Origin of the sequence: Streptomyces sp. NPDC059166 (genome assembly GCF_042755185.1) — a bacterium.
Classification (GTDB): Bacteria; Actinomycetota; Actinomycetes; order Streptomycetales; family Streptomycetaceae; genus Streptomyces.
Map to the genome: position 1 here is coordinate 1 of NZ_JBHZCI010000036.1, position 55,079 is coordinate 55,079.

General features: G+C 70.7%; 49 protein-coding genes and 6 pseudogenes (1 of these 55 running past the window's edge). 22 read left to right on the top strand and 33 right to left on the bottom strand.

Annotated elements, in window-relative coordinates; translation table 11 throughout:
* Positions 1-144 precede the first annotated feature (144 nt).
* Together ACFXOA_RS24515 and ACFXOA_RS24520 are read right to left on the bottom strand one after the other, a co-directional pair.
* Complete coding sequence (locus ACFXOA_RS24515) at positions 145-639, bottom strand: GNAT family N-acetyltransferase (protein WP_385032454.1); 495 nt, start codon at positions 637-639, stop codon at positions 145-147.
* 108 nt (positions 640-747) lie between these two features.
* Positions 748-1,944: a right-handed parallel beta-helix repeat-containing protein gene (locus ACFXOA_RS24520; RefSeq protein WP_385032457.1), complete on the bottom strand. Its 1,197-nt coding sequence runs from the start codon at positions 1,942-1,944 to the stop codon at positions 748-750.
* Positions 1,945-2,188: 244 nt separating this feature from the next.
* Between ACFXOA_RS24520 and ACFXOA_RS24525 the strand changes: the two genes are divergently transcribed.
* Entirely contained in the window at positions 2,189-3,283 is a 1,095-nt protein-coding gene (locus ACFXOA_RS24525) for a hypothetical protein (protein ID WP_385032460.1), read from the top strand.
* Between the two features lie 197 nt (positions 3,284-3,480).
* Here the strand turns inward: ACFXOA_RS24525 and ACFXOA_RS24530 are convergent, their stop codons facing one another.
* Positions 3,481-3,912, bottom strand: a complete 432-nt coding sequence (locus ACFXOA_RS24530; RefSeq protein WP_385032463.1) for a VOC family protein — start codon at positions 3,910-3,912, stop codon at positions 3,481-3,483.
* 387 nt (positions 3,913-4,299) lie between these two features.
* Between ACFXOA_RS24530 and ACFXOA_RS24535 the strand changes: the two genes are divergently transcribed.
* The gene (locus ACFXOA_RS24535) at positions 4,300-4,866 is read left to right on the top strand and encodes a GNAT family N-acetyltransferase (protein WP_385032466.1); all 567 of its coding nucleotides are present in this window, start codon (positions 4,300-4,302) and stop codon (positions 4,864-4,866) included.
* A gap of 321 nt (positions 4,867-5,187) precedes the next feature.
* Here ACFXOA_RS24535 and ACFXOA_RS24540 read toward each other — a convergent pair whose 3' ends face one another.
* Entirely contained in the window at positions 5,188-5,610 is a 423-nt protein-coding gene (locus ACFXOA_RS24540; RefSeq protein ID WP_385032469.1) for a PPOX class F420-dependent oxidoreductase, read from the bottom strand.
* 228 nt (positions 5,611-5,838) lie between these two features.
* On the opposite strand from ACFXOA_RS24540, the gene ACFXOA_RS24545 reads away from it, so the two are divergent.
* A complete protein-coding gene (locus ACFXOA_RS24545; RefSeq protein WP_385032472.1) occupies positions 5,839-6,105 on the top strand; it encodes a hypothetical protein in 267 nt (88 codons plus the stop codon).
* 54 nt (positions 6,106-6,159) lie between these two features.
* Here the strand turns inward: ACFXOA_RS24545 and ACFXOA_RS24550 are convergent, their stop codons facing one another.
* On the bottom strand, positions 6,160-7,659 hold the full coding sequence (locus ACFXOA_RS24550) for an alpha/beta hydrolase (protein ID WP_385032475.1): 1,500 nt from the start codon (positions 7,657-7,659) through the stop codon (positions 6,160-6,162).
* Positions 7,660-7,930: 271 nt separating this feature from the next.
* On the opposite strand from ACFXOA_RS24550, the gene ACFXOA_RS24555 reads away from it, so the two are divergent.
* Together ACFXOA_RS24555 and ACFXOA_RS24560 are read left to right on the top strand one after the other, a co-directional pair.
* Positions 7,931-8,101, top strand: a complete 171-nt coding sequence (locus tag ACFXOA_RS24555) for a hypothetical protein (protein WP_385032478.1) — start codon at positions 7,931-7,933, stop codon at positions 8,099-8,101.
* A gap of 156 nt (positions 8,102-8,257) precedes the next feature.
* Positions 8,258-8,764, top strand: a complete 507-nt coding sequence (locus ACFXOA_RS24560; protein ID WP_385032481.1) for a GNAT family N-acetyltransferase — start codon at positions 8,258-8,260, stop codon at positions 8,762-8,764.
* A 46-nt stretch (positions 8,765-8,810) separates the two neighbouring features.
* Here ACFXOA_RS24560 and ACFXOA_RS24565 read toward each other — a convergent pair whose 3' ends face one another.
* The 3 genes and pseudogenes from ACFXOA_RS24565 to ACFXOA_RS24575 all read right to left on the bottom strand — a co-directional run.
* A complete protein-coding gene (locus ACFXOA_RS24565) occupies positions 8,811-9,458 on the bottom strand; it encodes a class I SAM-dependent DNA methyltransferase (RefSeq protein WP_385032484.1) in 648 nt (215 codons plus the stop codon).
* A gap of 195 nt (positions 9,459-9,653) precedes the next feature.
* Positions 9,654-10,544: a TIGR03620 family F420-dependent LLM class oxidoreductase gene (locus ACFXOA_RS24570; RefSeq protein ID WP_385032487.1), complete on the bottom strand. Its 891-nt coding sequence runs from the start codon at positions 10,542-10,544 to the stop codon at positions 9,654-9,656.
* Between the two features lie 235 nt (positions 10,545-10,779).
* Positions 10,780-11,481 (bottom strand): annotated as a pseudogene (locus tag ACFXOA_RS24575) (substrate-binding domain-containing protein); the annotation flags it as partial.
* Between the two features lie 2 nt (positions 11,482-11,483).
* On the opposite strand from ACFXOA_RS24575, the pseudogene ACFXOA_RS24580 reads away from it, so the two are divergent.
* Both ACFXOA_RS24580 and ACFXOA_RS24585 read left to right on the top strand, forming a co-directional pair.
* Positions 11,484-11,951 (top strand): annotated as a pseudogene (locus ACFXOA_RS24580) (carbohydrate ABC transporter permease); the annotation flags it as partial.
* A 156-nt stretch (positions 11,952-12,107) separates the two neighbouring features.
* Positions 12,108-13,946: a glycoside hydrolase family 2 protein gene (locus tag ACFXOA_RS24585; protein WP_385032490.1), complete on the top strand. Its 1,839-nt coding sequence runs from the start codon at positions 12,108-12,110 to the stop codon at positions 13,944-13,946.
* A 78-nt stretch (positions 13,947-14,024) separates the two neighbouring features.
* Here the strand turns inward: ACFXOA_RS24585 and ACFXOA_RS24590 are convergent.
* The 7 genes and pseudogenes from ACFXOA_RS24590 to ACFXOA_RS24620 all read right to left on the bottom strand — a co-directional run.
* Positions 14,025-14,900: pseudogene (locus ACFXOA_RS24590) on the bottom strand (RICIN domain-containing protein); the annotation flags it as partial.
* Between the two features lie 228 nt (positions 14,901-15,128).
* A complete protein-coding gene (locus ACFXOA_RS24595; protein ID WP_385032644.1) occupies positions 15,129-15,755 on the bottom strand; it encodes a transposase family protein in 627 nt (208 codons plus the stop codon).
* A gap of 279 nt (positions 15,756-16,034) precedes the next feature.
* Entirely contained in the window at positions 16,035-16,490 is a 456-nt protein-coding gene (locus ACFXOA_RS24600) for a hypothetical protein (protein ID WP_385032493.1), read from the bottom strand.
* Positions 16,491-16,540: 50 nt separating this feature from the next.
* Complete coding sequence (locus ACFXOA_RS24605) at positions 16,541-17,050, bottom strand: hypothetical protein (protein WP_385032495.1); 510 nt, start codon at positions 17,048-17,050, stop codon at positions 16,541-16,543.
* Positions 17,051-17,249: 199 nt separating this feature from the next.
* A complete protein-coding gene (locus tag ACFXOA_RS24610) occupies positions 17,250-17,846 on the bottom strand; it encodes a hypothetical protein (RefSeq protein ID WP_385032498.1) in 597 nt (198 codons plus the stop codon).
* A gap of 25 nt (positions 17,847-17,871) precedes the next feature.
* Positions 17,872-18,645 (bottom strand): IS21-like element helper ATPase IstB, encoded by a 774-nt coding sequence (gene istB / locus ACFXOA_RS24615; RefSeq protein WP_385032501.1) that lies wholly within the window; start codon positions 18,643-18,645, stop codon positions 17,872-17,874.
* Positions 18,642-19,163: pseudogene (locus ACFXOA_RS24620) on the bottom strand (IS21 family transposase); the annotation flags it as partial. The gene istB and the pseudogene ACFXOA_RS24620, both read right to left, overlap by 4 nt.
* 494 nt (positions 19,164-19,657) lie before the next feature.
* On the opposite strand from ACFXOA_RS24620, the gene ACFXOA_RS24625 reads away from it, so the two are divergent.
* Together ACFXOA_RS24625 and ACFXOA_RS24630 are read left to right on the top strand one after the other, a co-directional pair.
* Positions 19,658-20,071, top strand: coding sequence for a hypothetical protein (locus ACFXOA_RS24625; protein WP_385032504.1), 414 nt, complete (start codon positions 19,658-19,660; stop codon positions 20,069-20,071).
* Between the two features lie 62 nt (positions 20,072-20,133).
* The gene (locus ACFXOA_RS24630; RefSeq protein WP_385032507.1) at positions 20,134-20,352 is read left to right on the top strand and encodes a recombinase; all 219 of its coding nucleotides are present in this window, start codon (positions 20,134-20,136) and stop codon (positions 20,350-20,352) included.
* Between the two features lie 61 nt (positions 20,353-20,413).
* Here ACFXOA_RS24630 and ACFXOA_RS24635 read toward each other — a convergent pair whose 3' ends face one another.
* From ACFXOA_RS24635 to ACFXOA_RS24650, 4 genes and pseudogenes are all read right to left on the bottom strand, one after another.
* Positions 20,414-20,791 carry a hypothetical protein gene (locus ACFXOA_RS24635; RefSeq protein WP_385032509.1) on the bottom strand — a complete coding sequence of 126 codons (378 nt, stop codon included), beginning with the start codon at positions 20,789-20,791 and terminating at the stop codon, positions 20,414-20,416.
* A 69-nt stretch (positions 20,792-20,860) separates the two neighbouring features.
* Positions 20,861-21,187 (bottom strand): annotated as a pseudogene (locus ACFXOA_RS24640) (hypothetical protein); the annotation flags it as partial.
* Complete coding sequence (locus ACFXOA_RS24645; protein ID WP_385032512.1) at positions 21,187-22,446, bottom strand: hypothetical protein; 1,260 nt, start codon at positions 22,444-22,446, stop codon at positions 21,187-21,189. The gene ACFXOA_RS24645 and the pseudogene ACFXOA_RS24640, both read right to left, overlap by 1 nt.
* Positions 22,447-22,540: 94 nt before the next feature.
* Positions 22,541-24,181: an endo-1,3-beta-xylanase gene (locus ACFXOA_RS24650; protein WP_385032515.1), complete on the bottom strand. Its 1,641-nt coding sequence runs from the start codon at positions 24,179-24,181 to the stop codon at positions 22,541-22,543.
* 335 nt (positions 24,182-24,516) lie between these two features.
* Here ACFXOA_RS24650 and ACFXOA_RS24655 point away from each other — a divergent pair, with 335 nt between their 5' ends.
* The 6 genes and pseudogenes from ACFXOA_RS24655 (at position 24,517) to ACFXOA_RS24680 (ending at position 31,994) form a co-directional block, all read left to right on the top strand.
* Complete coding sequence (locus ACFXOA_RS24655) at positions 24,517-25,797, top strand: extracellular solute-binding protein (RefSeq protein WP_385032518.1); 1,281 nt, start codon at positions 24,517-24,519, stop codon at positions 25,795-25,797.
* Positions 25,798-25,924: 127 nt separating this feature from the next.
* Positions 25,925-26,869 (top strand): carbohydrate ABC transporter permease, encoded by a 945-nt coding sequence (locus ACFXOA_RS24660; protein ID WP_385032521.1) that lies wholly within the window; start codon positions 25,925-25,927, stop codon positions 26,867-26,869.
* 24 nt (positions 26,870-26,893) lie between these two features.
* Positions 26,894-27,811 carry a carbohydrate ABC transporter permease gene (locus ACFXOA_RS24665; RefSeq protein WP_385032523.1) on the top strand — a complete coding sequence of 306 codons (918 nt, stop codon included), beginning with the start codon at positions 26,894-26,896 and terminating at the stop codon, positions 27,809-27,811.
* A gap of 40 nt (positions 27,812-27,851) precedes the next feature.
* A complete protein-coding gene (locus tag ACFXOA_RS24670; protein WP_385032525.1) occupies positions 27,852-29,582 on the top strand; it encodes a glycoside hydrolase family 43 protein in 1,731 nt (576 codons plus the stop codon).
* Positions 29,583-29,665: 83 nt separating this feature from the next.
* Positions 29,666-30,733, top strand: coding sequence for a LacI family DNA-binding transcriptional regulator (locus tag ACFXOA_RS24675; protein ID WP_385032528.1), 1,068 nt, complete (start codon positions 29,666-29,668; stop codon positions 30,731-30,733).
* 192 nt (positions 30,734-30,925) lie between these two features.
* A pseudogene (locus ACFXOA_RS24680) lies at positions 30,926-31,994 on the top strand (glycoside hydrolase family 43 protein).
* Between the two features lie 82 nt (positions 31,995-32,076).
* Here ACFXOA_RS24680 and ACFXOA_RS24685 read toward each other — a convergent pair.
* Positions 32,077-32,673 carry a DinB family protein gene (locus ACFXOA_RS24685; protein WP_385032531.1) on the bottom strand — a complete coding sequence of 199 codons (597 nt, stop codon included), beginning with the start codon at positions 32,671-32,673 and terminating at the stop codon, positions 32,077-32,079.
* 75 nt (positions 32,674-32,748) lie between these two features.
* Positions 32,749-33,633 (bottom strand): SigB/SigF/SigG family RNA polymerase sigma factor, encoded by an 885-nt coding sequence (locus ACFXOA_RS24690; protein WP_385032534.1) that lies wholly within the window; start codon positions 33,631-33,633, stop codon positions 32,749-32,751.
* A 266-nt stretch (positions 33,634-33,899) separates the two neighbouring features.
* Between ACFXOA_RS24690 and ACFXOA_RS24695 the strand changes: the two genes are divergently transcribed.
* Positions 33,900-35,087 carry a PP2C family protein-serine/threonine phosphatase gene (locus ACFXOA_RS24695; protein WP_385032647.1) on the top strand — a complete coding sequence of 396 codons (1,188 nt, stop codon included), beginning with the start codon at positions 33,900-33,902 and terminating at the stop codon, positions 35,085-35,087.
* A gap of 21 nt (positions 35,088-35,108) precedes the next feature.
* On the opposite strand, the gene ACFXOA_RS24700 is transcribed toward ACFXOA_RS24695, so the two are convergent.
* Positions 35,109-35,600, bottom strand: coding sequence for a MarR family winged helix-turn-helix transcriptional regulator (locus ACFXOA_RS24700; protein WP_385032650.1), 492 nt, complete (start codon positions 35,598-35,600; stop codon positions 35,109-35,111).
* A gap of 310 nt (positions 35,601-35,910) precedes the next feature.
* Here ACFXOA_RS24700 and ACFXOA_RS24705 point away from each other — a divergent pair, with 310 nt between their 5' ends.
* Positions 35,911-36,303: an STAS domain-containing protein gene (locus ACFXOA_RS24705; protein WP_385032537.1), complete on the top strand. Its 393-nt coding sequence runs from the start codon at positions 35,911-35,913 to the stop codon at positions 36,301-36,303.
* Positions 36,304-36,355: 52 nt separating this feature from the next.
* Here the strand turns inward: ACFXOA_RS24705 and thpR are convergent, their stop codons facing one another.
* Positions 36,356-36,991 carry an RNA 2',3'-cyclic phosphodiesterase gene (gene thpR / locus ACFXOA_RS24710; protein ID WP_385032540.1) on the bottom strand — a complete coding sequence of 212 codons (636 nt, stop codon included), beginning with the start codon at positions 36,989-36,991 and terminating at the stop codon, positions 36,356-36,358.
* A 152-nt stretch (positions 36,992-37,143) separates the two neighbouring features.
* Here thpR and ACFXOA_RS24715 point away from each other — a divergent pair, with 152 nt between their 5' ends.
* Positions 37,144-37,701, top strand: a complete 558-nt coding sequence (locus ACFXOA_RS24715; RefSeq protein ID WP_385032543.1) for a pyridoxamine 5'-phosphate oxidase family protein — start codon at positions 37,144-37,146, stop codon at positions 37,699-37,701.
* A 191-nt stretch (positions 37,702-37,892) separates the two neighbouring features.
* Complete coding sequence (locus tag ACFXOA_RS24720; protein ID WP_385032546.1) at positions 37,893-38,966, top strand: glycerophosphodiester phosphodiesterase family protein; 1,074 nt, start codon at positions 37,893-37,895, stop codon at positions 38,964-38,966.
* Between the two features lie 64 nt (positions 38,967-39,030).
* On the opposite strand, the gene ACFXOA_RS24725 is transcribed toward ACFXOA_RS24720, so the two are convergent.
* Complete coding sequence (locus tag ACFXOA_RS24725) at positions 39,031-39,936, bottom strand: NAD-dependent protein deacetylase (RefSeq protein ID WP_385032549.1); 906 nt, start codon at positions 39,934-39,936, stop codon at positions 39,031-39,033.
* 47 nt (positions 39,937-39,983) lie between these two features.
* Entirely contained in the window at positions 39,984-41,093 is a 1,110-nt protein-coding gene (locus tag ACFXOA_RS24730) for a galactosyldiacylglycerol synthase (protein ID WP_385032552.1), read from the bottom strand.
* Positions 41,094-41,250: 157 nt separating this feature from the next.
* On the opposite strand from ACFXOA_RS24730, the gene ACFXOA_RS24735 reads away from it, so the two are divergent.
* From ACFXOA_RS24735 to ACFXOA_RS24745, 3 genes are all read left to right on the top strand, one after another.
* Entirely contained in the window at positions 41,251-42,060 is an 810-nt protein-coding gene (locus ACFXOA_RS24735) for an SDR family NAD(P)-dependent oxidoreductase (RefSeq protein ID WP_385032555.1), read from the top strand.
* Positions 42,061-42,210: 150 nt separating this feature from the next.
* Complete coding sequence (locus tag ACFXOA_RS24740) at positions 42,211-43,077, top strand: DMT family transporter (protein ID WP_385032653.1); 867 nt, start codon at positions 42,211-42,213, stop codon at positions 43,075-43,077.
* Positions 43,071-43,835, top strand: a complete 765-nt coding sequence (locus tag ACFXOA_RS24745; protein WP_385032558.1) for a polysaccharide deacetylase family protein — start codon at positions 43,071-43,073, stop codon at positions 43,833-43,835. The genes ACFXOA_RS24740 and ACFXOA_RS24745 overlap by 7 nt, the downstream gene beginning before the upstream one ends.
* Positions 43,836-43,864: 29 nt before the next feature.
* Here ACFXOA_RS24745 and ACFXOA_RS24750 read toward each other — a convergent pair whose 3' ends face one another.
* The 8 genes from ACFXOA_RS24750 to ACFXOA_RS24785 all read right to left on the bottom strand — a co-directional run.
* Positions 43,865-44,323, bottom strand: a complete 459-nt coding sequence (locus tag ACFXOA_RS24750) for a TIGR03618 family F420-dependent PPOX class oxidoreductase (protein WP_385032560.1) — start codon at positions 44,321-44,323, stop codon at positions 43,865-43,867.
* A 206-nt stretch (positions 44,324-44,529) separates the two neighbouring features.
* Complete coding sequence (sbnA, locus tag ACFXOA_RS24755; RefSeq protein WP_385032563.1) at positions 44,530-45,570, bottom strand: 2,3-diaminopropionate biosynthesis protein SbnA; 1,041 nt, start codon at positions 45,568-45,570, stop codon at positions 44,530-44,532.
* A gap of 63 nt (positions 45,571-45,633) precedes the next feature.
* Positions 45,634-46,704, bottom strand: a complete 1,071-nt coding sequence (sbnB, locus tag ACFXOA_RS24760) for a 2,3-diaminopropionate biosynthesis protein SbnB (protein WP_385032566.1) — start codon at positions 46,702-46,704, stop codon at positions 45,634-45,636.
* Entirely contained in the window at positions 46,701-47,708 is a 1,008-nt protein-coding gene (locus ACFXOA_RS24765; protein WP_385032569.1) for a TauD/TfdA family dioxygenase, read from the bottom strand. The genes sbnB and ACFXOA_RS24765 overlap by 4 nt, the downstream gene beginning before the upstream one ends.
* A gap of 29 nt (positions 47,709-47,737) precedes the next feature.
* Positions 47,738-50,215, bottom strand: coding sequence for an amino acid adenylation domain-containing protein (locus tag ACFXOA_RS24770; RefSeq protein ID WP_385032572.1), 2,478 nt, complete (start codon positions 50,213-50,215; stop codon positions 47,738-47,740).
* A gap of 4 nt (positions 50,216-50,219) precedes the next feature.
* The gene (locus tag ACFXOA_RS24775; RefSeq protein ID WP_385032575.1) at positions 50,220-52,748 is read right to left on the bottom strand and encodes a Pls/PosA family non-ribosomal peptide synthetase; all 2,529 of its coding nucleotides are present in this window, start codon (positions 52,746-52,748) and stop codon (positions 50,220-50,222) included.
* A 441-nt stretch (positions 52,749-53,189) separates the two neighbouring features.
* A complete protein-coding gene (gene gap / locus ACFXOA_RS24780) occupies positions 53,190-54,188 on the bottom strand; it encodes a type I glyceraldehyde-3-phosphate dehydrogenase (protein WP_385032578.1) in 999 nt (332 codons plus the stop codon).
* Positions 54,189-54,326: 138 nt separating this feature from the next.
* On the bottom strand, positions 54,327-55,079 hold the 3' portion of the coding sequence (locus tag ACFXOA_RS24785; protein WP_385032581.1) for a GlxA family transcriptional regulator. It continues 204 nt past the right edge of the window; 753 of the gene's 957 nt are visible here — the last part of the coding sequence; its start codon lies off the right edge, out of view; its stop codon occupies positions 54,327-54,329.

Below are 55,079 nucleotides of genomic sequence, written 5' to 3' on the forward strand. Positions count from 1 at the left end.
CACTTTGTGTGGTGTCTCCGCTTTGTTTCTGTCAGGCTGTGGGCCTTCCGCCCCCCCCCCCCCCCCCGGGGGGCGGGGGGGGGGGGGGGGGGGGGGGGGCCCCCCCCCCCCCGACGCGTGAGTCCGGCGGCGGGTGTCCTCTCGTCAGGGAAGCGCCCTCCTGAGATCGAGGGTGAAGCACAGGCCCGGCTTGCCCGTCAGGACGAGCGTGCCCGCCTCCTGGAATCCGGCCCGTGCCAGCACCGCACGCGAACCCGCGTTGTCAGCCGTGGTCCTGGCGCGCAGCGTGGTCAGGCCGTACTTTCCGGCGGCGAGCGCACAGACCTGACGCACCCCGGCGGTCGCCAGTCCCCGTCCCGCGGCCTGGCGGGCGACGCGGTAGCCGAGCTCGGCCGAACCGTTCCCGACATCCACCAGGTTGACGCGCCCGAGGACGGTGCCGGACCTGTCCGTGAGCACATGGAAGTGGTGCTTCCCCGCCTCCTGCTCCGCGAGCAGGTCGGCGTGACGCCGGTCGAACTCCGCGAAGAAGGCATCCCCTCGGTCCGGGACGGAGGCGGCGAAGTACGCGCGGTTCCGGCGCTCGAACGCGAGCAGGGCAGGTGCGTGATCGGGGCGAAGACGTTCGAGGCCGGCCATACGATGACGCTACCCGCGCCGTGTACCGCTCGGAACAGACGGACCGGCTTGGGGCGGTCCGGTTCCGCGGAGCGGCCTCGGCCCGACCTGGCCGGTGTGCCACACCCTTCAGAGCCGGGCCCCGACCGCCGTGCCGTCCCGGGGCACGAGGAACTCCGGGGCGGAAGGCAGGGAGCCGTCCGCGGCACGTGGGCCGGTGACCTCCGAGGTGTCGGTGCTGAGGACGGAGTCGTCGTCCCAAGTCCCGCCGATATCCCATGAGTTGCCGATGGAAGCGGTGTCCGCCCCCAGGGCGGCGGGACGGCTGTCCGAGACGGCGAGGTTCGCGGTGAGTGCGGCCTGTGCCCCGGCGGTGTCGGCGTCGAAGCCCGTTCCGCCGTTACCGAACGTCGTGTCGTCGCTCAGCGCGAGCGCACCCGGATTGCCGTTGTCGGTGAATCCGTGCCCGGCGTTGCCGAACGCGACCGAGTTCCGCACGGTGTGGCCCACCGCCGGGGCCGGTGTACCTCCACCGAGCTTGAACCCGTTGCCGTCACCGGCGAAGTCCGGGAAGTCCCAGCGGTTGAATCCGTTGCCGTACGAGAGGGTGTCCTCGATCAGTACGGACGAGGTGAACTTCCACGCGTCGAAGCCGTCGTCGACGTTGTTCCAGAGACGGGCGCCGCGCACCACGTTGCCCGTGCCGCCGCCCTCCTTGATCCCGAGGCCGTCCGCGCTCTCCCCGTTCTTCCGGGGGTCGCGGTTGCCGTAGCTGTCGAGGTCGATGATCTGGTTGTCGCTGGAGTCGCCCTGGAGCTGGAACCCGGTTTCGTAGTTGTCGTGGACGGTGAGCCGGGAGAAGACGTTGCCGTCACAGCCGTCGCAGTAGTAGCCGTACGACCCGTTGACGATCTCCAGGCCGGACACCCGCCAGTGCGATGCCTCCTGGTGGATCGCGCCACGCTCGTCCCGGGGGATGCTGCCGCCGACGGGGGTGTGGCTCGCCGGGAGCGCGTCGCCGTCGATGACGACCCGCTCGCCGTCGTAGGCGCCGAGGGTGATCGGCCTCGACTCCTCGCCCGACGTGGTGATGGTGATGTTGTCCACGAGGGCGTAGGTCCCGCCCCGGACCGCGATCACGTCGCCGGGGCCTGCTCGGTCGACCGCCTTCTGGATGGTCCGGAGCGGATCGGCGAGGGTGCCGGCGGCGGCGTCGTCACCGTCGGGGGACACGATGATGGGTGACGCGGCGGCGGACGCCTCGCCCGGTGTCAGGGTGGGGGCGGCGCCCAGGATCACCGCCAGGGACAGAACGACGACGCGCATATCAGTTCCCGCTTCCTCATGAGGTGCTTACGGAAGGACAGTGGTCGCCGGCCCCCGGAACGTTGCCGCACGTGGCTGACGGGCGGTGAGAGACCTGCGAGGACACCTCCGTCAACCGGGATAGTCGGGTCTTCCGTTCGTCAGACAGTGCGAAGGGTGACTTTCTGTCCCCACGCGCGTTGTACGGGGCGTGTCCCCTTCATCTCCCCTCCTGCCCCCCGTCCCGGCCGCGACGGCGGTGCGGGTGACCCCGTTCCTCCTCACCCCCCGTCAGGGTGAGGCGGCCCGTGCGTTCCTGGCGTACCTGGGCTCGCTGCCGCTGAAGGGCGCCGATGCCCACATCCTGGCCGCGGTGGTCGCCATCCGCGCGGCCAGGAGCGGCATCGGGAACCTGACCGGCCAGGATCTGCGCTCTCTCCGGCTGACCGAACCCGAGGCGACCGTGGCCGCCCTGGGCGCTCTGGGCTGGCACGGCCACGAGGCGCTGCTCGGCGGGGACATGGTCACCCCGGTCCCGATCTCCGTGCCGGATTTCGCACCGGGGACCGAGCCGCCGCTGCTGTTCGGGAAGGTGATGCGGTCCCGGGTGTCGGGGTGGACCGTGCGGACCATGGCCGCCAAGCCGGTCAAGAAGGGCTCGCCCGCCGTACGGCTGGCCGCCCTCTATGTCGCGGCGTACGGACCGCCCGACGAGTACGGCACGCTTCCCGGGCACCTTCCGGCGGAGTGCGGGCCCGCCCTTGAGGAACTGCTCGCCAAGGGGTTCCTGCGGGAGCTGGACGGTGAGAGGTACCTGCTGGGCGAGAGCGTGCGGCATCTGTCGGGTACGCGTCCACCGGTGGCCGACACCCCGCGCTCCCGCCCCGAGGAACCGGAGCAGGAGGTGCTGAGCTGGGACGAGTGGAAGGACCGGGCGAGCGTGGCCCTGCGCCGTCATGTCGAGGCGGTGGAGAGCTGCGCCGAGTGCTCGGTGTCCACGGCACGCGTGTCGGAGGCCTTCATGCGCAAGGCGGTTCCCGCCCAGTTCACGGAGAAGGTCCGTACGGCGTACGAGGCATGGGAGGCGAAGTATCCCGACCAGGGGCCCGCAGCCGCGGAGTACACCGCCGATTTCCGCGCGTCCCACGGCCACGGCCCCTCCGTCAAGCAGATGTGCAAGGCGATGGGCTGGGGCAAGATGTCCCGGCAGCTGAGGATCTTCGTCATCCGGCGGCTCATCGCCGAAGGGTGGATCACGAACACGGAGCCCGTGCCCTGGACCCTGCGCCCGGGCAAGGTCGGCCTGGCTCATACCGCCGCCGGGACGATGCCCGCGGACCAGGGAGCACGGGCGCGCTGAGGGGCATCCGCAGACGGGTCCGACGGGGGCAGGTACCGGCTGGAAGGCGCAACCGCGGCTCCGCGTGACAAGCCGGGCCGGGGCCGGACTTGGGCAGCGCCGTGCCCGGGCCGTGGGACGGCAGCCGGGGCCGTCACCTCGAGGAAGGCGATGCCGCAGGGCATCGGCTTCCTCCAGGACGCCGTGACGACAGGGTGTCAGCGTTCGGACAGTTCGGAAGGTGCCTCCTGGACGACCCATCCGTTGCCGTCCGGATCGGTGAAGGTCATGAACGAGTTCCAGGTGTCACCCTTGCCGTCCTCCCAGCCCGTGGCGCCCACATGCCGCACGGGGGAGGCAGCGACCCCCCTGGCCACGAGCTCCTCCCGTGCTGCCTCGATGTCGGTCACGCAGAACTGGAGCCCCTGCAGAGACCCGGGAGCCATCACCTTCTCACCGGGAAACGGGGGCATCCCCTGGAGCATGGCGACGGAACACCGCGATCCCGGGGGAGTCAGCTGGACGATACGCATCCCGGGCGCCACCTCGTCATCGAGGTCGAGATGGAACCCCAGCTTCCCTGCATAGAAGTCCTTCGCCCTGTCCATGTCCGTGACAGGGACAGGGACCACCTCGAGCGTCCAGTTCATCGGAGCCTCCTCGACAGAGCCAGTGAGCCTGGCGGTACGGACCGTCCTCGGTGCTGCCGCGAACGGAGAGGGCCGTGTGAGCCCCGTAGGACCCACCGTGGCCCAGGAGACGACTCCCGCGCACTGCGCAACGCCAGCGGCCCCCGTGCTTCGACCATTCAGGCGTCCGGGGTGAAACGCATGGAATCGGTTCCGGAAGCGGGTGTGCGGCATCTCCGGCGGCGCGGCCGCGGTCCCGGTCGGCGCCGATGCCTGCGGCATCCGCGGACCTGCTCGAGCCGGTCGGCCGAGGGCGACGACGGATCGTGGGCCGGGAACGCCGTTAATCTGTCGCCTTCGATCGCACGGCAACGAGCGCCTGCGACGGATCCTGAGGTGGTGGGCGCCATGAGCGACATGTGGACCGGTGAAAGGGTACGGCTGCGAGCCGTCGAGCCCGAGGACTGGGAAGGCTTCCGTGACCTGGCCCGGAACACACTCGATGTACGCAACGCCGACATGGTCGACCCTCCGCGCTCGGCCGATGGCTTCCGCTCGTGGACGGCGGAGCGGGCCGCTCGCCCGCCGGGGGGTGAGGCGTTCCGTCTGGTGGTGGAGGCGCTGGCCGACCGCTCCTTCGCGGGCTCGGTCACCGTGGGCGAGGCCGACACCCGCGCGGGGCGGTTCAGGACGGGGGTCGAGATCGTCCGCGATCGGCGCCGTAAGGGATACGCGGCCGAGGCGACCGAACTCGTCCTCACCTACATGTTCGCCGAACAGCGCTTCAACAAGTGCGAGGTGGAGGTGTACGCGTTCAACGACGCCTCCCTCGCCCTCTACCGCGGGCTCGGCTTCGTGGAGGAGGGAAGGCTTCGCCAGCACGAGTTCTTCGCGGGCTCCCACCACGACGTCGTGCTCCTCGGAATCACCGCCGCCGAACACTGGGCCACCCACCCACGCCCCTCCGTGCGGTGACCTCACCCGGCGGTGGCGGAAGAGGAGCACGCCGGTCCAGGCCGCTCTTCCGGGCCCCTCACGGAACCGGCTTCGGTCCGTGCCCAGGGGGCGCACGGTCGCCGCTGCGCAGCCTCGAGCCGACTCGCAGCCCTGAGCCGGCCTGTCCGGCGGGCCGTGCCGCGGACGCGGGGTCGGCCGCCCCCCTGGGGGGTGGTCGTCGGTCGACGACGGACCGGGCAGCCGCCCTCCTCCGCCCTGAGGGCGAATCATCCGGATCCGCTCACCCGTACCGACAGGGCGCTGTGTCCCATCCCGTGCCCTGATCCGCCGGACAGGGCATCAGGTCGCGGCCTGCGTGCTGTCCCGGAATCCTCCCCAGCCGTGCCAGCGGTCGATCTCGATCCAGGCGTTGACCCTGCCCCGCTCCCGGTCCGCGTACGGCTGCCCCAGGTACTGCTGGGACAGGCGGTCGATGCCGGTCAGACCCTCGTCGTCACTCATCTCGACGACACGCCCGATCAAGGTCACATGGGTGTACCAGTCGGATTCGTCGAGCACCGTGAGGGTGACACGGGGATCCCGGCGTACGTGTTCGAGGCGCTTGCGGCCCTCGTCCATGTTGACCAGCACCCGGCCCTCGTCCCAGAGATACCAGGTGGCGGTGGAGACGGGCTGCCCGTCCGAGCGAAGTGTGGCGATGACGGCGGGGTTGGGCTTGCGCAGCATGGCTACCGCGGCGTCAGGAAGCGGCGGCTTGGACATGATCTCTCCTCTGTCTCGGACGACGGCCCCCATCACGCTGGATCACACGAGGCGATCCGGGGTGGTACCCACGCTGTCACACGGGACGCGCGGCAGCCGGGACCGTGTGCACCGCGTTCCCGGTGGCGCGGTGCCCATGCCGGCCGCCCGTGCCCGTCGCCCCGCTGCCGCCCGTCGCGCCCGGGCCGAGCAGACCGGACTGTCGGTGGTGCCTGTGATGCTGGACGTATGGACGAGCTGATGAGGCGGCGTGTGTACGGCGCCGACCACGACGACCCCGACCCGGGACCCCGGCCGGGTCACGCCTACGTGGAGCTGGTGGGTGGTCCGCTCGACGGCCTGCTGCTCGACGTGACCGGCTGGCCGGCGGAGCGCCTCGCCGCGGGCGCCGCCCTGGGGACGGAGCTGGGGAAGTTCGGCGCCGGGGGACGCGCGGTCTACGGGCCCCGGCGGGAGGATCCGACACGCTGGGCATGGGAGGCCGACAGCCCCTGAGACCAGGGCCTTCCCCGGACGACGCCGCCATCGGGGAAGGCCTCATCCCGGTCGTCAGCCGGAGCAGCGGGTGTCCCTGCCGGGGCGCTTCCCGGTGGTGAGGAAGAGGGTCACCGCGTGGTCTCCGCAGGCGTTTCCGTTGCCCAGGTACATCCCGTGGCCTCCCTGGTCCAGGCTGACCATCCTGGCCCGGTCACCGAGTGCCGCACGCATTTTCAGCGCACCGGAATAGGGCGTCGCGGGGTCGCGCAGGCTCTGCACCATCAGGATGTTCGAAGGACCGCTGTCGGTGATCCGGACGGGGCGCCCGGCCGGCTCGCCCTTCCAGAAGGCGCACGCCGTGATGTTCACCGGCATCCCGGCAAGCAGCGGATACCGCTCCCGGTCGGTGGCGACCCGGCCGGCGTAGTCCAGGGAGGGGCCGGGCCAGCGTACGTCGTTGCAGATCGTCGCCAGCATGAGCGAGGCGTCCTCGTCGGGGATCGACTGGGCCAGGTCCGGGGGCAGGGTAGGCGTCCCCTCCGGATCCTGGGCTTCCTTGATCAGCCGTGCCATGGACGGGAACGCGCTGTCGCTGGGAAGCGAGTTCTGCAGCGCCTGGCGCAGCGCGTTGCCCGTCAGCGGGACGCCGGGCGTCCCCGACTCCCGCGGGGAGCGGTCGAGACGCTCCGCCAGCGCGAGGAACTGCCCTTCCACGTCCTCGGAGTCCTCGGCGAGACGCAGCCCGGACTCCTCGCGGGCCGGATCCGCCGCCCACCTCGCGAAGTCGGGGAAGCGGTCCGCGACGCCCCGCGACATGTTCTCGAGCCAACCACGGGCCACCCGGGACGGATCGGGGTCGCCCGTGCTGTCGAGCACCAGCCGGTCCACGTGCCCCGGTTGCGTCTGCGCGTACACCGCTCCGACATAGGCCCCGTAGGAGGTGCCCCACACGGTGAGTGCGCGCTCGCCCAGGGTCCGGCGGAGGCGGTCGATGTCCCGTACCTCGTTGGCTGTCGTGAAGGACCGCAGGACCGCGCCGCCGTTGCGTGCGCAGGACTCGGCGGTGCGACGCGCCCGGTCCGTGTTCTCCGCGACACCGCCGTCGGGCGCGGGCCAGGGCCTCAGGGTGACCAGCCGGCGGTCGGCTGCCGGGAGTCCGCAGCGTGCCTTGACACTGGAGCCGACGCCGCGAGGATCCAGGCTGATGAGGTCGAACGCCCCGTCAACCGCGTCCCGCAGGGCGGCTCCCTTCTGCGAGAGCCGCTGGACCCCGGACGATCCCGGGCCCCCCGGGATCACCATCAGGGTGCCGCGACGGTTCTCCGGGCGGTCGCTGCGCAGACGGGTCACGGCAACAGGGACGGTCCGCCCGCCGGGACGGCCGTAGTCGAGGGGTACCTGGAGGGTGGCGCACTCCTGCCCGGCGGCGGAGGAGGCCGACAGGCAGGGTCGCCAGTCGAGGGGCGGCAGTGCGTCCGACGCGCGGGCGACGGACGGCGTCGCGGTCAGAGTGGCGGCCACGACGGTGGCGGAGAGGGTCAGGAGGATGGTCTTCCGCATCTGGTTCGGCATGTGCTCAAGCCTGGTGGAGCGGCGACGGCCCGCCCATGCGGTGGGCAGGCGGACCGAGGGTGGGGTCAGCCGGGTGTCCGCCCTGCGGATGACACCGGCGAGCCCCCTGCGGCCTCCGCCCTGCCGGTCCCCGGGGCCACGGCCGTCCGCCGGCGACCGGACGGCCGTGGCCCCGGGGACCGAACGGAGGCAGCCGTGCCGGATCCGATCCGGCAGGTCTGAACCAGCCGTGCAGGGGCACACGTGTTCCACCGATCAAAGGAGAAAAGTCATGCTGGGTATAGCCGCCGCCGTACTGTTCTTCATCGCCTTCCTGATCAACGCCGCCGACATAGCGACGAACGACGTCTTCTCCTCGACGAACGTGATGCTGCTGGGGCTGCTCGTGCTCGCCCTGCACGTGTCGGGCGTCGGCAACGGGCGGCGTATCGGCCGACGGTGACCAGCCGCCCGCGGCCCGCTCCGGCCGCCGGTGTGTGCGCGGTGGCGCAGCCGTCCCCGGCGAACGTCTCCTGGGTGGCCGCACGGGGATGCCGTGCGGCCACCCAGGACGCAGGCGGTGGTTCCGGGACGGCCGGCCGTCCCGGACAATGGGTTCATGCGGATCCGATTGGTGGACCTCGATGAACTTCCCCTGATCCAGGACATCGAGAGGGCCGCGGGGCGGTGCTTCGGGGAGATCGGCATGCCCGAGGTGGCGGACGACGATCCCCCCTCGGTCGGTCAACTGGCGAGCCACGCCGTGCGGGGCCTCGCCTGGGCGGCCGTAGACGGTGCGGACGGGCCGGTCGCCTATCTGATCGCCGGTCATGTGGACGGGACTCTTCACATCGAACAGGTGTCGGTGCACCCGGGCCACGCCCGCCGGGGTATCGGCCGGGCCCTGATGGACCACGCGGCCCGGCGCGCCGTCGCCGACGGTCTGCCGGCACTCACCCTCACCACCTTCGGCGAGGTTCCGTGGAACGCGCCGTACTACCGGCGCTGCGGATTCCGCACCCTGGAGGAGGAGCAGATCGGGCCTGGCCTGAGAGAGATCCGTCGGTCGGAGGCAGCGCGGGGCCTCGACCGATGGCCGCGCGTCTGCATGCGCAGGGACCTGTGAGGGCACAGGCCGCGCCGGGCCGGCAGGGTGCCCGGCCCGGCCGCTGTCACCGGTCGAGCCGCATCAGCAGGTGACCCCGGCGAAAGCGTTCCCCCTCCTGCGGCTCGCGCAGCATCCGGCCGACCTCGACGAACCCGGCCTCGGCGGCCAGATCCGCGAGGCCCTCGAGAGGCCACCGGTAGGCGTCGGTCACCTTGTGATCGAAGACGGTCACCGGGTCGCCCTCCGACTCGAAGAAGGCGAGCAGGAGCCGGCCGCCGGGCACGAGCACCCGGCTGAACTCCGCGAAGTACGACGCGATGTCCTGCGGCGGCGTATGGATGACCGAGTACCAGGACACGATTCCGCGCAGGGCGCCGGCCGGGACGTCGAGCGAGTCCATGGACCCGACCTCGAAGCGCAGGGAGGGGTGGTCCCTGCGCGCCAGGTCGATCATCGCCGGTGACAGATCGACACCGAAGACGTCGAGCCCCAGGGCGTGCAGGTGCGCGGTCACGGCCCCGGGACCACAACCGACCTCCGCGACCGGCCCGGCGCCCTCGCCGTCACTCCTCACCTGGTCCGCGAACGCCGCGAGAACGGCGCGGTCCAGGGGGAGCGAGTCGAGGGCGTCGCGGAAGAGGCCGGCGTAGAGCTCGGCGACGTCGTCGTAGGCGCGGGCAATGCTGAGCAGGGGTGCGGGAGTTTCGGTCATGGACGAGAACGATAGAACGACTTGGGTGCCGGCCGCCGGGCGGTGCGCGCAACTCCGGGGGAGACACCCAGGCGGTCCGCCGCCAGGGCCCGCCTCGCACCGGTGGGCGGCCCCTCCGCCGGCAGCCGGTTGCGGCACCGAGACCGCGGCCGGTGTGCGGCCGGCCGGCTTCTCCCGCGCCCGGCCGTCGTCCTTCTACGGCTGATCGTCGAACGCCGCTGCCAGTTCCCGCCATTCGGCACGTGGAAGTCCCCCTCCGCCCTCCTCCGCGGTGACGACCTGGAGAGCGACGTGGTCCGCCCCTGCGTCGAGATACTCCCGGACGCGAGACCTCACCCGCTCGGTGTCCCCCAGGGCGAAGAGCGCGTCGAGCAGGCGTGGGCTGCCGCCGCCGTCGAAGTCGGCCTCGGAGAAGCCCGAGCGCAGCAGGTTGTCGGTGTAGTTGGGCAGTCGGAGGTACATGGCCAGCATGGTCCGCGCGGTCCGGCGGGCCCGGTCCCGGTCGGTGTCCAGCACCACCGAGAGCTCGGGAGCCAGCAGCGCGCCGGGGCCCAGGGTCCGGCGCGCCTGCGCCGTGTGCTCGGAGGTGACGAGATACGGATGGGCGCCGAGCGTCCGCTCCGCGGCCAGCCCCAGCATCTTCGGACCCAGGGCGGCGAGTACCCGGTGCCCGGTGCCGACGGGGGGAGCGGCGTCGTCGAGCGCGTCCAGGTAGGAGACCATCGAGCTGTAGGGCTTGCTGTACTGAGGAACCATCGGCCCGTGACTGACACCGAGACCCAGGACGAAACGCTCGCGCGCTTCCGCCGGGAGCGCCGCCACCGCCGCGGTCACCTCCTCCGCGGTGTGGTCCCAGATGCTCAGGATCCCGGTGGCCACCGTCGCCGTACGCGTCGCACCGACGATCGCCGCCGCGTCCTCGGGCGAGGGACTGCCCCCGATCCAGAGGGTGCCGTACCCCAGTTCGTCCAGCTCGGCGACGGCCTCCTCGATCGCCTTCCGGCCCGCGTCATCGACGCGCGACGCCGCCAGGGAACTGCTCCAGATACCGATCCGTCCGAAATTCCTGTGTGTCTCCGAGGTCATGGAGGCGTCAACAGTGTGACGGGCGGGCTATTCCCGGCCGCCCGCGGTTCAGCCGAAGGGAGGATCTCCCGCTGTCGCCCGGCCGAGTGGTGGGATCACCCGAGGTGGCGGTGTCGGGGGCCGTCGCACCCCTGCCCGTCCGATGATCAGGAAGGGTGGGACACCCCTGTTCTCCGAGGCACCTTCGTCCGGGCGCTTGGCGGCTCGTCCCTACGGGGCGTACCGCCGTGCGGTCTCACCGGCCGGCGGCGCCCTCGGTGCTCTCCCGCAGCACCAGCCGGTGCGCCACCACCCGGTCCTGGGTGGACAGGACCGCCGGGCTCGCCGCGCCCGAGCCGCCGTCCCCGGCGGATGAGCTCAGGGCCTCGTCGATGCGGCGCTGGAGGAGCTGGACCGCGGTCCTGGCCACCGCCGCCTTGTCGGGTGCCACCGTGCTGAGGGTCGGCACGCTGAACCGGCCTCCCTCCACGTCGTCGAAGCCGATCACGGCGACGTCCTCCGGCACGCGGAGGCCGTGTTCGTGCAGGGCACGCAGTGCGCCGAGCGCCAGTTGGTCGTTGAAGCACAGGAGCGCGTCCGGCCGCGCGCCCCGGCCCAGTGCCTCTGCCACCGCTTCGGCGCCGTCGGACATCCGGAAGGACGCGACGGGCAGCAGGGACTCCGGGGCGTACGGCACCCCGGCCCCCGACAGGGCCGCGCGGAAGCCGCGGGTGCGCGCCTCGGCCGTGCCCAGGCCGGGCGCGTCGCGTCCGCCGACGGCGAGGAGAAAGCGCCGGCCGAGGGCGATCAGATGCTCCGTCGCCTCACGGGCGGCCGTCTCGTTGTCGATGGCGACATGGTCCGCGCCCTCCTCCAGCAGTTCGCCGAGCAGGACGGTGGGCGGAGCCCCGGGACGGCGGCGCAGATCGTCGGGGGTGAGGGCGAGCGGGCTGAGGATGGCTGGTGGTGCCGCTGTTCAAGCAGATGCTGCTGTTCAACCTGGTGGACACCTACGCCGCGGTGATCCTGCCCCAGGTGGTCGCGCCGATGATGGTGTTCATCCTCAAGCGGTTCTTCGAGAGCATCCCGCGTGAGCTGGAGGACGCCGCCCGGATCGACGGCGCCTCCGAGCTGCGGGTCTTCATGTCGGTCGTACTGCCGCTCTCCCGGCCGATCGTCGCCGCCGTGGCGATCTTCGTCTTCATCGGCGCGTGGAACAACTTCATGTGGCCCTTCATCGTCACCAACGACCCTTCCCTGATGACGCTGCCGGTCGGTCTGGCCACGGTCAAGGACGCCTACGGCATCCAGTACGCGCAGTCGATGGCATCAGCCCTGCTGGCCGCGCTGCCGCTGATCGTGGTCTTCCTCGTCTTCCAGCGGCGCATCGTCAACTCGGTCGCCACCACCGGACTCGGCGGCGCCTGACCCGCACGGCCCGTCCCGAGCCCGGCCGACCTGCCCCGGTCCGCGGCGTGTCCGCTCCTCGTGGACCGGCCGCTAGGACCGGAAACCTCCTCACGCCCACCCCCCTCGCACCACCGGGAACGGCCTCCCGCCGCCCGCCGATCGACTGGAGCACGTGTGTCCACTCACTCCGTACCGCGTCCGGAGTACCCCCGACCGCAATTCGTCCGCGAGGACTGGATCAATCTGAACGGCCACTGGCAGTTCGAGACCGACCAGGGGGACAGCGGACTCGAACGCGGCCTCCTCACGCGTGAGCTGGGCCGGGAGATCCTCGTCCCCTTCCCGCCGGAGTCCGGCCTCTCCGGCATCGGGGAGACCGACTTCCTGGAGGCGGTCTGGTACCGGCGGACGCTGTCCCTGCCGCGGTCCTGGGCCGGCCGGCGCGTCCTGCTCCACTTCGGTGCCGTCGACCACGACACGACCGTATGGGCCGACGGAACCGAGGTCGCGCGCCACCGCGGAGGCTTCACCCCCTTCACGGCCGACCTCGGTGACATCGCGGGGTCCGGCGAGGACGTCGTCATCACCGTCCGGGCCCGCGATCCCCGCTCGGGCCCCCAGGCCCGCGGCAAACAGGCGACCCGGTACGCGAACCACGACTGCAACTACACCAGGGTGACCGGCATCTGGCAGACCGTCTGGGCGGAACCCGTCGCCGAGATCCACCTCAGGCGCCCGCGGATCACGCCCGATCTCGCCGGCTCCGCCTTCCACCTGGAGCTCCCCCTGTCCGGCAACCGGCCCGGTCACCGGGTACGCGCCGTCCTCACCGACGCCGACGGCGAGGTGAGCAGGGCCGAGGTACGGGCCGACCTCGACCTCGCACCGCGCCTCCACCTCCCGGTGTCCTCCGCCAGGTACCGGGAGTGGAGCCCCGAGGACCCCCATCTGTACGGACTGCTTCTCGAACTCCTCGACGGCGAGGACGAGGTCGTCGACCGCGTGGAGAGCTACGCGGGCCTGCGGTCCGTCGGCCTGCGGGGCAAGGCAGTCACCCTCAACGGACGCCCCGTCTTCCAGCGCCTGGTGCTCGACCAGGGGTGGTATCCGGACGGTCTGATGACGGCCCCCACGGACGAGGCCCTCGTCCGTGACATCGAGCTCGCCATGGAGGCAGGCTTCAACGGGGCCAGGCTGCACCAGAAGGTCTTCGAGGAGCGCTTCCTCCACCACGCGGACCGGCTCGGCTACCTGGTCTGGGGCGAGTTCGGCGACTGGGGCTGCGAGACGGGCGGCTCGTCCGGCGACAACCAGCAGCCGGACGCCTCCTACGTCACCCAGTGGCTGGAGGCCGTGGAGCGCGACTACTCCCACCCCTCGATCATCGGCTGGTGCCCGCTCAACGAGACGTACCAGAAGCTGCACGACCGCATCACGCGGCTCGACGACGTCACCCGGGCCATGTTCCTGGCGACCAAGGCCATGGACACCACCCGCCCCGTCATCGACGCGTCCGGCTATGCGCACAGGGTCGCGGAGACCGACGTCTACGACGCCCACAACTACGAGCAGGACCCCGGGACCTTCCGCCGGCTGATGGCCGGGCTCGCGAAGGAGGACCCCTTCGTCAACAGCTACGAGAACGGCAACGCCTACTCCCTGCCCTACGCGGGCCAGCCCTACTTCGTCAGCGAGTTCGGCGGCATCTGGTGGGACCCGGAGGCCGCCGCCGCGCAGTCGGGCGAGGACCGCACCGAGTCATGGGGCTACGGCGAACGCGTCCGTGACGAGGACGAGTTCCACGCCCGCTTCAGTGGACTCACCGGCGTGCTGCTCGGCGACCCGGCCATGTTCGGCTACTGCTACACCCAGCTCACCGACGTGTTCCAGGAGCAGAACGGCGTCTACCGCTTCGACCGGGGCACCAAGCTCGACATCGCCCGCATCCGCGCGGCGCAGCTGCGCCCCGCGGCCATCGAGCAGCCGGATGAGCACGACCCCCGCAAGAGCTGAGCACGGACCACGTCCACCGTGGCCGGAGGCCTCCCCCTCGCTGCTTCCGGGGGAGGCCTCCAGGCACCTCGAACGGCCTCAGCGGCGCTCCATTCGCCAGATCTGGGGCTGGAGGCCGTTGCACGTCCACTGGCGGACGTCACCGCCCGGCGCCCGGGAACCTCCCTCGACGTCCAGGCACAGGCCGCCGGCCGCGGACACCAGCCTGTAGTAGCCACGTCCGACACCCTGCACCCGCCAGTCCTGCGCCGCCTGCCCGTTGCACGTCCACTGACGTACGTCGGCACCTGGCGCGGCGGACCCGTTCTCGACGTCGAGGCAGAGACCACTGTTGCGGCCGGTGAGGGTGAAGCGGCCGTCGCCACGCGCCCTCAGCAGCCAGTCCTGCGGTCCGAGAGCGTTGCACGTCCACTGCTGCACGTTGCCGCCCGCCACCCTCGAGTCACCGGCGACGTCCAGGCAGAGCCCGCTGTTGGCGTTGACCAGCCGGTACGTCGCACCGGCCGACACCCCCGCCGCGTCACCGTTCCCGGTCGTCGGGCCCGTCGCGAAGTACGGCCTGCAGACGGAGCCGTCCCAGTCGGTGGCGATCTGCAGCACCTGGGTGCCGTCGGTGGAGGGAAGGAGGGGAGAGCTGTAGTTCTGGCAGTAGTTCGCGCCCGGATCGCCGATCGTCACCGGTGCGGCGATCTCGTACCCGGGGCCGGTCCCGTTCTCGGTGTTGGCCAGGATCGTCCGCCCGCTGTCCGCCGCTGTCGTGCCGTCCCGGTTCAGCAGTTTCTGCCCGATCAGAAGGATCCGGCCGTTGGCCCCACCGCCCGGCGAAGGTGACCAGGCGATGGTCGGCGCCGCCCGGAAGTACTTCCCGTCGACCGTCTCGGGACGGAACCCGAGGTGCGCCGGATCCCCCCAGTCCCAGCCGTCCGCCGAGGTCCGGTAGTGCACAGTTATCTGCACCTCTTCTCCTCGTTGATCGCGGTGCTGGTCACCACGATCAAAGAGAACGAAGTGGATCTACGTCATGAACTGATGGAGGGTCGGGCTCAGCTGCCCCGCGCTGGTGCCGTGGTGGAAACCGGTGAGCCTCTGCCAACTTGAAGTCGCAGGTCAAAGGCCTGGTGTGGCCGGTCCTCGGGGCGCTCATGCTGGTCGTGGGCGGGAGTCCACGGCGAAGATCATCCGTCAGCGGTTGACTTCGAGGTTCGTCAGGACGAGCAGGGCTCGCAGGAGCTGGGTGTCGTGGGCGGGGTCGGTGTGGAGCTTGGTGAGGATCCGCCAGTTCTTGAGGTGGGCGAAGCCGTGCTCGACCGGCGCGCGTCCCACGGCGAGGACGCGGTTGGCCTTCTTCTCGCCTGGGGTGAGCTTGTGGGTGCGGCTGGCCGCGTAGCCGGTGACGATCACGGGTTCGAGGATGTCGTTGTCCAGGCCGCGGAAGCCGAGGTCAGCCAGCGCCCCGAGGCCGGCAGCGCGCAGGTGGGCCAGGATGTGGTCGTGGCGGGCCGCGATGTTGTCGTGGGTGCTGCCGGGCCGGGCGGCGGAGATCCAGATCAGGCGCCCCTTCTCGTCGGTCAGGGCGAGGAAGTGCAGGCCATGAGTTCGGTGCTTGCCGGAGTAGTTCTGTCGGTCGGCGCTGCCGGTGCGGCGCTGGGTGCGGATGAGGGTGCCGTCGATCAGGACCACCTCCCCGCCCTGCTTGACGACCTTTTTCAGGACGCGGTCCAGGCGCGGGGCCTGGGCGGCGAGGAGTCCGATCAGCTCGTCGCGCCAGCGGCGGACCGTGGACTCGGACACGTCGTTGCCGCCGGCCATGTCGGCCAAGCGCTGGTCGTGGCGCAAGACGGGCCAGGACGATCACCGCGATCTTCCCGGGCGGCAGGATCCGCCACCGGGACCGTATCGCCTTCAGGTGACGCCGCAGCAGGTCGGCGAGGTGGTTGACGGTGCGCGGGGCAGCGGCAGACGGCACTGGTAGACAAGCTGGCAAGTGTCCTCGGCGCGCTCTTTGGTATTCGTCACACAATTCCAACGGCCGCCGGGGGCACCCCGGTTACGCGCGTACTGAGCCTCTCCGAGTGGCGGTACTGCTTGTCACAGGCGGGTGGTGAACCGGCCGTCGGGCAATTTGCGGAGCCAGCCTCGGTCGACGAGTCTGACCAGCTTGCCGCGTAGCGGTTCCAGCTTGGACTTCACGCTGATGTCCACCCCCACTGCCTCGCCGACCTCGCGGGCCATGACCGGTCCGGCGGCCTGCCGCACGACGGTGATGATGCGCTGGTAGTCCGGCGGGAGCGCATCCTCCTCCACGCCCGGTTCGCGGTGCGGGATCAGCATCACCGCCCGGCCACCCACCTGCCCGGGCACCGGCCGGGCTGAAGCACGTTCCTCGGCGAGCTGCTCGGTCATCCGTTCAAAAACCCTTTCTGCGACAGCGAGTTCGTCCCGTTCGTCCCGCACTTCCGCCAGATGTTTAGCCAGCTGGTCTTCGAGTTCGTCCAATTCCGCGTGCCGCGCGGTGATCCGTTCCAGCAGTTCGGGATCCAGCATGCACCGGATCGTAGAGGGACGATGATCCTCAGCGGGGAAGCACCGGACGCTCAGCTCCCTGCTTGTGCTGCCGAGCGCTTGTTCAAGAACTGCTTCGCTGCTTCGACCGCTTCCCTGCTGAGTTCCTCGAAGGAGACTCCCCAGCTCTCCTCCCAGCCGTCCAGGTTGTGCGCGCAGTGAACCAGTGGTTCCAGCTCTTCGGGGTAGCCGAGGTCCTCGGCAATGTCTGCCCAGATGAGGTGGGTGCCAGCGGCGGCATCCAGGGATCCGTCGACAATCTGACCGGCGGCCCAGTCGGCCATCGCCCACTTGGCGGCCCGTCGGTCAGCGGGAGGGCAGAAGAGCAGGCCCAGCTCCTCCAGTACCTGGTCGAAGAGTGCGGGGGCTTCGGGCTCTTCGCTCCGGAGGAGGCCGGCCAGCATGGCGAGAGAGGGGCTCTCAATCCCTGCGATCAGAGCGTTCAGTCCTGCCTGGATGAGCCGGTCTGACCCGACGTGCCTCTCGAAGGCCCGCTCGCGCGCGAGGTGGCTGAGCTGCTTGAGGGCCTCGTCGCGGGTCATCAGAGTCTTCTCGGTCGGCGTCTGGGAGGAGAAGGCTCGCACACCGACCGACGCTGGTGCATCGTGTTTCCCTTCGAGCGACCGCGCTGACGGATGATCTTCGCCGTGGACTCCCGCCTACAGTCAGCATGAGCGCCCCGAGGACCGGCCACACCAGCCCTTTGACCTGCGACTTCAAGTTGGCGGAGGCTCAGTCACGTCATCCCGCGGGCATGGCGGTGGCGGGACGGTGAACCTCCAGGATGACTGCGGTGCCGGCCACGGTTCGGTCCTCGTGCATGGTGATCTGTTGGCCGGGCTGGAGGTGCGTCCAGTGGGAGGGGGTCAGGGGCACGAGGCGAACCGTGGCTCGGCCGCCGGGCTCGAGAACGGGCATGTTCTCAACCCAGAGGCGAGCGATGCTGACCGCACGTTCACCGGTGGGCGAGAGGTGTCCGATGTCCCACATGGGTCGCAGAACACCGGCGCCGGAGATTGCCGTGGTGCGTCGCGCCTCGGCGGCAGGACGGAGCGTCAGATCCGCTCGGATCACGCCGTTGCGGATCTCTGAGCACCGCCAATGGCACCAAGCCGCGCTCCGCTCCAGCCGGAGCTGCTCAGCCGCGTCGGCGAGCTTCTCCCAAAACGCCAGAGGGAGCGAGCGACCGTCCCCGAGCTCCTCCAGCAGGCCCAAGGCGATCTCCCACTCGTCGTGGACGAGGTAGTCCCAGATATCTCGCACCGTGATGTCGTTCTCGGTGGCGGTCTCTTCCGGAACCAGCAGGGAAGCTGATTCGAGCAGCTCAGGGACGTCCATGCGCTCATTGTCGACCAGGTCGTTGTCAGGCTGCGCTTTCCTGGTCTCGCTCGATGGCAGCGAGCCGGTTCTTGAGCCGGTAGCTGGGGCCGTTGATGGAGATCACGTCGCAGTGGTGCAGGAGGCGGTCGAGGATGGCGGTGGCCAGGACCTCGTCGCCGAACACCTGCCCCCATTCGCTGAAGGTCTTGTTCGAGGTCAGGATGATCGAGCCCTTTTCGTAGCGCTTTGAGATCACCTGGAAGACCAGGTTCGCCTCGGCGCGTTCGAGGGGCTGGTAGCCCACCTCGTCGACCACGAGGACCGCCGGTCGGAGGTAGCTGCCCAGCTTGCTGGTCAGGCGCCCGGCGGCCTCGGCGGTCTTGAGGTTGCGGACCATGTCGTCGAGGCTGGTGAAATAGATCGAGTATCCGGCCCGGCAGGCCGCGACCGCGAGAGCGACGGCGATGTGTGTCTTGCCCACTCCCGGCGGCCCGAGCAGAGCTGCGTTGGCCTTGGCCTCGATGAAGGAAAGAGCGGCGAGGTCCTTGACCTTGCGTGGGTCGAGCTCGGGCTGGAACGAGAAGTCGTAGTCGTCCAGCGTCTTGTGGTGCGGGAGCTTCGAGATCCGCAGGCCGGTGCGGAAGCGGCGATCTTCACGGACCGCGAGTTCTTCGGAGAGAACCAGGTCGATGACGTCGAGGTAGCCCATCTTGGCCTCGTCAGCCCGCTGAGCGTACTGGGTCAGGGCGTCGGCCAGGTGGGGCAGTCCCAGCTCGCTGGCCGTGTTGCGGATGCGGGTGGAGACCAGCTCGCTCAAGATGTTTCCCTCGTGCTCGGCTTGGTGGTGAAGGGGCGGGTGCCGGTCAGTTCGTCATAGACCGACAGAGGCCGGCGGCCGACCTCGACCTGGGTGACCGCGGTCCGGTTCAGCAGGGCCGCCAGCGGCCCGGATTCGGGGCCTGTGCTCTGCCGGCGGGGCCGGGGCAGGCTCCCATCGCCGGCTGTGATGCGGCGGCCGGATCCCGTGGGCAGACCGTCCCAGTGCTTCTCCTCCACGATGCGGGCGCCCCGGCCGACCGCCCGCGGATGGGTGGCCAGCAGGGTCTCGCCACTGTGACCGGGGACGGTGGCATGCAGCATGATCTGGGACTTCGTGGCCCTCACCTCGACCAGCTGGCGGGGGCGGACCCTGCGGGCCGGCACCGAGTAGAGGTTCGCGTCGAAGGCGACGAGGCAGTCCTTGCCGACGTAGCGAAGGTGCCGCTGCGTGACCACGTAAGGCGTCTGCGGCAGCGGCCGCAGGGCCACGTGGTCGCGGACCGCCGGCAGGCCGAGACGATCGAGGCCCACCGGGCGTTCATCGCCCGCCGGCGGGCCTCCCCCCGGCGAGGAGTACCGGATCCCGACAGAGGAGGAGTGGGACTCCTTCCTCTCGCACTTCGAGAAGCGGAAGGTATCCATCGGCACCTGCGCACGCGCCTTCGGATCCCCCTGCATCCATGAGCACGCTTGTGTCAGATGCTCGCTCCTCCGGCCTGATCCGGTCCAACGGTCACGGCTGATCGACATCCGCGACAACCTGATCGCCCGGATCGCCGAGGCGAAGCGGGACTGGCTAAGCGAAGTCGAGGGCCTCCAGGTCAGCCTCGCCGGCGCGCAGGGCAAGCTGGATCAGCTCGATGCCGAAGCAGCCCGCCGACCCTCCACAGTCGATCTCGGCATGCCGACCTTCGCCGACGTCGCCATCCGCGCCACCACTACGTCGACGGACCAAAGCTGCCCCTGAAATCCATGGTCGCCACGAAGCTGAACTGCCTACGCTCCAACCCATGCGAACTGTCTTCGTGTTTCCCGCAGGTGAGCGGGCTGAGACCGTAGCCTCGCTCGATCGGCATCTGCCCGAGCAGGGCGATCCGTGGACTCTGGACGGCAACCTCTACATCGACATCGACGATGAGCAGACCGGCTATCTCTTCTCCGATTGGGATCCTGAGGATGTGGCGATCCTCGAAGCGGCCGTCGGACATCACCCCACTTGGGCGGTGCAGATCGACATCTCCGGGCGGATCGACGGCACCGCAGAGGTTCACCTAATGATCGCGCTGCTGCTTGAGCAGGGAGGCGTGGCAACGGACGACTACACCACCCACCCATGGACCCTGCCGGAGATCCTGTCTGGGGCAGTGATCGACGGCCTGCGCTTCTTCGACTTTCGTGGCTACCACGAACTCAACCGCGAATAAGGGCACTCCTGACTCGATCACTTCACGAGCGCAAGTTCAGAGAAGCCTGCGTCCGCTGCCCGATGCTGAACGTCAACCCCAAGATGCTGCCCCGCCTCGCAGAGCTGGAAGCCGACCTTCTCAACCGTCGGGCACGCGCCGAGGCCGAGGGCTGGGCCGGTGAGATCGAAGGCATCGACCTCACCCTCTCCTTCCTCCGCGCCAAGCGCGACGAAACACAACGCCGAGACCAGCGGCCGCCCGTCCACCTCGGCATCCCCACGCCCCGCCCGACCCCCTAGCAACTGGAACTATCTCCGTGATCGACATACCCGTAGGCCCGTCCGATTCCTGCCGAATCCGTCACCAGATGAGGACCCCACCTCCCATCGCACCCGCGCGGCTGGCGGCCTCTTCGATGATCGCCAGCCGCTCCGAGATCGCGCCCCTGTGCTCCTCGACGGTCCGCACGGGCTCCGACTCCGAAACGATCCTCTCCAGGTTCTCGCGGAGCAGGAGGCACTCCCGCAGGAACTCAGGGACCTGCGCGGGATCTACCTGCAGGTCCGCATCAGTGAGGACCGGAAAGAAGCTGGCGCCCAACGAGCGCACCACTTCCGCGCCCCACACGCGCGTGCGCCAGCTCTCGGCGCCCGCGGAGTTCGAGCGTCCGGCCGGAACGTCCTGCACCCGCCTCTTGCCATCTACATCAACAACGAAGACATTCACCGACAAACTCATGGGCGCAGTGGATCACAACCTCGACGGCGTGGTCCACGGAGTTCAGCACAGCAGGATCGTCACCCGAACCGGTGAAGTGCAGAGAAGCACCACACACTGGTACCGGCCGCCGGGGTTGCAGATCTCGTAACTCATGAAGTACGTGCCGTCCGGGAGCTTGCGGACGACCGGCATGCCGGGCCGGTCAGGCGCCCAGGCACTGGCCACCACATCGTGGCGGTCCTGCCAGCGCAGACCGTCGAAGCTGCGGGCGGCCGACAGCTTCTGGCTGTGGCCCGGATCCGTCTCGTCCGCGTAATGACAGACCAGAGCCCCGTCCGAGGCCACGGAGAACTCGGGCTCCCACAGCCCGCCCGTCCCCGTCGCCACGGCGCAGGACGACAGATAGGACAGTGTCAGCGGCAGCGGGCGGTGAAGCCGTTCGCCGCGAGGCCCTGGCAGAAGGATGCCCGGGCGGCCGTGTAGCGGGACAGCCTGCCGTCCACGAACCACGTGGTGTCCGGCGCGAAGTCGAAGCTCCCGTCGTCGATTCCGTCCCAGCCGTAGCGGAAGTCGAGATCGATGTAGACGACGGACCGGATCACTCCCCGGAGGTCGTACTGCCCCGCCAGGTTGGGGATCGGTCCCTGGTAGTTCATCAGGGAGAAGAGGCGCTTGACCCACAGGTCTCCGCGCTGCTGTTCCAGGCCGTCGGTCGTCGTGCCGTCCGCGGTGAAGTTCATCATCCCCGCCTCCGACAGCACCACCGGCTTGCCGTGGTCCTTGGCGAACTTCACCAGCTTCAGCACATTGGCGTCGTGGTCGAAGTTCCGCCAGACGGCCGCCGGATTGCCCGCCTGGTCCGTGCCGATGTACGCGCTGCGGCACTGGCTCGTGCCGGTGTCGTAGTTCTGCGGAGGCGTGCCGTTGTACAGGTAGCCACGGTCGTGGATCGGCAGGCAGAGCTCATGGGCGAAGACCGAGACGCCCATCCAGTCGACCGCCGCGTCGCCGGGGTACATCGCTTCGAACTCGCCCCGCACGGGATGGAACACGTACTCCAGGTTGTGCGCGGCCGACCGTCCGTCCAGATAGCCGGCGAGCCTGTTGAAGGCGTTCTTGTACGAGGAGCAGCTCGCGTCGGTGCAGTGGTAGAAACTGCTGACCTCGTAGTCGAGGCGGAGCTTGAACCGTGCCGCCGGGTGGGCGTCGGTGAAGGCGAGCAGTCGCTCGAGGGCCGCGGTGTGGCCGCCGGCCGCGATCTCGGCCGTGACGGCGCGGGACCGGGCGGCCTTGGCGTTCTCGTCACCGCCCTCGAAGCCGGGAGGGTTGTCCTTCCAGCTGATCCCTATCTGGACCGTCTTCCCCTGGTCGGCCAGGAGGGTGGCGTAGTCACGGTGTGCGTTGTTGACCCAGTTACCGCTGCGCAGTTCGTAGTACACGGAACCGCCGTCGGCGTTCTGGCCGAAGCTGTTGAAGTCGTCCCAGGCGGCACGGGTCGACTGGCCCAGCAGCAGTTCGGGGGCCGCCCCCGCGGCGGCGCTCCGGGGGGCATCCGGGGCCGGGGGAGTGGAGCCGGCCTGCGCGGCGGTGGTGCCGGGCCAGATCAGCAGTCCGGCGAGGGCGGTCGTGGCGACGGACCGGAGCACGGTCCTGAGTGGTCGTCGGTAGGGCATGGGAGTTCCGCTCCGGAGGTGGGGGACGGGGACGGCCGGGTGCCCGCACGCGGGGGATGCCGCGCGGGGCACCCGGATGGGAGGCGACGGCCGGTCAGGAGGCCGACCACCGGTAGACCGGTGTCGTCTTCTGGCTCGTCTGCGTGGTGGGCTGGTAGTTGAACGAGTAGGAGAGCTCGGCCCCGGAGGGCACGCTCACCGGCAGCTCCCAGCGCTTGTCGGCGGAGTCGTAGGTGAGGAAGTAGTTCTGCGGGGCGCCCTGGCCGATGCGGTACTGGACGGTCACGAAGGTGGCCGTGAACCCCTTGGGCGCGAACCAGACCGTAGTGCCCGCCCCTCGGGTGACGCCCTGCGTGTAGTCGCCGTCCTCGGGGTTGCCCGTGGTGGGCGTCGGGGTCGGCGTGGGCGTCGGGGTCGGGGTGGGAGTGGACGTCGGGGTCGGCGTAGGAGCCGGGCCGCCCGACCCGCCGGTCCACATCGGCTTCTTGATCTCGGCCAGGAAGTTGGTCAGCACGGTGGAGTCGGCCTGCACACGCGAGTCACCCCAGTTGCCGTTGGCGCAGCCCGGTCCGCCGGCCTGCGCCCCGGCGGCACACTGCCACTGCGTCTGGGCGTCCCAGTTGGTGTTGATGTAGGCGGCGGCGCGGATGACGTCCTTGTTCCTGTTCACCCAGTCGAAGTAGCCGGCGTGCCAGCCGTCCCAGATCGCCTGCCCGCTCGAAGCGGCCGGGCTGTTGCGGAAGATGCAGCTCGACGTCTTCGCACCGGTCCTGGCGCCCTGCGGGGCCGCCTCGGCGACCATCGCCGGCTTCCCGTGACCGCGGGCGAAGGCGAGCACCCGGTCCTGCAGGCCCACGGGATCGGTGTCGTGCGAACCGCATCCCCACTGGGTCTGCACGGAACGGGAGTTGTAGAAGGAGGACAGCCCGACCCAGTCGACGTACGCGTCACCCGGATACCAGGCGTCGAGGTGGCCGGGGTCGGTCACGATGTAGTTCCACTCGGGGTGGTCGGTGTTGGTGTTCACCGGCCAGGCGGCGCTCTGCCACACCGTGGCGACCCGCGACGCCCCGAGTGCGTCGATCCGTCCCTTGATGTAGCGGAAGGCGTCCTTGTAGTAACCGGAGTTGTAGCAGTTCCACGGGCCGTCGAACTCGTAGCCGATCCGGAGCAGTACGTCCCGGTCGTAGCTCTTGAGCTTCTTGACCATCTCGTCGACCTTGGCGCGGTACTGCGTGATCAGGCTGGGGTTCCCCGCCGTCACATCGGCGTCGTTCCGGCCGATCACGGCGCGCAGGGGCTGGTTGCCGCATCCGGACGTGGCATCCGACAGGTAGAGCCCGACGGCGACCGTCGCGTCGGGGTACTCCCGCATCGTACGGGCGAAGTCGACGCTTCCCGCACCCCAGTTGGCGGAGGAGTTCATTCCGGCGAGCGGTTCGGGCGAGCCGCCGAGGACCAGATTGGTGTAGAGCGTCACGCCGCCAGGTGCGGGCGCTCCGAGCGACGGCTTGTCCAGCACGTCGGTGCGGTAGTCGGAGAGCGTGTCACTGTCCTGGCCCATGACCATCATGACCTTGCCGTCCGCGGGCACGCCCCGGCCGGTGAGTCCGGAGGCCGCCGTGCCGGCCTCGGCCGGGGAGGGCAGTGCGGCCAGGGCGATCAAGGCGGTTGCGGCGGCGGCCGCCGCCGCGAGGGCTCTTCGGGCGGGGCGATGTCCCGTCGTGTGCCTCATGGGTCTCTCCGTCTGTACGGGTGGGGCCCTCGGCGGTCGCCTCAGGGCGTTCGCATGGTGAGGGTGTCGACGCGCACAGGTCAACAGAGTGCGAAAGTTTCGTATCTCGCCCCAGCTCAGCGGGGTGCGGTTACGAAACTCCAAGCACCCTTCGGTCGGGCCGGGTTCAAATGTGCAGGTCACAGCCGTGAGTCGTGGGACCTCCCCGTCGGCGTCCCTCCGGACCGTAATCAGTTGGCAAGCTCGCGATAATTTTCGCGAAACCATTGACATAAGTTTCGTGGAGCCATCACCGTGGTCGCACTCATCCAGCTCTCCTGTCCCGGAGGATCACCATGGGCCGTACGCGTGCCCGCAGAACCGCCGTCGCGCTCGCCGCCGCAGTCACCCTCGTCGCCCTCCCCGGCTGCGGATCCGGCTCCGGCGAAGCCGACGGGAAGATCACCCTCACCGTCGCCACGTTCAGCGACTTCGGCTACAAGCCGCTCATCGAGGAGTACAAGCGCACCCACCCCGACATCGTCGTCAAGGAGCGCATCTCCCAGTTCGACCAGCACCACAACCAGCTCTCCACCCAGATCTCCTCCGGCAGCGGCGCCGCCGACGTGGTGGCCATCGAAGAGGGCTACCTCCCCAAGTTCCGGGCCGTGAAGGACAAGTTCACCAACCTCGCGGACTACGGCGCACTCAGCCGGAGCAGTGAGTACCTGGGCTGGAAGTGGAAGCAGGGCACGCTCGGCACCTCGGACTTCGTCATGGGCTACGGCACGGACGTCGGCAGCCTCGCCATCTGCTACCGCAAGGACCTGTTCGCGAAGGCCGGCCTGCCCACCGAGCGGGCCGAGGTCGCCAAGCTCTGGCCCACCTGGGACGCCTACTTCGCCACCGGCAAGAAGTTCCAGGCGAAGGTGAAGGACAAGGCCTGGTTCGACAGTTCGGGCAACATCTTCACCGCGATGATGAACCAGACGGAGTACGGCTTCTTCGACGCCCAGGACACGTACATAGGCGACACCAACCCGAAGGTGCGTGAGTTCTTCGAGGCCACCGCACGGGCCACCGCCGACAAGCAGTCCGCCAACCTGCAGCCCTTCAGCCAGCAGTGGAACGCCGGAATCAAGCTCGGCCGCATGGCGACCATGACCTGCCCGGCATGGATGACCGGCCAGATCAAGACGGCGGCAGGCGAGGCGAACGCCGGGAAGTGGGACATCGCGGCCGTGCCCGGCGGCGGCGGCAACTGGGGCGGGTCCTTCCTGACGGTGCCCAAGCAGAGCAAGCACGTCAAGGAGGCGGCCGAACTGGCCGACTTCCTGACGTCGGCCGACGCACAGAAGAAGATCTTCACCGGTCCCGTGGGCGCGCTGCCTTCCCTCGTCCCCGTCCTCGACGACCCCGAGGTCAAGGGTACGAAGCAGGCCTACTTCAACGACGCGCCGACCGGTGAACTCTTCGCGGCGTCCGCGAAGAGCCTCAAGCCCAACTACCGCGGCACGAAGGACCAGCAGGCACGCATCCCGTTCGGGAACGCCCTCCAGCTGGTGGAGCAGGGCAAGGCCGATCCGGACGAGGCGTGGAGCAAGGCGATCGAGGAAGCGGACAAGAACCTCCGCTGACCACCCCTCTGCCCCCACCGTCACCCGCGTCCGCGCGGACGACTGATCCGGGTGCCCGGCGCGAGCGCCGAAACCGCCGGCCGGGCACCCGGACGACCCCCGACCCTCCCACCTCCGGAGAACCACCATGGCGCTCCAGGCCATCCGCACCGCCCGGGACTCCCGGAGCAGCCCGCCGAGGCTGCGCAGGGACCGGCATTTTCTGCCCTACCTCTTCATCGCGCCCTTCTTCGTCGTCTTCGGTGTGTTCGGGCTCTATCCACTGATCCAGACCTTCTGGGTCTCTCTGCACGACTGGGACCGGCTGGCCGGCCCGGGAGAGTGGGTCGGCCTGGAGAACTTCAGCAGGCTCCTGGAGGACTCGGACTTCTACACCGCCACCTTCAACACCCTGAGCATCTTCCTCCTGTCGACCGTTCCGCAGCTCGTCGCCGCCCTTGCCCTGGCCTGGCTCCTCGACCGTCACCTGCGCGCCACCAGTGTGTGGCGGGCGCTCGTCCTGGTGCCGCAGTACGTGTCGGTCGTCGCCGTAGCCCTGGTCTTCTCACAGCTCTTCGGACGCGACTTCGGCATCGTCAACTGGGCCCTGCAGAACTTGGGGCTGATCAGCGACCCGGTCGACTGGACCGCCGACACCTGGAGTTCGCACCTCGCCATCAGCTTCATGGTGATGTGGCGGTGGACCGGCTACAACGCGCTGATCTTCCTCGCCGCGATGCAGGCGGTGCCCAGGGACCTGTACGAGTCGGCACAGATCGACGGCGCAGGCAGGTTCCTGACCTTCCGGAAGGTGACCCTGCCCTCCATCCGCCCCACCATCGTCTTCACCGTCGTCATCTCCACGATCGGCGGCCTGCAGCTGTTCGCCGAGCCCTTCCTCTTCGACCAGCAGGGCAACGCGGAGGGCGGAGCGGAGCACCAGTTCCAGACGCTGACGCTGATGCTCTACAAGTACGGATTCATCAACAACGACGCCGGATACGCCTCCGCCGTCTCGTGGGTGCTCTTCCTCGTGATCGCGGTCGTCGCCGCGTTGAACTTCCTGCTCGCACGCCGTTCCGATCGCGGCTGACCCGGCAGCAACCTGGAGAATCGCATGGCCCTCACCACACCGTCCGGGGCGCCCGCCACGCGTCCCGGCGTCCGCAGCGCACGTTCCCTCGTGCGTACCGTGCCCCGCAGGGGCCCCCGGCGGCTCGACAGGGCGGGACCGCTCGCCTACGCCATCCTCGCGGCCGTGACCGCCGCCTCCGTCTTCCCGCTCTACTGGAGCTTCGTCGTCGCCTCCCACGACGACAACTCCGTACTCGCCGGCACGACACCACCTCTGGTGCCCGGCGGCCACCTGATCGAGAACATCCAGCGGGTCTTCGAACTCTCCGCCTTCTGGCAGGCGCTCGGCAACTCCCTGATCGTCGCCTCGACGACGGCGGTCAGCAACGTGCTGCTGGCCTCCCTGGCCGGGTTCGCCTTCGCCAAACTCCGCTTCCCCGGCCGCAACGCGCTGCTCGTCTGCGTCGTGGTCACCGTCATGGTGCCCACCCAGCTCGGCATCATCCCGCTGTACATGCTCGTCACCGACATGGGCCTCTACGGCAAGCTGTCCGCTCTGATCGTGCCGGCCCTGGTCTCCGCCGTCGGCGTCTTCTGGATGCGGCAGGCCGTCGAGGAGAACATCCCCGACGAACTGATCGAGGCCGCGCGCATGGACGGGGCCGGACTGCTGCGCACCTACTGGTACGTGGTGGTGCCGGGGGTACGCACCACGGCCACGGTGCTGGGGATGTTCACCTTCATGTTCGCCTGGAACGACTACTTCTGGCCGCTCATCGCGCTGCCTCCCGAGAACGGCACCGTGCAGATCGCGCTCAACCAGCTCGCGGCCGGCTACTACACGGACTACACCCTGATGCTGGCCGGCGTCGTCGTCTCCGTGCTGCCCGTCCTGGTCGTGTTCACCGTCCTGGCCCGCCGGATCGTCTCCGGCGTCATGGCCGGCGCCGTCAAGGGCTGAGCGTGCCTTCCACCCGTGCCCTCCACCTCAGGGAGAACCGATGACCGCTGTGCCCACCGCCCCCGGCCAGGGCCGCCTCCACCCCCCGGAGCCCGCCGCCCGGACGGCCGCCGACATCGTCAACCCGGTGCTCCGAGGCTTCCATCCCGACCCTTCCATCCTGCGGGTGGGCGACGACTACTACATCGCCACGTCCACCTTCGAATGGCTTCCGGGCGTCGCCGTGCACCACTCGCGAGACCTCGTGAACTGGCGTCCCCTCGGGGGGATCCTGCGGGAGCAGCGGCTGCTCGACCTCACCGGGCGCCCCGACTCCGGCGGAGTGTGGGCCCCCTGCCTCAGCCACACCGAAGGCCGCTTCCACCTCGTCTACAGCGACGTCACCAACCTCTCCGGGGCTTTCAAGGACGTCCGCAACCTGGTCATCACCGCGCCCTCACTCGACGGACCGTGGTCGGATCCGGTGCCGTTCCCCTCCCACGGATTCGACCCGTCCCTCTTCCACGACGACGGCCCCGACGGCGACGGCCGGAGCTGGGCCCTGTGGATGGAGTGGGACCACCGGCCCGGGCGCCACCCGTTCGCCGGGATCCTGCTCCAGGAGTGGGACCGGGGGGAGGGGCGGGTCAGGGGACCGGTGCACCGCGTGTTCCAGGGCACGGAACTGGCCCACACCGAGGGGCCGCACCTCTACCGCAAGGACGGCTGGTACTACCTGCTCACCGCCGAGGGCGGCACCTCCTGGTCGCACGCCGTGACCGTCGCCCGCTCCCGGACGCCCACCGGCCCGTACCAGCCCGACCCCGCCGGGCCGCTGCTCACCTCGGCCGGAGATGCCGGCTGGGAACTGCAGAAGGCGGGACACGGAAGTCTCGTGGAGACACAGGGCGGCGAGTGGTACCTGGCACATCTCACGGCCCGCCCGCTCAGCCCGCTCGGCCCCTGTGTCCTGGGCCGCGAGACCGCCATCCAGCGCGTCGGCTGGAGCTCCGACGGCTGGCCGCGTCTGGACCCCGCCGCCGACGCCACGGCGCACGCCGCCCCGCTGCCGCTCCCGCGGACGGTGGTGCCCGGGCCCGCGCTGCCTCCCGCCCCGGTCACCGCGCCCCCCACCCGCGACCACTTCGACGGGCCACGACTGCGTGCCGACTGGTCGACGCTGCGCCGTCACCCGGCATCCGCCTGGCTGAGCCTGACCGAACGGCCCGGACACCTGCGGCTGAGAGGGGGGCAGTCCCTCGGATCGACCCACGGCCAGAGCATGGTCGCGCGCCGGCAGCAGGCGGTTTCGTTCGACTTCTCCGCACGCGTCGAGTCCGAACCCTCCTCGCCCCTGCAGATGGCGGGCATCGTCCACTACTACAACTCCAGCCTCTGGCACTACCTCCACCTCACCTGGGACGAGGAGCTCGGCCGGACCCTGCGCATCGGCCAGTGCCACCACGGGCGGTACACGGAGCCGGCTCCGGCCGTCGCGGTTCCCGACGGTCCCGTCGATCTGAGGATGACGGTCCGCGGGACGCGGGGAGGGTTCGCCTGGCGCACCGCCGGCACGACCCGGTGGAGGCCGTTCGAGGCGGAACTCGACGTCACCCTCCTCTCCGACGAGAGTGCCACCCGGGGCGACCCGGCCTCGGGGCACTTCACGTCGTGGGGATTCACCGGCGCCTTCGCCGGGATGTGCGTCCAGGACCTCACCGGCGAGGCCCTGCACGCCGACTTCGCGTGGTCCGAGTACCAGGAGACGGCCGTCGTTCATGAGGGCAGGTGAGAGCGCCCACAGGACCATGGCAGACTCGGCCGGGGAGACCCGACCGGCCCCACGCGAATCTCTCACTCGAACGGACACCTCGGATGACTGCGGACACCCCAGACGCGCCGGGCAGGGTCACCCTGACCATGATCGCTTCCGAGGCCGGTGTCTCCGTGTCGACCGTGTCCAAGGTCCTCAACGGCCGCTCCGACGTTTCCACGGACACCAAGGAACGGGTCGAGGGGGTCATGGACCAGCTCGGTTACCAGCGCCGGCCGACCCGGAAGCGCGGTGCCGTCGTCGACCTGGTCCTCAACGAACTGGACAGCCTCTGGTCGGTGGAGATCATCAGGGGAGTCGAAGAGGTCCTTCACGCCGCCGGAGCGAGCATGGTCCTCTCCGCCGTCCACGGGCGCAGCTCCGACACCAGGGAATGGATCGGCCAACTCGCCGCCCGCCGCAGCAACGGGGCGATCCTGGTCGTCTCCGATCTCACCCAGCAGCAGCGCAAGCGCCTCACCGCGCTCGACGTCCCCTTCGTGCTTCTCGACCCGGTCGGCAACGTCGACGCGCTCGTGCCCACGGTCGGCGCCACCAACTGGGCCGGTGCCGTCAGTGCGACCGAGCATCTGATCGCACTGGGGCACACCAGGATCGCGCATCTCGCGGGGCCGCGGCAGGTGCTCTGCAGCCGGGCCCGCGCGGACGGGTTCAGGGCGACCATGGAGGGCGCCGGTCTGCCCATGCCCCACGGATGGGTGGTGCACGGCGAGTTCAACGACGCCTCCGGGCGGGCCGAGACCGCGCGCCTGCTCGACGGGCTCGAGGCGTCCGGCGAGGAAGCTCCCACCGCGGTGTTCGCCGCCAGTGACCTCCAGGCGCTCGGCGCCTTCGAAGTCCTGCGGGACCGGGGCTACTCCATTCCCGGCGACATCAGCATCGTCGGCTTCGACGACCTTCCGGTCGCGCGCTGGACCCACCCTCCGCTGACCACGGTCAGGCAACCACTGTTCGACATGGCGTCGGTGGCGGCCAACGCGCTGCTCCGGATCATCGACGGGGAGCCCGCCGACCAGCTCAGGCTGGAACTGGCCACCCAACTGGTGGTGCGGGGGAGCACGGCGCCGCCCCCGCGCGCGGATGCCCGCGGTGCCCGCTCGGGCTCCTGACGGAGGCGCTCGACGTCCGCGGCTGCCGGTGCCGCTCCCGAGCGGCGGCGCCGGCAGCCGCGCCGTGCGCCCCGGACCGGCGCACCCCAATGGTTGACATGCTCAGGATCAAACACGATCCTGTTACGGCACTCTTCCATCGATGTAAAAGTCGGCGTCGGCACGGCGGCGGCCAACCCCGGGAACGAGGCCATGAGAATCTCTCGCAGCCTTCACGGCGCCGCAGCCCTGATCCTGTCGGGCGTCCTGCTCGTCCTGATGTCCCTTCCCTCCGCCGAGCCCGCCCACGCCGCGCAGACCGGCCTCAGGGCGGCGGACCCCAGCGTGATACGGGTCGGGAGCACCTACATGTCCGTCCAGTCGACCGGCGGCGGCATCGCCGTACGACAGGCGTCGTCGACCGCCGCCCTGGCGTCGGCCACGCCCCGGCAGGTCTGGTCGGACACCCGTGGGCTCGGCGAGGTGTGGGCTCCCGAGATCGTCCGCGACGGTGGACGCTACTACGTCTACTTCTCCGCGGGCAGAGGCGCGGCGCACCGCATGTACGTGATCAGCTCGGCGTCCCCCGACACCGGATACACCGCCGAGTCGAAGCTGGCGCTGCCCGACGACAAGTGGGCCATCGACGGCGCGCTTCACCTTCGGCGGACAGCGGTGGTTCGTCTGGTCCGGCTGGGCCGGCGACACCGATGTCGAGCAGAACCTCTACATCGCGCGTATGAGCACCCCGACCGCACCCACCGGCGCGCGGTACGTCATCTCGCAACCCCGTGAGAGCTGGGAGCGCGTCGTCGGTAACCCCTTCATCAACGAAGGGCCCGAGCCGATCAAGGACCCGAACGGCCAACTGCACATCGTGTACTCGGCCAACGGCAGCTGGAGTGACCAGTACTGTCTCGCGGACCTGAGGCTGCGTGCGGGCGGGGATCCGACGTATGTGTGGGACTGGTACAAGTCCAACGGCTGCCTGTTCGGTTCGAACCGTACGACGATGATGTCCGGCTGGGACCCGACCCTGTACGTCGACGGACCCGGCCACCACAGCTTCGTGCTGCTCGACGGTGACATCGCGACCAGCCCTCCGGCCGGCCCGAGGTTCCCGTCCATGTTCCACGCGGTGCCCAAGGGGACCCCGTACGCCTGGGAGAACCGGTACTGGTACACCGGCACGTTCGCATGGTGGGGCGGCATCACCTACAGCCGTGCCAACGTGCCGGGCCCGTCCGGCGACACCGGCTGGAGCCTGAAGTTCTTCGAGTGACCCATGGAGTCCCGGACCCCGGGCGGCCTCCCCGCGACGGGCGGCTCGGGGTCCGGGGCCCACGAGGCGGCACGACGCCCGCTCAGGCGCCCGCCGCCCTGGCCTGGTCCTCCACCCGCCGCCGGTGTTCCTCCCAGGAGCGCCGCTCCTGAGGGGACATCGCGTCCTTGCCCGGAGCGCAGTCCACGGCGCCGTCGATCAGCTCGCGCACGATGTCCGCGTGGCCCGCGTGCCGCTGGGTGTCGGAGATGACGCGTGCCAGGGCGTGATGCAAGGTCATCTCCCGGCGCTCCTCGGGCCACCAGGGGACGCGGCCGACCGCGTCGAGGGGGAGTGCCGCGACCGTCATGCCGGAGTGTCTCCACGCCGCCCGGTACAGGCCGACGATCTCCTCGCGTGACTCGTCGGCGGCGGCCCACATGTCCGCCTGGGGATCAGGGTCCCCGGCCCACCACCAGCGCGGCGCCGGCCCGGTGAAGAAGGGCCGTCCGAACGTGTCGCCGAAGTACCCCAGTTCCACGCCCGCGCAGTGTTTGACGAGCCCCAGCAGGTTGGTGCCGGTGGGCGTCAGCGGCCTGCGTACGTCGTACTCGGGCAGCCCCTCCAGCTTCCGCAGCAGGGCGTCCCGCCCCTCCTGCAGATACCGGAGGAGCTCTGCCTTCGCATTCGCCTCGGTCATGCCGGAAGTCTCGCACCCGGCACCGACAACGGAGGCTCCGACGACCGCGCTCGCCGTCCCGGCGCGGGTCAGCCCTCAGGCCAGCATTCCCGTACGGAGCTTCCCGAGCGTCCGTGTGAGGAGGCGGGAGACGTGCATCTGTGAGACGCCGAGCTCGGCGCCGATCTGCGCCTGGGTCATCTCCTGGCCGAAGCGCATCTCGATGATGCGCCGTTCGCGGTCGTCGAGCTGCCCCATCAGCGGGGCCAGGGCGTGCAGGTTCTCCACGGTCTCCATGGCGGCGTCGGGTTCACCCAGGATGTCGGCGAAGGTGCGGGCCGAGGACCCGGTGGTCTCGCCGGTGGAGGTCGGCAGGTCCAGGGAGCCCGCGGTGTAGCCGTTCGAAGCGATGATGCCCTCGATGACCTCGTCCTCGCTGAGCCCCATGTACTCGGCCAGTTCCCTCGGGGACGGATCGCGGTCCAGTACGGTGGCGAGCTCGTCCTTGGCCTTCGCCAGCTCCACCCGTAGCTCCTGCAGCCGCCGGGGGACGTGTACCGCCCACGTGGTGTCGCGGAAGAAGCGCTTGATCTCACCCACGATGTACGGCACGGCGAACGTGGCGAACTCGACCTCCCGGGAGAGCTCGAATCTGTCGATCGCCTTGATGAGGCCGATGGTCCCGACCTGGGTGATGTCCTCCATGTCCCCGCTGCCCCGGTTGCGGAAGCGGCGTGCGGCGAACCGGACGAGGGAGATGTTCATCTCGATGAGGGTGTTGCGCGCGTACTGGTACTCGTGTGTGCCCTCTTCCAGCACCTGCAGCTTCTCGAAGAACAGGGCCGACAGGGCGCGGGCGTCCTTCGGTGACACCTTGCCCGTGTCATCGATCCAGGGCAGCTCACCGACGCGCTCCGGCGCGGCCTGTCCGACTGACGTCTCGTCAGTCCGTATGTCCCCGGCCGTCTCTTCAGTGATCATTTTTTCCGTCCCACCCTTGCTCGTGCGAGCGCGCTTCCTGACGAGGCCCCTGCCCCGCGCGGGAGGACCCATGCGTCGCCCGGGCCGAAATTTCTTGCTGCGTGGAAACAGTTGCCCTTGGGCATCGTAGGATGAGCTGCCCCGGAAGGCGGCGCGACCTGGTGCGCGTCGCGCTCGACCGGGCACAGGCCCGTACGCTGGAGGCCGACGACCGGGCGCCCTCGGACGGTCCGGGTTCGGCGCAGCACGACGAGAAACAGGATCACGTGGACAGATTCGCTGCCGTCGAGCGGGAACTGCGCAAGGCCGCGCCCCATCTGCTTCTCGACGTCGCCACGGCGGCCCTCCGTGAGCGATGGGGCGTCGAGAGCGTGGAACTGCGGATGGCCGACTACGGCATGACCATGCTCCAGGTCGTGTCCGAGGCGCCCCTCGCCGAGCCGGTGCCCGTCCACGGCAGTCCGCAGGGGCGGGCGTTCGGTGCTCAGGAGCCCTATGTGGAACCCCTGCCCGAGCGGGGCCCGGTATCGGTTCATCTGCCGGTCACGGTCCGGGGTGACCGGCTGGGGGTGCTCAGCGGCACCGTGCCACGGGCTTCCTGCACCCCCGCGGACCTCGGGGGTATGCAGCAGATCTGTGAGGCCCTCGGTCACGAGATCCTCGTCGCCGAACGGGACACCGACCTCTATCTCCTCGCCCGGCGCGCCACACGGCTGACGCTCGCCGCCGAGATGCAGTGGCAGTTGCTGCCCGGGCGCTCGGTCACCCGCCCGGAGTTCTCGATGGGCGCCCATCTCGAGCCCGCCTACGCGATCTTCGGAGACAACTTCGACTGGTCGGTCTCGGCCCACCACCTCACCCTGACCGTCACCAACGGCATGGGGAAGGGCATGGAGGCGGCGCTGCTCACCAACCTCGTCGTCAACGCGCTGCGCAACGCCCGGCGTGCGGGACTCGACCTGCCCGGCCAGGCCAGCCTCGCCGACCAGGCGGTGTACGCCCAGTACCGAGGAGCGCTGTACGCGTCGGTCCTGCTGCTGCGCTTCGACCTCGCCACGGGTGAGGTCGAGGCCGTGGACGCGGGATCCCCTCGCATGTGGCGGCTGCGGGGACGCGGCGTCGAGCCCGTCGGCTTCGACGCGCAGCTCCCGCTCGGCATGTTCGAGGAGACCGAGTACACCGCCGAGCGCTTGGTCGTCGAGCCGGGTGACCGGCTGCTCATCGGCAGCGACGGTGTCTACGAGAGTGTGTCGAAGGCAGGTGAACGCTACGGCGAACGCGCCCTGGCGCGTTCGCTCTCCGGGCACCGCCTGCTCCCGCCCGAGCAGGTGCCCCTGGCTGTCCTGCGGGATCTGCGGGACTACCGGTCCGCGGCGCCGCTCGACGACGACGCCCTTGTGGTCTGCCTTGACTGGTACGGCCGGCGTTCCTCCGCCCACGACCAGTCGGAATGAGCTGCTCCGGGCCGCCGTCTCCTATCCGGTCGACCGCAACCGTCTCGCCCCGTCGTCGTCCTGGCCCGCGGCCGCGTTCCGGAAGGCCCGAAGTCCTTCGAGCAGCGCGCGCCGCGCCTTGGCCGGCATGGCGTCGATGGTGGACATCAGCACCTCTTCCCTGCGCATCCGCAGATCGACGAGATAGGCCTTGCCGTGACTGGTCAGCCGGAGTTCCAGCTCACGTCGGCTCACCGGACTGGGAGTGCGCTCCACCAGTCCCGTCGCCTGCAGCCGGTCGCACAGTCTGCTGACGGAGGGGGAGGCCGAACCCAGCGCTTCGGCGAGCATGCGCAGATTGATGCCCTCCTCGCGGTCCAGCGTGTAGAGCACGCGGAGCTGCGACGGGGAGACAGGGCCCGTCGGGACGGCTTCGCGGCCCTGTTCCCAGAGGACTTCGAGGAGTTCGACGAACTCTGAACCCTCGCGGGCCGCCTCCCGGGACCGGTGGTCGGGTTCGGGGCTCAGGCCCATGGTGATGACACTCCGATCCGGCATCGCTGCACTCGTCCGTCCCGTCACCGGACCGAGGGAACGAGCCGGGTATCCGATGCGCTCGTATGGAAGGCCAGGACCATATGGATCTCGGGACATGTCCGTGGCACCGGACATCCTACCCCTGTCGGCAACGGTCTCCGAAGCGGCGGACGCCTCAATATGTTTCCGCATGGCAATAGTTTCCATGGGGTACGGTTTCGCAGCGGCAACCGATGCGTGATCTTCCAGCAGTCACCGCCGAACCGCCGCGACGGCGACCGCCCACCGGCCTGGAGTACTGAGACCCATGACGCACAGCCCGACCCTCACCCTCACCGTCCGCCGTCCGGCGGACTCGATCGCCGTTCTCGAGGTGGCCGGCGAGATCGACGTGGACAGTGTCCCCGTCCTGCGATCCAGGGCGCTGGAGCTGATCCGGCAGGGCAGCCCGCACATCGTCCTCGACCTGGCGCCGGTCGAGTTCTGCGACTCGTCGGGCCTCAACACCATGATCGGCATCCTCCGGTACGCGAAGGACCGCTACGGGTCCCTGTCCCTGGCCGGCGCACCCCCGCACCTCGCCCGGCTGCTGGACATCACCGGGGTCGGCCACCTGATACCCACACACGCCACCACGGCCGAGGCGCTGCGCCGGATCGGCGTACCCGACGGGGCGCCGGGGGAGAAGGAGGACCTCTGAGCGCTCCCGCACCGGCTCCGCCCGGGCCGAGCGCTCCGGACCGGCCCCCGGATCAGGCACCTCTCGCCCTCCCGCCGCCGAGCGGCCACGCCTCGACATCGCGGTAGTGAATCGGCCCGCTGCTCCGGCCGGCATTGCTCCCGACCAGGTGCAGACACTCCGCGGACCAGGGGAGTCCGCCGAACCCGGCGATCCTCTCGGCGATCTCCGCAGCCGACGCGTGGTCACCGCGACGGGCCCGGGCCAGCGTCAGATGAGGGCGCAGCGGACGTCCCTCGAACGCGACGCCGCACTCCCTGACGACGCCGCGCACATCGTCCGCGAGCGCGTGAAGCGCTTCGAGGTCCCCGTCGATCCCGCTCCAGACCACCCGGTCGTCGAAGACTCCGCCGCCGCCCAGGCTCAGCCGGGGCGGCCGGTGTGCCACCGCCAGGCCGGCGAGCGGCGGGATCAGCGCCGGCACGCCCGCAGCGGGAATCTCCCCGAGGAAGGCCAGTGTGATGTGCCAGTCCTCGACGCGGTTCCACCGCATCCGCGGGTACCGTGCGTACGCAGGACGCAGCGCACGGGCGAGTTCCTCCTTGGCGTCGTCCGGAGGGGCGAGAGCGATGAAGACGCGTACGGTCGCGGGCCGGTTCCGATCCTCCACACCTGACTTCGTACCATCCGGGTGGCGGTGGCCCTTCATCAGGGCCCGGCCCGGCGGTGCGGATGGACACCCGCGCCTCAGGACGGATTGCGTGAAGGCCGCACCCCGTCGAGCGGCGGCGGCTCCCCGTGAGCGTGGCCCCCGCGTCCACGGGGGCAGGACCTCACCGAGAGCCACGGAAGGCAACCGCGATGCCCGAACAGCACTCCCCACGGCGGCCGACGGCCCAGCTCGACGCCCGCTACAGCTCCGCTCTCCGGCCCCGTCCCGGTGCCGCGGACGTCACCGCGACCGACTGGGCCGACGCACGGCGGCAGCTGGAGGCCGCCGAGATCTTCTGGGCCTCGACCGTGCGGCCCGACGGGCGTCTTCACGTCACCCCGGTGATCGCTGCCTGGCACGGCGGGTCGCTGTACTTCTCCACCGGACCCGAGGAGCAGAAGGCGAGGAACCTCGCCCATGACGGACACTGCGCGCTGACGACGGGCAGGAACGACCTCGGCGAAGGCCTCGACATCGTCGTCGAGGGGACCGCGGAGCAGGTCTCCGATCCGGCGGAGCTGGAACGGGTGATCACGGCCCACGAGACGAAGTACGGGGAGCACATCATCTCGCCCGAGGGAACCTTCCACGGCATCGGGGACTCGTTCCGGACGGGAAGCGCGATCGTCTTCGCGCTGGCGCCCGTGACGGCGTACGGCTTCGGCAGGAAGGACGGCGTCTACACCCACACCCGGTGGACGTTCTGAGCGCGGCCTCTCCGCGTTGGGTGGACGGGCGGCCCCGGGGCGGTCCGTCCCCGACGTCCCGGGTCCGGGGCCGGACCCGGGACCGGTCGTTCCACGGAGATTCACGAGGTCCTCATGTCCGGTCCCTCCGGGGGCCGGATCCACGGGCTTGGCTTCGCCGTGTCCCGCTACACGCAACAGACGAGGCACACATGTCCCTGAGGCACGCAGTCGCCGGCCTGGCTCTCCTTCCCGCACTCGCGGTCCCCACGTCCGCGCAGGCAGCCACCGCTTCCCACGAGCACCGGCCCGCCCACCGGGCGGCGTTCGACCTGCAGGCCCACCGCGGCGGCCTCGGGCTCACCACGGAGTCGTCCCTCGAGGGCTTCGGCAAGGCCCTGCGTCTGGGTGTCAGCACTCTGGAACTGGACACCCAGGTCACCAAGGACCTCAAGGTGGTCGTGAACCACGACCGGCAGATCAGCGCCCAGAAGTGCGTGGACACCGGTCCGCTCACCTCCGGCGACCCGATGTACCCGTACGTCGGCAAGTACGTCAAGGACCTGACCCTCAAGCAGATCAGAACCCTGGACTGCGGTTTCCAGCAGCTTCCCGGCCACCCGGAGCAGGAGCGGGTACCGGGCTTCCGCATGGTCGAACTCAAGGACGTCCTGGGCCTGGTGAAGAGCTACGGGGCCAAGCGGGTCGAGCTCAACATCGAGACCAAGGTGGAAGCCGGAGCACCTGAGCAGACCGCCCCGCGCGAACTGTTCGTCCGCCGCGTGTTCGAGGAGATCCACCGGTCGGGGATCGAGCGTCAGGTGTCCGTCCAGTCGTTCGACTGGGGGGCTCTGCGGGAGATGCACCGGCTCGCCCCCTCGTATCCGCTGGTGGCGCTCACGAACTACGACTTCCTCCAGGTGGGCAAGCCCGGAGCCTCTCCCTGGCTCGGCGGCATCGACGCCGACGACTACGACGGAGACTTCGTCAGGGCCGCCGCCGCCGTCCCCGGTGTCACCGCCCTGTCGCCCAACTACGGCTTCCCCCAGAACGGAACGGTCGCGGACCCCTCATTCCGCTTCTACCCCGACCGGCAGATGATCCGCGACGCGCACCGGCGCGGGCTCGAGGTCATCCCCTGGACCTGTGACGACCCCGCCACCATCGAGGCGCTCATGGACATGGGCATCGACGGGATCATCACCGACTACCCCGACCGCGTGCGGGAGATCATGGCCGACAGGGGTCTTCGCCTTCCCGTGTCGTACCGGGCGCCACGGCACTGAGGACGGTCCCGGCCCGGTGGCGCGCCCCCGGGGCGTCATCTCCACCGGGCCCGGCCGTCACGGCTCACCCGCTCCCGGTGGCCGCTTCGCCGACGGTGACCCCCAGACGTCCGGCCACCGTCGTGAGCGCCTCGCCGAGAGGAAGGGAGATCCGCACACGGGCGTGCCGGTCGCCTCGTGTCGGATCGCGGTTCACGATCAGCACCGGTTTTCCGGCCTGCTCCGCCTGGCGGACGAACCGGAGCCCCGACATCACCGTGAGCGAGGAGCCGAGGACCAGCAGGGTCCCGGCCTCACGGACCAGGCTCCGGCAGTGCTCGACCCGCTCAGGGGGAACAGCCTCGCCGAAGAACACCACATCGGGCTTGAGCACGCCGCCGCAGACCGTGCACGCGACGACGCGGAAGTCCCCGACCTGCTCGTCCGTGAGGTCGGCGTCACCGTCGGGGTTGATCGAGGCCGCCACCGGAGCGAAGCCCGGATTGGCCTCCTCCAGCCGGCCGGCCAGTTCACGCCGTGGGCTGCGGGCCCCGCACGACAGGCAGACGACCCGGTCGAGACTCCCGTGGAGTTCGACGGCGTCCGTGCTGCCGGCCGCCTGGTGCAGTCCGTCCACGTTCTGGGTGATCACGCCGGAGACCAGGCCCTCCCGCTGGAACGAGGCCACCGCCCGGTGCCCCGCGTTCGGCCGGGCCCGGCCGAAGGTCCGCCAGCCCAGATGGCTGCGCGCCCAGTACCGGCGCCGCGCCTGGACGCCACCGGTGAAGTCCTGGTACGTCATCGGCGTGTGCCGGCTGAGGCTTCCGCCCTCACCCCGGTAGTCCGGGATGCCCGACTCTGTCGACATGCCCGCGCCGCTGAGCACCAGCACGCCTCCGGACGCCAGCGCGTCGGTGAGCGGCTCGAGATCCGTGGTCCCCGGCGAAGGGTCCCCGGTAGGGGTCCAGCTCAGGGTGGGGCGCATACGCATGACACCAGGGTACGGAACACTCCTCACCCGGGCCGGAGCGACCGGGCTCAGCGGGCCGCCATCCGGGCCGCGTCCGCGCCGAGGACCGCCCGCCCGGCGGCGATCCGCCTTTCCCGCTCGGGTCCTGGACAGGTCAGTCGTTCCAGCGAGCGCAGCAGGGCCGGTTCGTCGGCGGCGTACTCGGTGAGGCCCGCGGCCGCCATCGCGCGCACGCCCTCGACGCCGTGCCCGGGGATCGGCCGGTAGCCGACCACGGGCACCCCGGCCGCCAGCGCCTGAACGGCGGTCTGACCCGCCGCGTTGTCCACCAGGGCGGCCGACGCCCCCATCAGCGCGGGCAGGTCCTGGACCCAGCCCAGCGCCAGGACGCCGGGGAGCCCGGCGGCGCGGGCGCGCAGCCTCTCGTCCCTCCCGCACAGCAGCACCGGAAGGTGCCCGGCGCGGGCCAGCAGGAGAGCGGTCGCCGTCAGCCCCCTGCCCACACCCCAGGCGCCCGCCGACAACAGCACCGCGGGGCGGCCGGCGCCGCGTCGGGCCAGTTCGCAGGACCACCGGGACCCCGTACCGTCCCGTCGGGCCGGCGCGGGCGCGCTGAACTCGACCGGCACGACCGGGCCGCACACCCTCGCGGGGCAGCCGGTCGCCGCCCGGACCCGTGACGCGGCGGTGCCCGTCATGCAGAGGTACAGGTCGTTGCCCGGGTGGAGCCACTGACGGTGCACCGCGAAGTCGGTGACGACGACCGTGCAGGGCGGACAACCGGCTCCCATCACCGACCGCATCCGCCCCGTGACCTGCGCGCCCTGGTGGAACGTGGTGACGATCGCCTCGGGGCGCCCGCGCTCGACGGCCCTGCGCAGTCGCGGTGCGAGGCACGCGGCCAGCGGACCGGTGTCCGCCGCCCAGGAGCATCGGCCACCGCCGGGACCGCTCTCGCGGAAGAACGCCGAGTACACCGCCTCGTACGCCCAGGGGAAGTGCCGGAGCGCGGTGCGGTACCCGGCGCGCAGCCCGTGACCGGCCCCGGCGGGCAGAAGATCCAGCAGGTCCAGGGACGTGGTCCGGTGCCCATCCGCCCTGAACCGCCGTGCCAGTTCGGCCGCGACCGCGTCATGACCGGCACCCATACTCGCGCTGATCACCAGAAACCCGCTCACCCCTGCATGTTCCGCCCGCCCCGGCCGCCGCGCCACATCGCGTCCGGGCCGCGGGCCCGTGCGCCGGTCGCATGAAGGATGGGGCAGCACGGTTCGGCGGGGCTCCGGGCCCGGAATGGAACACAGGACGTCGGCGCCCCCGGAGGACGGAAGGTCCATGCGTGCGAGCCCCCCACACCGCGGGACACCCGGTGCCCACCCCGGCGGACGCCCGTCCACCGGCCGGCGCGTCGCCCTGATCACGGGCGCCTCGTCCGGCATCGGCGCCGCCGTCGCGGACCGCCTCTCCACCGGCGGCCGGTGGGATCTCCTGCTCAACGGCCGCGACCTGGACCGTCTCTCCGACGTCGCCGCACGCACCGGTGGAAGCATGCTGCCGGAGGACCTCGGGTCGCCGGAGGGCTGCCGGCGGCTCGCCGGGGATGCGCTGGCGGCCGGTGGCCGGGTCGACGCCCTCGTCGCCGCGGCCGGGCTCGGCTGGGCGGGCGCCTACACGGACATGACGCCCGCCCTGGTGAACCGTCTGGTGAATGTGAACGTCTGCGCGGTGATGCATCTCGTCAGCCAGCTGCTGCCGCAGATGCTCGCACGGGGGTCGGGCCGCCTCGTGGTGCTGGGCTCGGTGGCCGGCCGCTTCGGCGTGCGGGGCGAGGCCGCGTACGCGGCGACCAAGGGAGCGCTGATCCCCTTCGTCCGGAGTCTGCGCTACGAACTGCGGGGCACGGGAGTGCGCCTCTGCCTGGTACTGCCCGGCCCCGTGGACACCCCCTTCTTCGACCGCCGGGGGACCCCGTACACCCGCTCGCGGCCACGGCCGGTGGCCGCCGGGCGGGTCGCCGCAGCGGTGGAGGAGGCGCTCACGGGAGACCGGCACGAGATCACCGTGCCGAGGTGGCTGGAGGTACCCGCCCGGCTGCAGGGTGTGGCACCGCACCTGTTCCACAGACTGGCCACCCGCTTTGGCTGAGCGGGGCGGAGGCGGGCGGACAGCGCCTCCGGCGCCGGTACCGTCCGCGGGAACGTGCCCCGCCGGCACGCCGGGGGAGCGGTGGTGCACGCCTTACGCACGGCCACGGCGAACCGCGGCGCCCGTCCCGGCGATCCCGGCCGGTGCGCCGTGACCCTCCTCTGCGTCGTGCTGGCCCTGGTCGCCGCGACGGGCAACGCCGCGGCCTCCGTGCTGCAGCGCCGAGCAGCCGCGGCCCAGCAGCCCGGCACTCCCGGTGCCCGCCTCCAGGGCTGGCGCGGTCTGGTCCGGCGCCCGGCCTGGCTGTGGGGAGCGGGCATGCTCGTCCTGTCCGGCGTCGCACAGGCCGCCGCCCTGGCGGTCGGCCCGCTGGCGGTGGTGCAGCCGGTCATGACGACGGAGCTGCTGTTCACCCTGGTGCTCGCGGCCGTGGCCTTCCGCAGGCCACCGGGTGTCCGCGCCTGGGGAGCCTTCCTCGCGATGGCGATCGGACTGGCCTCGTTCCTGCTGCTGGCCGCCCCTTCCGGCGGCACGGACACCGTGCCACCCGGGCGATGGCTCGTCTGCGCCGCCCCCGCCGCCGCCGTGTCGGCCGTTCTCGCGGTGGTGGGCGCCGGGCTGCGGGGCTCCGCACGAGCAGCGGTGCTGGGTTCGGTGACCTCCGTCGGCTTCGCCCTCACCGCGGCCCTGCTCAAGGACGGGCTCGGCACGGTGTCCGGACAAGCCGGCGAACTGCCCGCGACCTGGCAGATCTACGCGGCCGCAGCCGTGGGCCTGGGCTCGTTCCTGGCCCTGCAGGTGACCCTGCGTGCGGGGTCTCTCGCCGCATCGCAGCCGGCGCTCACCCTCGGGGACGCGTTGCTCAGCGTCATCCTGGGCGTCACCCTGTTCGAGGAGAGCATCGAACTGGGGCGGCTGGTCCTGCCGGAGGCGGCGTCACTCGGCCTCATCGCGTACGCCTGCGTGCATCTCAGCAGGTCGCCGCTGGTCTCGGGGAAGGAAGCGCAGCAATGGTGAGGAGCACGGGTACGGGCGCCGCGGTGTGCGCGCTGGGCGCGGCGGCAGCCTGGCACATCGGCCCCGCGGCCACCTGGCTCCCACCCGTGCGGAGGGCGCTCGCACCCTCGCTCGACGGACAGGGCCGGGCCGACCACGTCGCGCTGACCTTCGACGACGGACCGGACCCGGGCAGCACCCCGCACTTCCTGCGTCTGCTCGGCACACACGGGGTCCAGGCCACCTTCTTCCTCGTCGGTACCTCCCTCACGCGCCACCCCGAGCTGGCCCGGACGATCGTGACGGCCGGACACGAGGTCGCCGTGCACGGCTGGGACCACACCCGCCCCTGGCTTCCCCGGCCGTCGCGCGATCTGCGGGAGGTGACGCGCACCGCGGAGGCGGTACGCCGCGTCTGCGGGACGGACCCGCAGTGGTACCGGCCGCCCTACGGCATCCTGACGGGTGGCAGGCTGGCCGCCGCCCGCCGGGCGGGACTGCGTACCGTGCTGTGGTCGGCGTGGGGCCGTGACTGGACAGGACACGCCGACGCCCGTTCGGTGGAGGCGTCGGTCCTCGAGGACCTGCACGGAGGAGCCACCGTCCTCCTGCACGACGCGGACGGCTGGAGCGCGCCGGGCGCCTGGCGCGCCACGCTGGACGCCCTGCCCCGGCTGCTCGCGGAGTGCCGTGGACGCGGCCTGGAGGTGGGACCGCTGGCGGAGCACGGAATCGGCCGTGCACCGGCACGTCCACCCGGCGGCCCGTCCTCGGGGTGAGTGTCCACGGCCCCGTGGGCGGGGACCGTTCAGCCGTGCCGCGAGGGAGCGGGGACAGGGCCGCCGGGACGGAAGCGCTCCACGCCGACGGTGTGCCGCACCTTGAGCGGGCGTACGACCACCGCGACCCGCTCCTCGCCCGGCATGAGCCACTCGAACCGCTCGCTGCCCAGATACTTCCGTGCCAGCCGGTCCATGTGGGCGTGCGCCTCCTCGCCCTCGACGAACCGGGCGACGACACCGCTGATCTGCACCCGGTCGAAGGGGTCCACGGCGTCCGCGTGCGAGAGGTAGACGCGCGGATCGGCCCGCAGATTCTCCTCCTTCACCCGGCCCACCGAGGTGTTGAAGCTGAGTTCCCCCTCGCCTTCCAGGTCCACCCACATCGGGCTGACCTGCGGTGCTCCGTCGGGGAACACGGTCCCGACGTACCAGATGTGGGGTGCCCGCAACCGGGCGCGAACGGCTTCGTCGAACGTCGCAGTCATACCGATGAGGCTAACAACCATGATCGCCGAGAACCCCCTCGGAAAGGGGAGCCGGTGGGGCGGAGCGGTGACTCTTCGTTCACAGGACCAGGACCGAGTCGTCACGGCCGGCACCTGATCCGGTGTGAGGGGCGGCCCCGGGCCCCGGTCCGTACCCCAGCCGGAGGGCCGCCCGTGCCGGGCCGCCCTCCGCCGCCCCCGTCCGCTCATGCCGTCTCCCGGGGAGCCGGGCGGGCGGGCGACGGAGGCCCGGCCGCCGCCATGCCGTGCCCGCGGTCCGGGACGGGACCGGGGCTGTCCAGAGTCCGGCTCCCGTAGAGGTCCTCGACCCAGTTGTCCTGGTACACCGTGTCGAGATATCGCTCGCCGAGGTCCGGGGCGACCGCCACCGCGGTGAGGTCCCGGGTCTCCCGGCGGGACAGCCAGTCGACCGCGCCGCTCACCACCGTGCCGGTGGAGCCCCCGAAGAGGAAACCCCGCCTGGCCAGGAGGCGGCAGGCACGGATGGTGTCGGTCTCCTCGACCCGCACCACCTCGTCCACGTACGACTCGTCCAGGAGGGGCGGGCGCATGCTCATGCCCAGGCCGGGGATCATGCGGCGTCCGGGCGCCCCGCCGAAGGCCACGGACCCGGCTATGTCCACCGCCACGATCCGGACGGGCCGGTGCCAGTCGTGGAAGTAGCGCGCACAGCCCATCAGGGTCCCCGTGGTGCCCGCACCCATGAACAGGACGTCCAGCTGCGGGAACGAACGGCCGATCTCCGGTGCCGTCGTACGGTAGTGGGCCCGCCAGTTGGCCGGGTTGGAGTACTGGCTCAGCCATACGCACCGGTCGTCGGACTCGCACAGCTCCCTCACGTGTGCCAGCCGCTCGGCGAGGAACCCGCCGTCGGCCTCCTTGGTGCCCACCAGATGCACCTCGCCGCCCAGAGCCTCCATCATCAGCCGCGTCGCCAGGTTGCAGCGGGCGTCCGTCACGCAGATGAACCGGTATCCCTTGCTCGCCGCGATCATGCTCAGCGCCACGCCCAGGTTCCCGGACGAGGACTCGACCAGGACGGAATCGGGCCGCAGGGTGCCGTCCCGCTCGGCGGAAGCGACCATCTCGGCGGCCGCCTTGAGCTTGATGGATCCGGCGAAGTTGAACCCCTCGCACTTGAGGAGGAGCGAGTGGCCGAAGACCGGCTCGACGTCGACGTAGAGATCCTGCTCGTTGAAGGCCTGAGGGACGGTGATGACTGACACGGCGAACTCCTCCTCCTGTTGTGCCGGCCGCCCGGACAGGGCGGCGGATCCAGACGCGCTGCGTCATCCGTAGCGACTCCGTTCGTGGAAGAAGTCGTCGACGAAACGGAGTTCACCGGCTCGGGATATCCGGTCGTGCACGAAGCTCCCCACCGCCAGGTCCAGCACACCGAGCCCGAAGGGCGAGAAGACGACGGGCCGGTCACCCGGTACGGTCACCCGTCCCGCCATCACGTCGTCCAGCGTGCCGTGGACGAAGTCCCGGCCACCTGTGAGCTGTTCGGTGAGATGCGGTGAGGTGGAGGCACGCAGGCAGTGCTCGATGTCGTCCACGATGTTGGTGGCGGTCAGCAGGACCCGCGGCGAGAGGTCACGCAGCGAGATGTGGAGCACCACCGGGTTGTGGGCGAACCACTCCGGTTCGTCGACGTGCGGCTGCCCGGCCACGGTCGCGAAGACCACGAGATCGCTGGTGCGGATCAGCTCCTCCGGATCGTTGTGCACGGTGACCGCCGCCGCACTGCCGGACTGCTCGACGTACACCCGGAAACCGGCCGCGCTCCCGGGGGAGAGGTCGTGGACACCGACGTCGTCGAAGGTCCAGCCGGACCCCTCGAGGAAGGTGTGGATGTACCGGGCGATCAGGCCGGTCCCGAAGAACCCCACCCGGGCCGGTCGCGGCCGGCCCCGGCTGAGCCGGTCGGCCGCCGATGCCGCGGACGCGGCCGTACGCGTCGCGCTGATGATCGAGCTCTCCATACAGGCGAACGGGTAACCCGTGACCGGGTCGTTGAGGATCAGCACGGCCGACGCGCGTGGCACCCCCGACATCACGTTCCCAGGGAAGCTGGAGATCCACTTCATGCCGTCCACCGGCGAGTCACCACCCAGTGAGGCGGGCAGGGCGATCATCCGGGAGGCCGGGCGGTCGGGGAAGCGGAGGAAGGAGGACGGCGGATTCACCGTCCGGCCCGCACCGTGCAGCCGGTAGGCGGCTTCCACCACCTCGACGATCTCCTTCTCACGTCCTTCGAGGGCGTGTCCGACCTGCCGGCCCGAGATCACCGCGAACGGCGGGACGACGGCTTGCGCGGTGGCGTACGGCGCCGATGCGCCCGCGTGGTCCGTGTTCATCGCGGCCCCACCTCGGCCACCGGCGAGTGGTCCGCCGCCCGGTTGGGCGAGGCCATGGCGACGACGACCTCGCGCGGTCCCTCGTACGCCTCCCTGCTGTGAGCCGTACGGACGTTGTCGACGAGCATCAGGTCACCCGCCACCCAGGGCTCACGCACGGTCCGCTCCTCGTAGACCTCGTTGACGGTGCGGACGACGTCCTCCTCGACCGCTCCGCCGTCGCCGTACCACGTGTTGAACGGCAGCCCGTCGACTCCGTACTCGTCGACCAGGTACTCGGCCACCTCCGGGGCGAGCGTCCACCGGTTCAGGAAGGCGATCTGGTTGAACCAGCAGCGGCGGCCGCTCACCGGGTCGGTGATGACGGCGTCGCGCCGCTGCCGGGTGCGCAGGGTGCCGTCGGGCTGCCAGTCGCAGTCGATGGCGTGCTCCCGGCAGTAGCCTTCGACCTCGTCGTGGTCGTCGGTGCCGAACGCGTCGTCGACCGTCGCCCCGATCTCGCCGTTGTAGCTGCGGGTGAGGAGCCAGCCCTCCCGCTCGAACCTCTCCGTCAGTTCCCGTGGAAGGGCTTCGAGGACGGCCGACGCGTCGGCGAGCCCGGTCGCCCCGCCGCTGGTCGGCTCGTCGAGGCAGGCGAAGAGGAGCAGTTCGGGGAAGCCGAGCGTGTAGCTCAGCTCGTGATGCATGCACATCGGCTGGTTCGGCGGCCAGGCCGACGAGGAGTGGACGCCGGGGGAGTGGGTCAGCCTGGGGGCGAAGGACTCCCGTTCCGTCACCGGCTCGGCGCCCGTCTGGCCGAGGACCGCGCCGACGTCCTCCACGGTCCGCAGACCGAGTCCGCGGATCAGGACCGCACCGTGCTCGGCGAGGGCCTCACCGATCCGGTCCCGGTGCCGCGCGACCCAGTCGGCCGGGTCCGCGCTCTCCGGCAGGCGGAGCTTCGCGGGACGTCCGGGTTCGTGCGCCGCAGCGGCCGGACGGATGGTGGTGTCGGTGGAAGACATGTGGGCCTCCTTCGGATGGTGAGTGGATGTCATCGGCCGGAACGTGTGTCGAGCAGCGCCGCCAGGTCGGTGAGGACGGGATGGCGGACGAGGTCCTTCGGCGTGAGCTCCCGGTCCATGCCCACGGCAACCCGGACCGCGGACAGCGACGTGCCTCCGCGGGCGAAGAAGTCGTCCCGCCGCCCCACGGCTTCCCGGGGGACGCCCAGGACCTCGGCCCAGACCAGGGCCAGCCGCCTCTCCGTGGGGGTGCGGGGGGAGTCGCCGCGTTCGCCCTCGGCGGCCGTCTCCAGGCGCCCGGCCAGCGAGGCCAGTCGGCGCCGGTCGGTCTTTCCGTTGGCGGTCAGCGGCAGAGTCGCTCTCCGGTGGAAGGCCGACGGGACCATGTAGGCGGGAAGGGTGCTGTTCAGCCGTTCGCGCAGGGCTTCCGGGGTCAGGGCGGGTGCACCGGTCCAGAAGGCGACCAGGCGCCGGCCGTGCCCGGGGCCGTCGACGGCCACCACCGCGCCGTCCAAGACACCGTCAGCCCGGAGCAGGGCGCTCTCCACCTCACCCAGCTCGATCCGGAACCCGCGGATCTTCACCTGGGAGTCCCGGCGGCCGAGGAACTCCAGACTCCCGTCGGGCAGCCAGCGGCCGTAGTCCCCTCCCAGATGCAGCCGTTCACCCGGGTGGTGCGGATCGGGAAGGAACGCGGCCCGGGTGCGTTCGGGGTCGTTGATGTAACCGCGGCCGACGCAGACACCGGAGAAGGCGATCGCGCCGGGGGCGCCCAGAGGGACCGGTGAGAGGTGTTCGTCGACGAGGTAGACGCGTACGTTGGCGACCGGACGGCCGAGCGGCACGACCTCGGTGTCCGGAACCCGGTCCAGAACGGCGTGGTTGGTGTCGTCGGACGTCTCCGTGAGCCCGTAGGCGTTGACCAGCCGCACTCCGGGCATGACCTCGAACCACCGTTCGACGAGGCTCTTCCTCAACGCCTCACCGGTGACGGAGACACAGCGCAGACGGGGCAGCGGAAACGGATGACGCCCCAGGAAGGAGAGGACGACGTCGAGGTACGAGGGGACCACCTGGAGCACGGTGGCGCCGCCCTCGGCCAGAGTGCGGACGAACCGCCGGACGTCGAGCACCGCCTCCTGACCGACCAGGAGTGTGCGCCCTCCGGTCATCAGGGGCGCGAGCAGTTGCCAGAGCGAGATGTCGAAGCACTGGGGCGCGGTCTGCGCGACCACGTCGTCCTCGTGCATCCCGAGATCCCTGGTCTTGGCGAGGAGGTGGTTGAGCATGCCCGCGTGCTCCACCATGGCGCCCTTGGGCTCCCCGGTGGACCCGGAGGTGAAGAAGACGTACGCGAGATCGCCGGGGCCGACCTGCACCCCTGGATCGGTCTCCTCTCCGTCTCCCTCGCAGACCGTTCCGATGTCCAGTGTCCGGACGTCCGGCGATTCCGGCGAGGTGTCCGGTGTCCAGGGAACGCCGGATTCCCGGAGGACGAGACGGCAGCCGGCCCGGGCGAGCATGGCCGCGACGCGTTCGGCCGGGAAACGGGGCTCCACCGGCAGGTACGCGCCGCCGGACTTGAGGACGGCGATGACCGCGGCGAGCCATTCCGGACTCCGTTCCGACACCACCGCCACGACGTCCTGCGGGCGCAGCCCGGCCTTCAGCAGAGCGTGTGCCAGCCGGTTCGCCCGGATGTTGACGTCACGGTACGTCCACCGCCTCTCACCATGGACCACCGCGACGGCGTCCGGGTGCTCACGTACCCGCCGCTCGAACAGCTGGTGGAAGCGCAGATCCGGAAGATCGCGACGAGGCCCGCCGAGCCCTTCGAGCTGATGCCGGAGCTCGCCCGGTGACAGGAGGCTCTGGCGCCCGGGCGCCGCGTCGGGATCACCCGCGATGAGTCCGAGGGCGGTGAGGTGGTACCCGGCGATCCTGCTCGCGCTTCCCTCGTCGAGTACACGCGTGCTGTACCGCAGCCGCAGGACCGAGCCGCCGGCGCGGCGGGCGAGTGCCACCCGCAGGACGGCGTCCCCGAGGCCGCCCTCCGCGCCGGTCGGATCGAGCACCACCTCGGGTCCCGCTGCGGGCAGGCCGAGTTCGTCGCGGAGCGAGTCGACGGGGAAGTCCTTGTTGGCCAGCAGCTGCGATTCCGCGCGGTCGGCGCGTCCGATCAGCGAGCGCCACGAGCGGGTGTCGGTGTCCAGCCTGCAGGGCAGTGCCCCCGCGTCCTCGCCGACGGCATAGCCGGTCGTGACGCCGGGGTCGCCGGAGAGGGCCGAGAGCACCCTCGTGTGAGCGGCGAGTACCGGCGCGGTGGGGGAGACCCCCATGGCACGGGCCGTCCTGTGCAGGTCCCTGACCAGGGACTCCGGGATGCGGGCCTCGACCACGGCGGTGCCGGCTGCCGGAGCGGACGTCCAGGGACTCACCGTGGCCGGGGCACCGGCCAGCAGGACGTCGCGCCAGTACGCCTCAGGGGTGGGTACGCGGGTGCCCATGGTGTCAGCTCCTCGCCCCGGGCGTCGCCCGGCCGATGTGACGGGCGGGGTTGCCGCCCCAGAACGTGTGCGGCGGGACCGTCTCGCCCTTCATCAGGAAGGAGTCCGCCGCGAGCGAAGCCCCGTCGCCGACCGCGACGCCGTAGTGCACGAAGGCCCCGACCCCGAGCGTGCAGCCCGCGCCGATGACGGAGGCGTCGGACTTGAACGCGCCGTCCTCCTGCGAGTGGCACTGGACGACGCTGCCGGCGTTGAGCGTGGCGCCGTCGCCGATGGTCACCATCCGGCGCTCCGTCAGTGCGCATCCGTCGTCGAACACGCGGCGTCCCACACGGACGCCGAGCAGGCGCCAGAGAAGGGTCTTGAACGGCGTCCCGTCGAAGGCCCGGAGATACGTCTCCGACGGAACCTTCCAGTAGCGCTCGCGCTGCCAGAAGCGGGGATCGTAGATCGAGCAGAACAGGGGGCCCGGCGGGTGGAGGGCCGTGACCACCCGCTCCACCGCGACGAAGTAGGCGGCGCTCGTGAGCACGACCAGGACGTTGCCCAGGGCCACCGCCGTGGCACCGACCGAGGTGTAGAGCTCGGCGGCGCCCGAGACCACCAGGCTGACGACGAAGACGTACATCCAGCGGACCAGCAGGTACAGGCCCATCGTGGCCCCGTTGTGCCGGTTCTTGCCCGCCAGGCCCCTGGAGTGCTCCTCGCCGCTCTTCATGCGGTCGAAGCTGCTGTCCCGTCGCACCGACCGGGGAATCTCGAAGCTCGGTGAACCGAGCAGGCCGACACCCTCCCTGACATGCCCGTCCACCGGGACCATGACCTTCGTCGCCAGCAGGCAGTTCGCCCCCGTCCTGCCCCGCGACGGGTAGGCGATCCTGTTGCCGAGGAAGTTGTGCGGTCCGATGGCGGCACGGGACACCTGGAAGGAGGTGCTTGAGAACTCCGCGTTGTTGACCGACAGGCCGTCGGCGACCATCGTCCCCGTGCCCACGGAACTCAGGAACGGCGACTCGTGCTTCACCTCGGTCCCGAAGTTCGAGCCGGTCTGCTCGACCCGGGAGAGGTCGTAGCCCAGCAGTCGGAGGTAGGGGACCACGGCGGAACTGTCGCCGAACAGGCGTGTGAGGAAACGGCGGTTGGTCATCAGGGTGATCGCGCGATGCACCCCGTGGTGGATGCCGTAGAGCGGGTACACGCGATCCGGTGTGATCACCCGGCCCAGCAGGCGCGGCAGAATCGCGAGCACGAGCAGTCCGAGCGGCATGACGACGAAGACGAACGCGAAGGTGATCACCAGACCGTCGCGGTAGAACTCCCAGCTCGTGAGGATGGTGGGCCCCGGCTCCAGGACCGCCCCGAGTTGCGGGGCCTCCGCGAGCAGCATGCCGGCCGCGCCCACGGCCAGGGGCAGATACACCAGCAGCGCGGTGAGCAGCTGCACGACGCTGTGCACCGCCCGGCGGACCGGGCCGCAGACCGCGGCCCCCACCACGGGGTACTCCGCGCCCGAGGGTTCCGCCGGTGAACCGTGCCAGTGCGCGCCGGCCGGGATGCTCTGCCCGCTGTGCAGCGCGGAGGCGTGTGCCAGCCGGGCGCCGTCACCCAGCGACGTCCCTGTGTCGAGCACCGAGGCCTCGGCGACGACCGCGTCCCTCCCGATGGTGACGGGACCCGTCTCGATCAGGTCGCCGTCGGCGCGGTAGCAGGGGAAGAGGACGTCCTTGCGGATGACGGTGGAGTCGCCGACGGTGAGCAGATCGGGGCAGGACGGCACCCGGCGGGAGAAGATCGCCACCCCGGAGCCGATCTTCGCACCCAACGCCCTGAGGTACAGGGTGTAGAGCGGCGAGCCCACGAAGAGGACCATGGGGTTGGACCGCACGAGCGTCTTCACGAGCCAGAAGCGGAAGTACAGCAGGCTCCAGAGGCGGATCCGCTCGGGCCGCCGGCGCCCGAGGAGCACCCATTTCGCGAGGACGGGCAGTGCGGCGAGCCCCAGGAACGCCGCTCCGCCGAAGACGACCGAGCGGAGGTACACGGCCGGAAGGCCGGCCCCGGCCGATATCCACTCGTAGCCCCGCACGCCGGCCAGGGCGACGAGCCACGAGTAACCGAGGAAGGCGATCAACTGCATCGTGCCGCACAGGACATACCTGGCCCGGCCCGTCGGCCCGGGCGCGGGCCCGGGTGGTGCGGCGGGCGGCGGGGCGGCCGGAGCCGGCTCCCGGGACGCCTGCGCCGCCGCGGCCAGCGAGCCGATGGTGGGATGCGCGTAGACGTCCTTCATCGAGACCGGTGGCAGACCGGGGTGCTTCCTGACCCGGGCGCAGAAGTGCGCCATCACCAGCGAGTCGGCGCCCAGGTCGTCGAAGAAGTGACTGCCGGCCGGGACGTGGTCGAGGTGCATGACCTCGCCCAGCAGCCGGGCGAGCGGTTCCTCCGCGTCGGCCGTGCGGGGGGCATGTGTCGGCGGGCCCGCCGGTCCTCCCGTCCCGGGAGGAGCGCAGGTGGCGACCTGCTTGCTGATCATGGGGGCTCCCTCGCACCGGTCCCTCGGTGTCCCGGGCCCGCCCGCCGACGGGTGCGGTGATCCGCACCATGGGCAGCGGAGGTCACGGCCGGACCGGACGGGCCCGGCAGCGGATCCGGGGCTGGATGCTCTGCGTCCCGCGGCAGCGGCTCGAGGTGAGTGGTGAGCCGCTCGCGGACTCTCTACAGGGCATTCGGGACCGACGGGGCGAAGGTTTGCCCATATATGAAGAAGTTCAGGCATTCGCTACCGGTGCGTGGACGACCGGCGGGGCGTACAGCCGGCGGGACCGCCGCCTCGCCCCGTACCGCCGCCGCGGTGGCCGGACGATGCCCGCCGGCGTCCACCGATGTCCACCGGTTCCCGTGGCCGGCCGGGCGGCGTACAGGCCGTGGAGCGGCACCCGCGCGGGCGTTGCGCTCCACGGCCCCCTGGGGCCGGTCAGCCGGTGGCGAGGAGCTGGAGGGTGTCGATCACCCGGTTCGAGAAGCCCCACTCGTTGTCGTACCAGGCGACGACCTTGATGTGACGGCCGTCCACGCGGGTCAGGGCGGAGTCGAAGATCGACGACGCCGGATTGCCGGTGATGTCCGACGACACGAGCGGGTCGTCCGAGTACTCGAGGATGCCGGCGAGCGGTCCGTCCGCCGCCGCGCGGTACGCCGCCAGCACCTCGTCCCGGGTCACCTCGCGGGCGACGGTCGTGTTGAGCTCGACGATCGAACCCACGGGCACAGGCACGCGGATGGAGTCACCGGACAGCTTGCCGTCGAGGTCCGGGAGCACCAGCCCGATGGCCTTGGCCGCGCCGGTGGTGGTGGGCACGATGTTGACGCCCGCCGCGCGGGCACGACGGGCGTCCCGGTGCGGACCGTCCTGCAGGTTCTGCTCCTGCGTGTACGCGTGCACCGTCGTCATGAACCCGTGCTCGATCCCTGCGACGGTGTCGAGGACCGCGGCCAGCGGCGCGAGCGCGTTGGTGGTGCAGGAGGCGTTCGAGACGATCGTGTGCAGGGCCGGGTTGTAGGCGTCGGTGTTGACCCCGAAGGCGAGCGTGACGTCGGCACCGTCCGACGGGGCGCTGACCAGCACCTTCTTCGCCCCCGCGTCGAGGTGGGCGCGGGCGGCCTTCGCCGAGGTGAAACGCCCGGTGGCCTCCAGGACGATGTCGACGCCCAGCTCGGCCCACGGCAGCTGGGCCGGGTCCCGTTCCGCCAGGACGGTGATCCGCCGGCCGTCGACGACGAGGGTGTTCCCGTCGGCGGCGACCGGACGCCCCAGCCGGCCGGCGGTGCTGTCGAAGGCGAGCAGTCGGGCGAGGGTGGCGGGTTCCGTCAGGTCGTTGACGGCGACGATCTCGAGGGTCGTGTCGCGCTCCAGCAGTGCGCGCAGCACATTGCGCCCGATGCGGCCGAATCCGTTGATGGCGATGCGAGTCATGTGTGTTGTCCCTTTCCTTCGCCACCAGGGTCACCCGTGGTCACCGAGGCCGAACAGTGGCCGGATCGCCATGGTTCAAAAGGATCCCGCCAGGGCCGTCGCCGTCCGGAAGGATCGCGCCACCAGGCGGCCGGCAGGTCACTCGCCCCGGGTGAACGTGCGCCGGTACTCGCTCGGCGTGGTGCCGAGGATGCGCTGGAAGTGCAGCCGGAGGTTCGCACCGGTGCCCAGCCCGACGTCGGCCGCGATCTGTTCGACGCCGTGCTGGGAACGTTCGAGCAGTTCGCGCGCCAGGTCGATGCGCGCACGCATGACCCACTGCATGGGCGTGTAGCCGGTCTCCTCGACGAAGCGCCTGGAGAACGTACGGGGCGATACCTCGGCCTGCCGCGCGAGCCTGTCGAGGGTGAGGGGCTCACCCAGCCGGCGCAGTGCCCACTCCCGGGTCGCGGAGAACCGTTCCCCCAGTGGCTCGGGGACGCTGCGGGGCACGTACTGCGCCTGGCCACCGCTGCGGTAGGGGGCCGCGACCAGACGACGGGCCGCGTGGTTGGACGCGGCCACCCCGAGGTCACCCCTCAGGATGTGCAGACACAGGTCGATGCCGGAAGCGGCGCCCGCCGAGGTGAGGAGCCCGCCTTCGTCGACGAACAGCACGTTCTCGTCGACCCGCACGAGCGGATGCCTGGCCGCCAGCGCCCGCGTGTAGTGCCAGTGCGTCGTGGCGCGCCTGCCGTCCAGAAGCCCCGTGGCGGCGAGGGCGAAGGCGCCCGTCGAGATGGCGGCGAGGCGCGCTCCCCGGTGGTGGGCGCCGACCAGCGCGTCGACGACCCGCCGTGGCGGGTCGTCCCTGTCCGGGTGCCGGTAGCCGGGGACGAACACGATGTCGGC

What these genes read in the sequence shown, in the direction of transcription:
- ACFXOA_RS24595 (WP_385032644.1), bottom strand. Translation starts at nt 15,755, where the DNA reads ATGGCCGGCGGCAACGACGTGTCCGAGTCCACGGTCCGCCGCTGGCGC.
- ACFXOA_RS24630 (WP_385032507.1), top strand. Translation starts at nt 20,134, where the DNA reads ATGCTGAACGTCAACCCCAAGATGCTGCCCCGCCTCGCAGAGCTGGAA.
- ACFXOA_RS24645 (WP_385032512.1), bottom strand. Translation starts at nt 22,446, where the DNA reads ATGCCCTACCGACGACCACTCAGGACCGTGCTCCGGTCCGTCGCCACG.
- ACFXOA_RS24660 (WP_385032521.1), top strand. Translation starts at nt 25,925, where the DNA reads ATGGCGCTCCAGGCCATCCGCACCGCCCGGGACTCCCGGAGCAGCCCG.
- ACFXOA_RS24650 (WP_385032515.1), bottom strand. Translation starts at nt 24,181, where the DNA reads ATGAGGCACACGACGGGACATCGCCCCGCCCGAAGAGCCCTCGCGGCG.
- ACFXOA_RS24750 (WP_385032560.1), bottom strand. Translation starts at nt 44,323, where the DNA reads ATGACTGCGACGTTCGACGAAGCCGTTCGCGCCCGGTTGCGGGCACCC.
- ACFXOA_RS24535 (WP_385032466.1), top strand. Translation starts at nt 4,300, where the DNA reads ATGAGCGACATGTGGACCGGTGAAAGGGTACGGCTGCGAGCCGTCGAG.
- ACFXOA_RS24560 (WP_385032481.1), top strand. Translation starts at nt 8,258, where the DNA reads ATGCGGATCCGATTGGTGGACCTCGATGAACTTCCCCTGATCCAGGAC.
- ACFXOA_RS24690 (WP_385032534.1), bottom strand. Translation starts at nt 33,633, where the DNA reads ATGATCACTGAAGAGACGGCCGGGGACATACGGACTGACGAGACGTCA.
- sbnB (WP_385032566.1), bottom strand. Translation starts at nt 46,704, where the DNA reads ATGAACACGGACCACGCGGGCGCATCGGCGCCGTACGCCACCGCGCAA.
- ACFXOA_RS24515 (WP_385032454.1), bottom strand. Translation starts at nt 639, where the DNA reads ATGGCCGGCCTCGAACGTCTTCGCCCCGATCACGCACCTGCCCTGCTC.
- ACFXOA_RS24520 (WP_385032457.1), bottom strand. Translation starts at nt 1,944, where the DNA reads ATGCGCGTCGTCGTTCTGTCCCTGGCGGTGATCCTGGGCGCCGCCCCC.
- ACFXOA_RS24550 (WP_385032475.1), bottom strand. Translation starts at nt 7,659, where the DNA reads ATGCCGAACCAGATGCGGAAGACCATCCTCCTGACCCTCTCCGCCACC.
- ACFXOA_RS24725 (WP_385032549.1), bottom strand. Translation starts at nt 39,936, where the DNA reads ATGCGTATGCGCCCCACCCTGAGCTGGACCCCTACCGGGGACCCTTCG.
- ACFXOA_RS24635 (WP_385032509.1), bottom strand. Translation starts at nt 20,791, where the DNA reads ATGAGTTTGTCGGTGAATGTCTTCGTTGTTGATGTAGATGGCAAGAGG.
- ACFXOA_RS24545 (WP_385032472.1), top strand. Translation starts at nt 5,839, where the DNA reads ATGGACGAGCTGATGAGGCGGCGTGTGTACGGCGCCGACCACGACGAC.
- ACFXOA_RS24570 (WP_385032487.1), bottom strand. Translation starts at nt 10,544, where the DNA reads ATGACCTCGGAGACACACAGGAATTTCGGACGGATCGGTATCTGGAGC.
- ACFXOA_RS24540 (WP_385032469.1), bottom strand. Translation starts at nt 5,610, where the DNA reads ATGTCCAAGCCGCCGCTTCCTGACGCCGCGGTAGCCATGCTGCGCAAG.
- ACFXOA_RS24770 (WP_385032572.1), bottom strand. Translation starts at nt 50,215, where the DNA reads ATGGGCACCCGCGTACCCACCCCTGAGGCGTACTGGCGCGACGTCCTG.
- ACFXOA_RS24775 (WP_385032575.1), bottom strand. Translation starts at nt 52,748, where the DNA reads ATGATCAGCAAGCAGGTCGCCACCTGCGCTCCTCCCGGGACGGGAGGA.
- ACFXOA_RS24530 (WP_385032463.1), bottom strand. Translation starts at nt 3,912, where the DNA reads ATGAACTGGACGCTCGAGGTGGTCCCTGTCCCTGTCACGGACATGGAC.
- ACFXOA_RS24720 (WP_385032546.1), top strand. Translation starts at nt 37,893, where the DNA reads ATGTCCCTGAGGCACGCAGTCGCCGGCCTGGCTCTCCTTCCCGCACTC.
- ACFXOA_RS24600 (WP_385032493.1), bottom strand. Translation starts at nt 16,490, where the DNA reads ATGCTGGATCCCGAACTGCTGGAACGGATCACCGCGCGGCACGCGGAA.
- ACFXOA_RS24765 (WP_385032569.1), bottom strand. Translation starts at nt 47,708, where the DNA reads ATGTCTTCCACCGACACCACCATCCGTCCGGCCGCTGCGGCGCACGAA.
- ACFXOA_RS24610 (WP_385032498.1), bottom strand. Translation starts at nt 17,846, where the DNA reads ATGGACGTCCCTGAGCTGCTCGAATCAGCTTCCCTGCTGGTTCCGGAA.
- ACFXOA_RS24605 (WP_385032495.1), bottom strand. Translation starts at nt 17,050, where the DNA reads ATGACCCGCGACGAGGCCCTCAAGCAGCTCAGCCACCTCGCGCGCGAG.
- thpR (WP_385032540.1), bottom strand. Translation starts at nt 36,991, where the DNA reads ATGAAGGGCCACCGCCACCCGGATGGTACGAAGTCAGGTGTGGAGGAT.
- ACFXOA_RS24665 (WP_385032523.1), top strand. Translation starts at nt 26,894, where the DNA reads ATGGCCCTCACCACACCGTCCGGGGCGCCCGCCACGCGTCCCGGCGTC.
- ACFXOA_RS24565 (WP_385032484.1), bottom strand. Translation starts at nt 9,458, where the DNA reads ATGACCGAAACTCCCGCACCCCTGCTCAGCATTGCCCGCGCCTACGAC.
- gap (WP_385032578.1), bottom strand. Translation starts at nt 54,188, where the DNA reads ATGACTCGCATCGCCATCAACGGATTCGGCCGCATCGGGCGCAATGTG.
- ACFXOA_RS24675 (WP_385032528.1), top strand. Translation starts at nt 29,666, where the DNA reads ATGACTGCGGACACCCCAGACGCGCCGGGCAGGGTCACCCTGACCATG.
- ACFXOA_RS24700 (WP_385032650.1), bottom strand. Translation starts at nt 35,600, where the DNA reads ATGGGCCTGAGCCCCGAACCCGACCACCGGTCCCGGGAGGCGGCCCGC.
- ACFXOA_RS24655 (WP_385032518.1), top strand. Translation starts at nt 24,517, where the DNA reads ATGGGCCGTACGCGTGCCCGCAGAACCGCCGTCGCGCTCGCCGCCGCA.
- ACFXOA_RS24705 (WP_385032537.1), top strand. Translation starts at nt 35,911, where the DNA reads ATGACGCACAGCCCGACCCTCACCCTCACCGTCCGCCGTCCGGCGGAC.
- ACFXOA_RS24670 (WP_385032525.1), top strand. Translation starts at nt 27,852, where the DNA reads ATGACCGCTGTGCCCACCGCCCCCGGCCAGGGCCGCCTCCACCCCCCG.
- ACFXOA_RS24735 (WP_385032555.1), top strand. Translation starts at nt 41,251, where the DNA reads ATGCGTGCGAGCCCCCCACACCGCGGGACACCCGGTGCCCACCCCGGC.
- ACFXOA_RS24625 (WP_385032504.1), top strand. Translation starts at nt 19,658, where the DNA reads ATGCGAACTGTCTTCGTGTTTCCCGCAGGTGAGCGGGCTGAGACCGTA.
- ACFXOA_RS24715 (WP_385032543.1), top strand. Translation starts at nt 37,144, where the DNA reads ATGCCCGAACAGCACTCCCCACGGCGGCCGACGGCCCAGCTCGACGCC.
- ACFXOA_RS24745 (WP_385032558.1), top strand. Translation starts at nt 43,071, where the DNA reads ATGGTGAGGAGCACGGGTACGGGCGCCGCGGTGTGCGCGCTGGGCGCG.
- ACFXOA_RS24685 (WP_385032531.1), bottom strand. Translation starts at nt 32,673, where the DNA reads ATGACCGAGGCGAATGCGAAGGCAGAGCTCCTCCGGTATCTGCAGGAG.
- ACFXOA_RS24555 (WP_385032478.1), top strand. Translation starts at nt 7,931, where the DNA reads ATGCTGGGTATAGCCGCCGCCGTACTGTTCTTCATCGCCTTCCTGATC.